At 62.2% G+C, this 57,671-nt stretch carries 50 protein-coding genes (2 of these 50 running past the window's edge); 31 read left to right on the top strand and 19 right to left on the bottom strand.

Features of this window, described 5'->3' with window-relative positions:
- The 3 genes from IFJ82_RS12180 to IFJ82_RS12170 all read left to right on the top strand — a co-directional run.
- Positions 1–749: the 3' portion of a lysine--tRNA ligase gene (locus IFJ82_RS12180; RefSeq protein WP_003618205.1), read on the top strand. The gene continues 868 nt to the left of window position 1, outside the view; the window shows 749 of its 1,617 coding nt (coding positions 869–1,617); its start codon lies off the left edge, out of view; it ends in the stop codon at positions 747–749.
- Between the two features lie 145 nt (positions 750–894).
- On the top strand, positions 895–2,865 hold the full coding sequence (locus tag IFJ82_RS12175; RefSeq protein WP_075624032.1) for a lysylphosphatidylglycerol synthase domain-containing protein: 1,971 nt from the start codon (positions 895–897) through the stop codon (positions 2,863–2,865).
- Between the two features lie 215 nt (positions 2,866–3,080).
- Entirely contained in the window at positions 3,081–3,743 is a 663-nt protein-coding gene (locus IFJ82_RS12170; RefSeq protein WP_225578851.1) for a MarC family protein, read from the top strand.
- A 76-nt stretch (positions 3,744–3,819) separates the two neighbouring features.
- Here IFJ82_RS12170 and IFJ82_RS12165 read toward each other — a convergent pair whose 3' ends face one another.
- The 5 genes from IFJ82_RS12165 to thpR form a co-directional block, all read right to left on the bottom strand.
- A complete protein-coding gene (locus IFJ82_RS12165; RefSeq protein ID WP_075624031.1) occupies positions 3,820–4,410 on the bottom strand; it encodes a uracil-DNA glycosylase family protein in 591 nt (196 codons plus the stop codon).
- 8 nt (positions 4,411–4,418) lie between these two features.
- Positions 4,419–5,123, bottom strand: coding sequence for an NAD-dependent deacylase (locus IFJ82_RS12160; RefSeq protein WP_075595036.1), 705 nt, complete (start codon positions 5,121–5,123; stop codon positions 4,419–4,421).
- A gap of 127 nt (positions 5,124–5,250) precedes the next feature.
- Positions 5,251–6,651, bottom strand: a complete 1,401-nt coding sequence (locus IFJ82_RS12155) for a c-type cytochrome (RefSeq protein ID WP_003618213.1) — start codon at positions 6,649–6,651, stop codon at positions 5,251–5,253.
- 51 nt (positions 6,652–6,702) lie between these two features.
- Positions 6,703–8,925 (bottom strand): PQQ-dependent dehydrogenase, methanol/ethanol family, encoded by a 2,223-nt coding sequence (locus IFJ82_RS12150; protein WP_040510494.1) that lies wholly within the window; start codon positions 8,923–8,925, stop codon positions 6,703–6,705.
- Positions 8,926–9,392: 467 nt separating this feature from the next.
- The gene (gene thpR / locus IFJ82_RS12145; RefSeq protein ID WP_192264765.1) at positions 9,393–9,932 is read right to left on the bottom strand and encodes an RNA 2',3'-cyclic phosphodiesterase; all 540 of its coding nucleotides are present in this window, start codon (positions 9,930–9,932) and stop codon (positions 9,393–9,395) included.
- A 277-nt stretch (positions 9,933–10,209) separates the two neighbouring features.
- Between thpR and IFJ82_RS12140 the strand changes: the two genes are divergently transcribed.
- The 5 genes from IFJ82_RS12140 to cyoD all read left to right on the top strand — a co-directional run bounded on the left by IFJ82_RS12140 (position 10,210) and on the right by cyoD (position 15,578).
- Positions 10,210–10,989, top strand: a complete 780-nt coding sequence (locus IFJ82_RS12140) for a Bax inhibitor-1/YccA family protein (protein ID WP_003618218.1) — start codon at positions 10,210–10,212, stop codon at positions 10,987–10,989.
- Positions 10,990–11,714: 725 nt separating this feature from the next.
- The gene (gene cyoA / locus IFJ82_RS12135; RefSeq protein WP_167613949.1) at positions 11,715–12,641 is read left to right on the top strand and encodes a ubiquinol oxidase subunit II; all 927 of its coding nucleotides are present in this window, start codon (positions 11,715–11,717) and stop codon (positions 12,639–12,641) included.
- Positions 12,642–12,646: 5 nt separating this feature from the next.
- Positions 12,647–14,641: a cytochrome o ubiquinol oxidase subunit I gene (cyoB, locus tag IFJ82_RS12130; protein WP_003618224.1), complete on the top strand. Its 1,995-nt coding sequence runs from the start codon at positions 12,647–12,649 to the stop codon at positions 14,639–14,641.
- The gene (gene cyoC / locus IFJ82_RS12125; protein ID WP_003618226.1) at positions 14,641–15,246 is read left to right on the top strand and encodes a cytochrome o ubiquinol oxidase subunit III; all 606 of its coding nucleotides are present in this window, start codon (positions 14,641–14,643) and stop codon (positions 15,244–15,246) included. The genes cyoB and cyoC overlap by 1 nt, the downstream gene beginning before the upstream one ends.
- On the top strand, positions 15,246–15,578 hold the full coding sequence (gene cyoD / locus IFJ82_RS12120; RefSeq protein ID WP_003618229.1) for a cytochrome o ubiquinol oxidase subunit IV: 333 nt from the start codon (positions 15,246–15,248) through the stop codon (positions 15,576–15,578). Before cyoC ends, cyoD begins: the two co-directional genes overlap by 1 nt.
- A gap of 111 nt (positions 15,579–15,689) precedes the next feature.
- Here the strand turns inward: cyoD and fdxA are convergent, their stop codons facing one another.
- The 3 genes from fdxA to IFJ82_RS12105 all read right to left on the bottom strand — a co-directional run bounded on the left by fdxA (position 15,690) and on the right by IFJ82_RS12105 (position 19,207).
- Positions 15,690–16,022: a ferredoxin FdxA gene (fdxA, locus tag IFJ82_RS12115; RefSeq protein ID WP_003618231.1), complete on the bottom strand. Its 333-nt coding sequence runs from the start codon at positions 16,020–16,022 to the stop codon at positions 15,690–15,692.
- 177 nt (positions 16,023–16,199) lie between these two features.
- Positions 16,200–16,547 (bottom strand): S4 domain-containing protein, encoded by a 348-nt coding sequence (locus IFJ82_RS12110; protein ID WP_075624007.1) that lies wholly within the window; start codon positions 16,545–16,547, stop codon positions 16,200–16,202.
- Positions 16,544–19,207 carry a helicase-related protein gene (locus IFJ82_RS12105; RefSeq protein ID WP_081254506.1) on the bottom strand — a complete coding sequence of 888 codons (2,664 nt, stop codon included), beginning with the start codon at positions 19,205–19,207 and terminating at the stop codon, positions 16,544–16,546. The genes IFJ82_RS12110 and IFJ82_RS12105 overlap by 4 nt, the downstream gene beginning before the upstream one ends.
- A gap of 123 nt (positions 19,208–19,330) precedes the next feature.
- On the opposite strand from IFJ82_RS12105, the gene IFJ82_RS12100 reads away from it, so the two are divergent.
- The 3 genes from IFJ82_RS12100 to IFJ82_RS12090 all read left to right on the top strand — a co-directional run bounded on the left by IFJ82_RS12100 (position 19,331) and on the right by IFJ82_RS12090 (position 21,894).
- The gene (locus IFJ82_RS12100; protein ID WP_192264763.1) at positions 19,331–20,770 is read left to right on the top strand and encodes a leucyl aminopeptidase family protein; all 1,440 of its coding nucleotides are present in this window, start codon (positions 19,331–19,333) and stop codon (positions 20,768–20,770) included.
- A gap of 127 nt (positions 20,771–20,897) precedes the next feature.
- Positions 20,898–21,341: a MarR family winged helix-turn-helix transcriptional regulator gene (locus tag IFJ82_RS12095; RefSeq protein WP_371861420.1), complete on the top strand. Its 444-nt coding sequence runs from the start codon at positions 20,898–20,900 to the stop codon at positions 21,339–21,341.
- 106 nt (positions 21,342–21,447) lie between these two features.
- The gene (locus tag IFJ82_RS12090) at positions 21,448–21,894 is read left to right on the top strand and encodes a hypothetical protein (protein WP_040511652.1); all 447 of its coding nucleotides are present in this window, start codon (positions 21,448–21,450) and stop codon (positions 21,892–21,894) included.
- Positions 21,895–22,283: 389 nt separating this feature from the next.
- Here IFJ82_RS12090 and IFJ82_RS12085 read toward each other — a convergent pair whose 3' ends face one another.
- Positions 22,284–23,273 carry an MraY family glycosyltransferase gene (locus IFJ82_RS12085; protein WP_192264761.1) on the bottom strand — a complete coding sequence of 330 codons (990 nt, stop codon included), beginning with the start codon at positions 23,271–23,273 and terminating at the stop codon, positions 22,284–22,286.
- Positions 23,274–23,347: 74 nt separating this feature from the next.
- Between IFJ82_RS12085 and IFJ82_RS12080 the strand changes: the two genes are divergently transcribed.
- From IFJ82_RS12080 to IFJ82_RS12065, 4 genes are all read left to right on the top strand, one after another.
- Positions 23,348–25,330, top strand: coding sequence for a polysaccharide biosynthesis protein (locus tag IFJ82_RS12080; protein ID WP_062808705.1), 1,983 nt, complete (start codon positions 23,348–23,350; stop codon positions 25,328–25,330).
- Positions 25,327–26,475, top strand: a complete 1,149-nt coding sequence (locus IFJ82_RS12075) for a DegT/DnrJ/EryC1/StrS family aminotransferase (protein ID WP_075594984.1) — start codon at positions 25,327–25,329, stop codon at positions 26,473–26,475. The genes IFJ82_RS12080 and IFJ82_RS12075 overlap by 4 nt, the downstream gene beginning before the upstream one ends.
- Before the next feature lie 177 nt (positions 26,476–26,652).
- A complete protein-coding gene (locus tag IFJ82_RS12070) occupies positions 26,653–27,144 on the top strand; it encodes a hypothetical protein (RefSeq protein ID WP_003618250.1) in 492 nt (163 codons plus the stop codon).
- On the top strand, positions 27,141–27,722 hold the full coding sequence (locus IFJ82_RS12065) for an HAD family hydrolase (RefSeq protein ID WP_192264759.1): 582 nt from the start codon (positions 27,141–27,143) through the stop codon (positions 27,720–27,722). The genes IFJ82_RS12070 and IFJ82_RS12065 overlap by 4 nt, the downstream gene beginning before the upstream one ends.
- Before the next feature lie 123 nt (positions 27,723–27,845).
- On the opposite strand, the gene IFJ82_RS12060 is transcribed toward IFJ82_RS12065, so the two are convergent.
- The 3 genes from IFJ82_RS12060 to IFJ82_RS12055 form a co-directional block, all read right to left on the bottom strand.
- Entirely contained in the window at positions 27,846–29,009 is a 1,164-nt protein-coding gene (locus IFJ82_RS12060; RefSeq protein WP_192264757.1) for an AI-2E family transporter, read from the bottom strand.
- A gap of 316 nt (positions 29,010–29,325) precedes the next feature.
- Positions 29,326–29,448, bottom strand: coding sequence for a hypothetical protein (locus tag IFJ82_RS15910; protein WP_275403442.1), 123 nt, complete (start codon positions 29,446–29,448; stop codon positions 29,326–29,328).
- A gap of 23 nt (positions 29,449–29,471) precedes the next feature.
- Positions 29,472–31,364 (bottom strand): ABC-F family ATP-binding cassette domain-containing protein, encoded by a 1,893-nt coding sequence (locus tag IFJ82_RS12055; protein ID WP_075594982.1) that lies wholly within the window; start codon positions 31,362–31,364, stop codon positions 29,472–29,474.
- A gap of 166 nt (positions 31,365–31,530) precedes the next feature.
- Here IFJ82_RS12055 and ndk point away from each other — a divergent pair, with 166 nt between their 5' ends.
- Positions 31,531–31,953, top strand: a complete 423-nt coding sequence (gene ndk / locus IFJ82_RS12050; protein WP_003618259.1) for a nucleoside-diphosphate kinase — start codon at positions 31,531–31,533, stop codon at positions 31,951–31,953.
- Positions 31,954–32,423: 470 nt separating this feature from the next.
- On the opposite strand, the gene purN is transcribed toward ndk, so the two are convergent.
- Both purN and purM read right to left on the bottom strand, forming a co-directional pair.
- Positions 32,424–33,050 (bottom strand): phosphoribosylglycinamide formyltransferase, encoded by a 627-nt coding sequence (purN, locus tag IFJ82_RS12045; protein WP_062808707.1) that lies wholly within the window; start codon positions 33,048–33,050, stop codon positions 32,424–32,426.
- A gap of 2 nt (positions 33,051–33,052) precedes the next feature.
- Positions 33,053–34,180 (bottom strand): phosphoribosylformylglycinamidine cyclo-ligase, encoded by a 1,128-nt coding sequence (gene purM, locus IFJ82_RS12040; protein WP_192264755.1) that lies wholly within the window; start codon positions 34,178–34,180, stop codon positions 33,053–33,055.
- 173 nt (positions 34,181–34,353) lie between these two features.
- On the opposite strand from purM, the gene IFJ82_RS12035 reads away from it, so the two are divergent.
- The 15 genes from IFJ82_RS12035 (at position 34,354) to uraH (ending at position 51,188) form a co-directional block, all read left to right on the top strand.
- Positions 34,354–35,112 (top strand): P-loop NTPase family protein, encoded by a 759-nt coding sequence (locus IFJ82_RS12035; protein ID WP_192264753.1) that lies wholly within the window; start codon positions 34,354–34,356, stop codon positions 35,110–35,112.
- Between the two features lie 107 nt (positions 35,113–35,219).
- Positions 35,220–37,535: an RNA degradosome polyphosphate kinase gene (locus IFJ82_RS12030; RefSeq protein ID WP_003618266.1), complete on the top strand. Its 2,316-nt coding sequence runs from the start codon at positions 35,220–35,222 to the stop codon at positions 37,533–37,535.
- 74 nt (positions 37,536–37,609) lie between these two features.
- Positions 37,610–39,097: a Ppx/GppA family phosphatase gene (locus tag IFJ82_RS12025; protein WP_003618268.1), complete on the top strand. Its 1,488-nt coding sequence runs from the start codon at positions 37,610–37,612 to the stop codon at positions 39,095–39,097.
- A gap of 245 nt (positions 39,098–39,342) precedes the next feature.
- The gene (locus IFJ82_RS12020) at positions 39,343–40,698 is read left to right on the top strand and encodes an amidohydrolase family protein (protein ID WP_192264751.1); all 1,356 of its coding nucleotides are present in this window, start codon (positions 39,343–39,345) and stop codon (positions 40,696–40,698) included.
- Positions 40,622–40,972, top strand: a complete 351-nt coding sequence (locus IFJ82_RS12015) for a hypothetical protein (protein ID WP_192264743.1) — start codon at positions 40,622–40,624, stop codon at positions 40,970–40,972. Before IFJ82_RS12020 ends, IFJ82_RS12015 begins: the two co-directional genes overlap by 77 nt.
- Positions 40,973–40,985: 13 nt before the next feature.
- Positions 40,986–41,942 carry a LysR family transcriptional regulator gene (locus tag IFJ82_RS12010; protein WP_192264741.1) on the top strand — a complete coding sequence of 319 codons (957 nt, stop codon included), beginning with the start codon at positions 40,986–40,988 and terminating at the stop codon, positions 41,940–41,942.
- A 227-nt stretch (positions 41,943–42,169) separates the two neighbouring features.
- Positions 42,170–43,636 carry an NAD(P)-binding domain-containing protein gene (locus IFJ82_RS12005; protein WP_192264739.1) on the top strand — a complete coding sequence of 489 codons (1,467 nt, stop codon included), beginning with the start codon at positions 42,170–42,172 and terminating at the stop codon, positions 43,634–43,636.
- Between the two features lie 42 nt (positions 43,637–43,678).
- On the top strand, positions 43,679–43,918 hold the full coding sequence (locus IFJ82_RS12000) for a DUF4089 domain-containing protein (protein ID WP_003618277.1): 240 nt from the start codon (positions 43,679–43,681) through the stop codon (positions 43,916–43,918).
- Positions 43,915–45,297 carry an AtzE family amidohydrolase gene (locus IFJ82_RS11995; RefSeq protein ID WP_192264738.1) on the top strand — a complete coding sequence of 461 codons (1,383 nt, stop codon included), beginning with the start codon at positions 43,915–43,917 and terminating at the stop codon, positions 45,295–45,297. The genes IFJ82_RS12000 and IFJ82_RS11995 overlap by 4 nt, the downstream gene beginning before the upstream one ends.
- 5 nt (positions 45,298–45,302) lie before the next feature.
- Positions 45,303–46,898, top strand: coding sequence for a gamma-glutamyltransferase family protein (locus IFJ82_RS11990; protein ID WP_075632105.1), 1,596 nt, complete (start codon positions 45,303–45,305; stop codon positions 46,896–46,898).
- An 8-nt stretch (positions 46,899–46,906) separates the two neighbouring features.
- Positions 46,907–48,166, top strand: a complete 1,260-nt coding sequence (locus tag IFJ82_RS11985) for an allantoate amidohydrolase (RefSeq protein WP_075632104.1) — start codon at positions 46,907–46,909, stop codon at positions 48,164–48,166.
- Entirely contained in the window at positions 48,166–49,395 is a 1,230-nt protein-coding gene (locus IFJ82_RS11980) for a pyridoxal-phosphate-dependent aminotransferase family protein (RefSeq protein ID WP_003618284.1), read from the top strand. The genes IFJ82_RS11985 and IFJ82_RS11980 overlap by 1 nt, the downstream gene beginning before the upstream one ends.
- A 4-nt stretch (positions 49,396–49,399) precedes the next feature.
- Positions 49,400–50,311 carry an allantoinase PuuE gene (gene puuE / locus IFJ82_RS11975; RefSeq protein WP_192264736.1) on the top strand — a complete coding sequence of 304 codons (912 nt, stop codon included), beginning with the start codon at positions 49,400–49,402 and terminating at the stop codon, positions 50,309–50,311.
- The gene (uraD, locus tag IFJ82_RS11970) at positions 50,308–50,835 is read left to right on the top strand and encodes a 2-oxo-4-hydroxy-4-carboxy-5-ureidoimidazoline decarboxylase (RefSeq protein ID WP_003618287.1); all 528 of its coding nucleotides are present in this window, start codon (positions 50,308–50,310) and stop codon (positions 50,833–50,835) included. Before puuE ends, uraD begins: the two co-directional genes overlap by 4 nt.
- On the top strand, positions 50,832–51,188 hold the full coding sequence (uraH, locus tag IFJ82_RS11965) for a hydroxyisourate hydrolase (protein ID WP_192264734.1): 357 nt from the start codon (positions 50,832–50,834) through the stop codon (positions 51,186–51,188). Before uraD ends, uraH begins: the two co-directional genes overlap by 4 nt.
- A gap of 455 nt (positions 51,189–51,643) precedes the next feature.
- On the opposite strand, the gene IFJ82_RS11960 is transcribed toward uraH, so the two are convergent.
- The 5 genes from IFJ82_RS11960 to IFJ82_RS11940 all read right to left on the bottom strand — a co-directional run.
- Entirely contained in the window at positions 51,644–52,672 is a 1,029-nt protein-coding gene (locus IFJ82_RS11960) for an isocitrate/isopropylmalate dehydrogenase family protein (protein ID WP_003618293.1), read from the bottom strand.
- 177 nt (positions 52,673–52,849) lie between these two features.
- Positions 52,850–54,622 (bottom strand): aminopeptidase P family protein, encoded by a 1,773-nt coding sequence (locus IFJ82_RS11955; RefSeq protein ID WP_192264732.1) that lies wholly within the window; start codon positions 54,620–54,622, stop codon positions 52,850–52,852.
- A gap of 79 nt (positions 54,623–54,701) precedes the next feature.
- Positions 54,702–55,223, bottom strand: a complete 522-nt coding sequence (locus IFJ82_RS11950) for a GNAT family N-acetyltransferase (RefSeq protein WP_003618298.1) — start codon at positions 55,221–55,223, stop codon at positions 54,702–54,704.
- Positions 55,216–56,118 (bottom strand): 50S ribosomal protein L11 methyltransferase, encoded by a 903-nt coding sequence (locus IFJ82_RS11945; protein WP_062808716.1) that lies wholly within the window; start codon positions 56,116–56,118, stop codon positions 55,216–55,218. The genes IFJ82_RS11950 and IFJ82_RS11945 overlap by 8 nt, the downstream gene beginning before the upstream one ends.
- On the bottom strand, positions 56,115–57,671 hold the 3' portion of the coding sequence (locus tag IFJ82_RS11940; protein ID WP_075624951.1) for an ATP-dependent helicase. It continues 687 nt past the right edge of the window; 1,557 of the gene's 2,244 nt are visible here — the last part of the coding sequence; its start codon lies beyond the right edge, outside the window; the stop codon is at positions 56,115–56,117. The genes IFJ82_RS11945 and IFJ82_RS11940 overlap by 4 nt, the downstream gene beginning before the upstream one ends.

Here is a 57,671-nt window from a genome sequence, read left to right as displayed (position 1 = left end):
ACGGGCAGAAGATTTCCAAGTCCAAGGGCAATGGCATCTCGGTGGAGGAATGGTTGCGCTATGCCCCGCCCGAAAGCCTGGGGCAGTATATGTTCAACGCCCCGCAGCGTGCGAAGCGGCTGTTTTTTGATGTGATCCCCAAGGCGACGGACGAATACCTCGCCAACGTCACGCGCGCCCGCACGGCGCAGCAGGCGCAGGACCCGGCCCTGTGGACCAACCCGGCCTGGTTCATCCATGCCGGGCATGTCCCCGATGACGCAGGCAGCCCGATCACGTTCGGCATGCTGCTCAACCTCGCCAGCGTGGCCAATGCCGAAACGCCGGATGTGTTGTGGAAGTTCATCCAGCGTTACGATGCCGACGCCACGCCCGCGCGCGATCCCATGCTGGCCCGGCTGGTGGATCACGCCATCGTCTATTACGCGGATTTCGTCCGGCCGACGAAGCAGTACCGCGCGCCCGAAGGCAAGGAACGCGCTGCCCTGTCGGATCTGGCGGAAGCCCTGCGCGGGATGGATGCGGCCACCGCCACGCCCGACGATTACCAGAACCTGGTGTTCGAAATCGGCAAGCGCCATGGGTTCGAGCCGCTGCGGAGCTGGTTCGGCTGCCTTTACGAAGTGCTTCTTGGACAGAAGGAAGGGCCGCGTTTCGGGATTTTCATCGCACTTTACGGTGGCGGCGAAACCGTCGCCCTGATCGAGGCCGCCCTGACCCGCAGCGTGCCGCAGGCCGCCCAATCGTAGGCATGCCGGGGGTATCGCGTCCCATGGGACCATATTTTCCGTGACGCCGGGCTTTCCCCCGTCACATCCGCCCAGGCCATGCCCCTGTGCTGAAGGAAAAGAGGTAACGGGCTGGCGCAAATGGGTGCGGCACCTTCCCCATGCCATGGGGCTGGTGCTGATGGTCGCCGCAATCATCGTGGTGCAGCGTGAAATGCGCCACCTGCACTGGGCTGATATCCGTCACGCGCTGGTGGGGATTCCGGCGGCGACCCTGTGGGCGGGGGCGGGCATGACCGTCCTGTCCTATGTCGTGCTGTCGTTCTACGACTGGCTGGCGGTGCGCCAGATCGGGCGCACGATGCCGTTCCGGCGCACCGCCTTTGCCGCATTCTGTTCGTATGTCCTGTCGCATAACCTTGGCTTTTCAGCCATTTCGGGGGCTGCCGTAAGGTTCCGCCTGTATGGCAACTGGGGCCTGCGCCCGCTGGAGGTCGCGCAGATCATTGCGTTCTGCTCCGCGACTTATTTACTGGGGGCGGCGGTCCTGATCGGTGGTGTCCTGCTGTGGGAACCGGAAATGGTGCCGGTGGTGGGTGCCCACGTGCCCCATCTGCTGCTGGAGGCGGTAGGCCTGCTGCTGTGGGGGGGCGTGGGGGGGTATATCCTGCTGGGCCGATGCCTGAACGAAGTCACGTTGTGGCGGTGGACCATCACGTTTCCATCCTCTGCCATGGCGGTGGCGCAGACGGTGGTTTCCGCGGCCGAGGTGGCGGCGACGGCGGGCATTGCCTACATCTTCCTTCCCGATGCGCCGGGGCTGGGTTATGGCGTTTTCCTTGCGATCTATATCGCGTCCTATACGGCGGGGCTGGTGGCCAGTGTCCCCGGGGGGCTGGGTGTTTTTGACGGGGCAATGATGCTGGCGCTGGGGGGGTATATGCCCGAACCGCGCATCATTACCGCCATCCTGATTTTTCGCCTTTTCTACTATATCATTCCGCTGTTCCTTGCTGGTGTGATGTTTGCGGGGCACGAACTGTTCCTGCGTGGCGATGCGGTGCTGCTGTCGCGCAAGGCCGGTGGCGACGGCCCCGCGCGCGGGCCGCGTACCACACGTCCAAGTGTCGTGATCCGGGAGAGCGAGGCAGATTTTTCCGTCGCCGTGGCTACCGGGGCGGTCTCGCTGTGTGGCGGGGTGCTGATTGCGCTGACGATCCTTGATCCCGAAACATGGGACAATGCCGCCGGGTGGCTGCATACGCTGTTCGGCATGGCGGGGGATTACCTGCTGTCGCTGATTGGCGTTGCGCTGATCGGGCTGGCCATTGGCCTGTCACAGCGCGTGACGTTGGCATGGAAGGTCACGCTGGGCCTGCTGGCGGCGGCGGCGGGGTTGACGCTGTTACGGGGGTCGCCACTGCTGATCCCGGCCCTGATGGCGCTGGTTGCAATCCTGATCGCACCGTTTCGCAATTCCTATTACCGTCATGCCCGCGTGCTGAGTGAGCCTTTGTCCTTTCCCACGGTCATGTCACTGCTGCTGCTGATCGCATGCGTGGTCGTGCTGGCCTGTGCCGGGCCGCATGACGCGCTGGGCGGAAGCTGGTGGGAAATCATGCTGTTCGCGTCTTCGTCCGGGGTTGGGCGCTGGACAATGGGGCTGGCGGTCATGTTGGGATTGTTGATGATCATGCGCCTGATCCGGCCGGGACGTATTGCCATCGTCCCATGGGATGCGCAGGGTCAGGCCCGTTATCACATGCTGGACCATGCGATCGACGCGGTGGGCGCGGCGTGGCGGCCATCGGGCCTGATCGTCGGCGCGCGGGGGCAGGCGTTACTGCCGTTCGTGCGGCGCGGGACATTCCTGATCGGGCTGGGCGATCCCGCAGGTAATGCAGAAGATTGCGTCTCCGCCATATGGTGGTTGCGCGACCTGGCGGTGCAGGAGGGGCGCCAGCCTGCCTTTTGGTGTGTGGGGGCGATGTTCCTGCCGGTTTATAACGATTTGGGACTGACGGCCTGGCCATTGCCGGTTTCGGCGCAGAAGGCCCATTCTCCGGGAATGGAGACTTTCTATCTGTGCGCGCGCCCGAATGATGCGCGTCTGCTGCAATCGCTCATGCATAACTAGGGGTAGATATGGCATGTATCAGCGGATAAGCCCTGTCTGCGCAAAGGAATCCATTTCGTTCCTTCTCCCCCGGGGATAAGTGCAGGCAACGTCTGCCTGGCGTGTTGACAACCAGTGCAAGCCGAAAGAAGGCATGAAGCGTGGCCGTTTCCCATGATGTCCTGAGCCATCTGAGCGTTCCTATCGGCTTGACCAGTGCATCCGGGGCGTTCCTGATGGCGTTCCCGGCGCTGTTTTCCATTGTCAACCCGTTGGGGGCGGCGCTGATTTTCGCGCAGGTCACGGACGGGCGCAGCCGGGCGGAATGTCTGGCGCTGGCGCGGACCGTGGCGTTCTATTCCGCCATGCTGATGATTGCTTCCATCTGGATGGGGGGGACAATCTTGTCCTTCTTCGGCATTACGATCAATGCGTTGCGCATTGCGGGTGGCCTGGTGGTGGCGGTGCGGGCATGGGCGTTGTTACAGGCCCCCGAAACCGAAGAAGCACGCAAGCAGGCGCAGGCCAGTCAGGGCGGGATGAGTGCCGCGCGTTCGAATGGCATGGAACTAGCGTTTTTTCCGCTGACGATGCCCTTTACCGTCGGGCCGGGCACCATTGCTGTGGCCATCGCGCTGAGTTCCGAAGGCTCGGCAGGTGTCAGCACGGTCATGTTCTATGGCATCCTGTCCGCTGCGGCCCTGGCCGTTGCATGCATCATCTGGGTTGCCTACGCCTATGCCGAGCAGTTGATGGGCCTGCTGGGGACAACCGGGACGCGTATTGTCTCGCGCCTTGTGGCATTGATCCTGCTGTCGATCGGGGTACAGATCCTGATTTCAGGCGTGCAGGGCGTGGTCCTCTCAATGGCGCATAACATCGTGCAACTGATGCACTGATCCCCACAGAGGGAAATGGTCGCGTGCAACCATGATATCTGTTGCCAGACCCTTGTTCATTTTCAGATTGTCGCCCTTACAGGAACGCATGCACCTCCCTGCGCAGGGCAGGCAGGACATCCGTGCCAAACCATGGGCTGCGGCGTTCCCACGCGCCTGTCCGCCACGAAGGATGTGGAAGGGGGAAAAAACGGGGCAGGTAATCACGGTAATGGCGCACGCGATCTTCTACCTTGCCCGGCCCCAGAACATGGTTCTGCGCATAGGATCCGACCAGCAGCGTCAGGCGGATATCGGGCATCAGGGCCAGCACCCGCTCACGCCATAAGGGGGCGCATTCGCGACGTGGCGGGCAATCGCCCCCCTTTGGCAGGCGGCCGGGATAGCACATGCCCATGGGCATGATGGCGATGCGTGCTGAGTCGTAAAAGGTCGCCCGATCAATGCCCAGCCATCCCCGCAACCGGTCGCCAGATGCATCGTTAAAGGACTGTCCCGTTTCATGAACACGGGTGCCGGGCGCCTGGCTTGCGATCAGGATGCGCGCGGTTGGGGAGACGTGCAGGATGGGGCGTGGCCCCAATGGCAGGACGTTGGCACAGGCGGTGCAGGCCCGGATTTCCGTTACCAGACGTTCCAGCGCCCCGTCATCCGTGGGGGGTGTCATATGTTCTGTCATGTTCCGGTCACGTCGCGCACCCATCGTGACACCGTTTTTGTGGCGGGGCCAAGCACCGTTTGATCGAACAGGTCCGTCCCCGCAGAAGGCTGAAGATTGAATTCCATGGTGTCGGCATGGGGGCTGGCCTGCTGCACAAATCCTGCGGCAGGATAGACCACGCCCGACGTGCCGATGGCCACGAACAGGTCACATGCCTGCAACGCCGCCGCGATCCGGTCCATGTGATAGGGGATTTCCCCGAACCAGACGATATCGGGACGTAATTGGGGCCGATGGCAGGCCGGGCAGGGCGTCTGTGGCAGGCAGTCGGCATGCCATGATGGGGTGGCCCCGCAGGCGGTGCAGCGCACCCGCATCAGTTCCCCATGCATATGCACGACATCCCGGCTGCCCGCGCGTTCATGCAGGTCGTCGATATTTTGTGTGACGATCAGGATTTCGCCGTCCCACCTGCCGGTGGCGGCGCATTCCTCCATATGGGCAAGTGCCCTGTGGGCCGCATTTGGCTGCACATCAGCCAGCCCGGCCCGCAAACCATTATAGAATCGATCCACCCGCATGGGGTCACGCGCGAACCCTTCGGGTGTGCAGATATCTGCAATCCGTTCATGATTCCACAATCCGTCTTCGCCGCGAAAGGTCTGAAGACCGGACTCCTGGCTGATCCCGGCGCCCGTCAGGACGACAATGCGTTGCATGGGGCCTCCCATCTTCATGGTGATCCGTGTCGGTGCAGTGTGGCCGATCAGCACGCATAAGAAAACCGCCGCAGACATGGTCTGCGGCGGTCCCTGGTAGTCATGATCGGTATGGGGCCGATCAGTTTTACTGTGCGTTGTCCACACCCGTGTGCGTCTGCGGCGCAAACGTCCAGCCATGGCCGTAAGGCTGCGGCTGGAAGACAAGCCATCCGCTGCTGGTGGAGTTCCAGCCTGCGCTGGAGACCGGAGCCCCCGTATCGCGCAGCTTGGTAACGTCGGCGGCAGTGACGGTGCCCTGCGCCTTGTTGCCCCAGCTGGTGCGGATGAAGTTGACGACGTCCGCGATCTGCTGTGCCGACAGCGACTTGCTGTAGCCCGGCATCGCCACGGCGGACGGTGCCCAGTTGCTCGGCGGCAGGACGCCACCATGCGTGATCACGTTCACCAGCGACGTCGGGTCGTCGGTCACGACAACCGGGTTCCCAGCCAGCGGCGGGAACATACGCGGCACGCCACCACCATCGTTACGGTGACAGATGGCGCATTCTTTGACGTAGGTATCTGCGCCCGGGATGCTGGAAATGTTGCCCGAAGCCAGCGTGTTCGCCGTGGTCGCGTCATAGCTGTAGGGGGCCTGTGACGGCGGAACCGGCGGCAGGCTCTTCAGGTATTTGGCGATGGCATGCAGGTCGTCATCGGTGAAGTACTGCGTGCTCCATGCCACGACATCGCCCATTCCGCCAAAGACGGCCGAATGGTCGATACGACCGGACTTCAGGAACAGATAGATGTCATCCTCAGACCAGCGGCCCAGACCCACGTTCGGGTCGTTGCGCAGGCTGGGGGCGACCCAGTTGTCGATCGGTGCGCCACCGGACAGGAAGTCGGGACCACCCGACGCATCCAGCGCCTTTTCCTGCATGGCAAAGCCACGCGGGGTATGACACGCACCGCAATGCCCGGCACCCGTCACAAGATATTCGCCCCGTGCAACCTCGGGATCCGTACCGGGGGCCGGCGTGAAATCCTTGGGCGAGGGGGAGAACATCATACGCCAGATCGACAGCGGCCAGCGCATGGACATCGGCCACGAAATCTCGGGCTGCTTGTCCGGCTGCGCCACCGGCTGCACGCCATGCATGAAATATGCATACAGCGCGCGGGTATCGTCCTTCGTCATGCGGGAGAAGGAAGGATAGGGCATCGCCGGATACAGCGTGGAACCATCCTTGCGGATGCCATGACGAACGGCTTCGTCAAATTCCTCGTAGGTGTAGCGGCCGATACCATATGTGGGATCGGGGGTGATGTTGGTCGAATAAATCGTCCCGATCGGGCTCTTGATTTCAAGCCCGCCGGCATACGCCGTTCCATGCAGGGCCGTGTGACATGCCACGCAGTCACCCAGCCTTGCGACATATGCCCCTTTCTGGACCAGCTCGGCATCGGGCGTCTGCGCCAATGCCGTGCCAGCCAGCAGACTAAGCGCTGCCGCGCCGAAAGTCACCTTAAGCCTGTTGATCATTATGTTCACCATCATGCGTCGCGTTGATGCGAAAAATTAAAAAAAGCGGGTTTACGGCAGCTGCTCGGGGATACCGGCTGCGTTCTTCCGCGCATCAACTTCCCGCTGGTAGGTTTCATTCGCACGCTTGATCAGGAACTGGCGAATATCCTCGATCTCGTTCGGGTTCATGTTGCCGTCAAAGCGATCCATGCCGTATGCGGTCAGCGCACCGCGACCAACAACATTGTAGAACGCATCGGTGTGGCGGATGGAACCGGACCAGCGCAGATCAGGCAGCACACCACCACCTTCGGCGTTATCGCCATGGCAGGCCGCGCAATAGGTCTGGAACTGGAAGTAGCCGTTATCGGTGCGGCTTGCATCGAACTTCTCAGGCGGCTTGACCGGCACGAAGCCCTGGTCGTTCTGCTTCGGCAGCGGACCACCCTTGCCGTCGAGCGAGAATGCAATCACGTGGGAGTGGTTGACCGTCCAGCCGCTGGTGCGCGCAAGGCCACCAAGGAAGAACGGATAGATGCCGCCCCAGCCCACTTCAACCGCAACATACTGCTTGCCCTTGGCAAGGTAGGTCACAGGCGGTGCGATGATGCCGCTATCCGCTGCAAAGTGGAACAGGTCCGTGCCGTTCGTGGCGTCATACGCATGGAATTCACCATTCGCCAGCCCCTGGAACAGCAGATCGCCACCAGTCGCCAGGATACCACCGTTCCACGGGCCCTTGTGGTCAACGCGCCACGCTTCGGCCTGCTTCTGCGGATCCCATGCCAGGATATAGCCCTTCAGATCCTTGACGAAGGCAGCCTTCGCTTCGGGAGAGTCGGGGATACCGACCTTGTTCATGTCAAGGCCAAGGTTCCAACTGTCGGGATGGGCCAGGAAGCCGCCCTTCTGGTTGGTGTACAGGAACGGAACCTGCTGCGCGGGGATATAGACCAAGCCCGTCTTGGGGCTGAAGGCCATCGCTGCGAAGTTATGTCCGCCCAGATCGCCCGGAATGCCGTACCAGTCCTTGCCCGTAAGCGTATACAGCGCGTCGGGGTTATAGATCGGACGACCCGTCTTCGGATCAAGGCCGCTGGCCCAGTTCACATAGACGTAGTTCTTGCCGGAGATGAACTCGCCGGTCTTGGCGTCGATGATGTAGAAGAAGCCATTCTTCGGCGCATGCACGATGACGTGGCGGGTTTCACCATTGATCGGCAGGTCAAGCGTCATGATCTGCTGAACCGAGGTGAAGTCCCACTGGTCCATCGGCGTTTCCTGGAAATGCCAGACATATTCGCCGGTTTCAGGCTTCAGCGCGACGATGCTGCCCAGGAACAGGTTGTCGCCCTTGCCTTCGGAACGGTACTTGTAGTTCCAAGGAGAGCCGTTACCCACGCCAAGGTAGACCAGGTCGGTCACGGGATCATAGACGATGGAATCCCATACGGTGCCGCCGCCGCCCTGACGGGTCCAGGCGCCGGTCGGGCTCCAGGTCTGGTAGGCCTTGTTCATCAGCACGCTGTCGGATGCTGCGTGATCGGGCTCGTTCTTGGGGTTGGGAACCGTAAAGAAGCGCCAGTCAACCTTGCCGGTTTCCGCGTCGAACGCGGTGACAAAGCCACGGGCACCGAATTCGGAACCACCGTTACCGATGATCACGCGGCCCTTGGCGATGCGCGGGGCGCCATCAACCGTATAGGAACGCTGCTTGCCGAGTTCGGCTTCGGGGGGGATGGTGTTCACGCTCCAGACCAGCTTGCCGGTCTTGGCGTCCAGGGCGATCAGGCGACCGTCGAACGTGCCGAAATAGACCTTGCCATTCCAGTACGCCGCACCGCGGTTGACGGTGTCGCAGCAGCCCTTGTCGGCGATGTTGCCTGGCACGCGCGGGTCATACGACCACAGCAGCTTGCCGGTGGCGGCGTCGATCGCCTTCATCATGCTCCAGTTGGTGGTGGCATACATGACGCCATCAACAACCAGGGGCGTGCCTTCCTGGCCACGGTTGGTATCGAGATCCAGATACCAGGCCAGCTTGAGGTTTCCGACATTGGAACGGTTGATCTGATCCAGCGGGCTGTAACGCTGTTCAGAATATGTGCGACCATAGGTCATCCAGTTACCGGGATGATCATCCGCATGGATGATCGCTTCGCCCGTCTGGCCCTGACCCTCATCAGCGGAAAATGCCATGTTGGCGTAGCCGGAGACGAGAGCCGCACATATCGTTCCGGCTGTAAGCGTTCTGCTCAGAGAACGTCTTTTTCCGAAAACGGCAGAAATCATATGTGATGTCCTCAGAAAACTAACGGTTTCGAATTCGGGACGCCGCCGCTGCAACTTTCCGCCGGAGGGCGCTTTTCATATCCAGGGGCAGAAGCGGGGCCATAAATCCGGCCCCAGTCACTACACGTCCCCAAGGGATTGAAAAACCGGCCTTCGACAGGGAGAAAAAGCAGGTAGTCCGTTTCATCCGAACATACCGGCGGGATTACATACGTCTTCTGACATTTTAGTGTTCGAGTTCACTAAGTTGTGAACAAGCTGTCGCATAAGCAATGATTCATATAAGATGAACCGTATGTAATATTTTGACATCTCACTGTTTTAAAAGGATATTTTTGATATTCACCACAGGTGGCATGTCATGTGTCGGCAACTTTATATGCCGATATCGTATTTCATATATTCGTATAAAATGTGACCACGCGGTATCGCGCGGTCATCTGTTTCGAAAGTGATGCAACTTTGCGTCAGGGACTCAGGTCGTAATCCTCAAGCACTTCATAGGCGGGGGATTCCTTTCCCCGCAGTGACCTGTAGAGGGAGAAGGTGCGGATAGCGGTCGCATCGCCCCCAACCATCGCATGACGTCCCAGCCATGTCGCCAGACGGGTCGCATCGGGGTAGGGGATCGACCCCAGGGTAATATGTGGAACGAACCGTCGGTGCCGTTCACCCAACCCGACACGCCGCATCGCGGTATCCACCTTGCGCTGGAGATGGAGGAGGGAGTCGTTGCGTACGATTCCCATCCACAGGGTCGCCGGTGCGCCGGGACGTTCAAACAGGCCGGGCGCACCGGCAAGGAGGTCGAACGCAGGGGCATGGATGGCCGACAATGCATGATGGATGTCCTCCATCATATGGCGGTCCGTAACCTCCCCGATGAAGCGCAGCGTCAGGTGGTAGGTTTCGGGGGGCACCCAGTTCACCTCGGCCAGGCTGCCGCGCAGTGTTGCAAGCCGGGTGGAAAGTGGATGGGGAATCCCCAGGGCAATGAAAAGTCTCATCAGGCAGCCCCATCAGGCAGGTGGAATGGAAATGCCAGCCATATCGGGCCATGGGGGATTATTGTCCCGCATCCCGGGCCAGATGATGCTAGGTTGTACTATATACTACTGTACGTATCTATGGCGCTGTGACCTTTACCGGCTATCATGCCCGGACAAGGGGCATGTGTTGCCATCTTTTAATGTGTTGGCCACGCGAACGTTCTTGAAGCCTCTATAGGATGCCCCAACATTCAGGGATGACACGTTCGCATGACGTGGATGAAGGAAACTTGAAATGGCTTTTGGCCCGGATTCGCGAACTTTTGCCAGACCCACGGCAAATGGTGCTGCCAGTTCCATTGATATGGGACTGCGCGCCTATATGTTGCGCGTTTATAACTGGATGACTTCGGGGCTGGTGCTGACAGGTCTGGTGGCTTACCTGATCGCCCATAATGCCGCGTTGCAGACCCTGTTCTATCAGGTGGTGGAAACGCCGGCGGGCAACGCCGTGCGCCCCACCGGGCTGGGTATGCTGGCGATGATTGCCCCGTTGGGATTCGTGCTGGTGATGTCGTTCGGTGTGAACCGGCTGTCGTTGCAGGCGGTGCAGGGGCTGTTCTGGCTGTTCTGTGGCGTGATGGGGTGCAGTCTGGCCAACATCTTCCTGGTGTTCACCGGGGTTTCGATCACCCGCGTGTTCTTCATCACGGCGGCAACCTTCGCCACGATGTCGATCTGGGGATATACGACACGTTCCGACCTTACCCGTTTCGGGTCGTTCCTGATGATGGGGCTGTTCGGGCTGGTGATCGCCGGACTCGTGAACATGTTCCTGCACAGCCCGGCCGTTTATTTCCTCTACAGCGTTGTTGGTGTCCTGCTGTTTGTCGGGCTGACCATGTTCGATACGCAGCGCATCAAGTTCACCTATCAGCAGTACGCAGCCTATGAGGGGCCGGAGATGGCCGCCCGTCGTTCGGTTTATGATGCGCTGGCGCTGTATCTGAACTTTATCAACCTGTTCCAGTTCATGTTGCAGTTCATGGGTGTGCGTAGCAACAATAACGACTGAGGTTCCTTCGCACGATCATTGTCCGCCCCCTGATTATGTATGCGGGGATGCCGGGCGCGAAAGACTCAGGCATGGGCCCGTCACGAAAGTGGCGGGCTTTTTTCGTGTTATGGCCCCCGATATGGAAGAGTCATGAACGTGACGGGAACATTTCAGGGCATTTCGGAACAAACGATGTTCGAAATAAGACTTATTCATTATAAGAAACAGTTAGTTGACAAGAGTGTGATGGACAAGAAAAACAGTTAATGCGTTGTTTTCAGGCGATAAAAAAATATATCTACCCGACATTGAAATCTATTGAAATATTATGTGAAGGCTTGCTTATGAAGGGGTTCAGGTCGGATAACCCTTGAATAGAGAAAACATGTGAAAGGGAATACGGCACGAAAAAGGTACGCTTCAAGACACAGGACGGCATCGCGATTACCGGTCCGATCTGCCCTGACAGAAAACAGGATTGATATCTGATGGGCTGGATTGATCGAAATCATGGTCAGCCGGTCGGCAACCAACTCATGACAGATGCAAACCGAAAAAAACCATATGTTTGATTTTCGGGAGTTGACGAAGGTGCGATGTCGCTGTTGTGGGACGTTGTTGCCTGCATGAATGCAGATGCAGGGCCCGTGGCGTGCGTATAACGTGACCGTTGTTGTTAGTGCCCGTGGATGAAGCGAGGATGTGAGCGAAATAGGGTGATGTCGAAACCAACGAGGCGTGAGATGAAGAAAAAAATCTTGCCAAGATTATCGAAATTAATGTGCTTGTCCTCCGCAGCCCTCCTGGCAGGATGCGACTGGGATACGCTGAACCCCAAGGGTGTGATCGGGCTTCAGGAAAAGAACCTGATCCTGACGTCCACCATTGCGATGCTGCTGGTTGTCATTCCGGTGTGTATCCTGACCCTGGTGTTTGCCTGGCATTACCGTCAGTCCAATACCTCGGCCGAGTACCTGCCGAAATGGTCGCATTCCAACAAGATCGAAGTGATTATCTGGGCCGTTCCCAGCCTGATCATTCTGTTCCTGGCTGTGCTGACCTACCAGACCTGCCATTCGCTGGACCCGTACAAGCCGCTTGAGGCTGATGCGAACACCAAGCCGATCCATGTCGAAGTGGTGGCTCTGGACTGGAAGTGGCTCTTTATCTATCCGGATGAAGGGATCGCCACGGTCAACCAGATGGCGATGCCGGTAAATACGCCGGTTGATTTCCGGATTACCTCTGATTCCGTGATGAACTCGTTCTTCATCCCGCAGCTTGGCACCATGATCTATGCCATGGCGGGCATGCAGACACAGCTTCACCTGATTGCGAACGAAGCTGGCGATTTCCAGGGGGAATCCTCCAACTTTAGTGGTCGCGGCTTCTCCGACATGCGTTTCCGTGCGCTGGCAATGCCGGCGGACCAGTACAGCGCGTGGGTGGAAAAGGTGAAGGCTTCGTCCGAGCAGCTGGACAGCGCAAGCTATCCCAAGCTGGCCGCCCCGAGCGAGGCGAACCCGGTCGAGTACTTCTCGCATGTCGATGCAACTCTGTTTGACGATATCGTTGCCAAGTACAACAACGGCATGGTCATGGATAAGAGCACCGGCAAGATGCTGCACATGCAGCAGTCCGCAATGTCCGACATGAATATGAAGGAATAGGACAGATGTTAGGAAAATTAACCTGGTCGGCCATTCCTATTGATGTGCCGATCCTTGTAGGGACCTTCATCGGTGCCGCGATTGCGGGACTGGCCGTTCTGGGTCTGATCACCTATTACGGCAAATGGGGCTACCTGTGGCGTGAGTGGCTGACCTCGGTCGATCACAAGCGTATTGGTGTCATGTATATCGTGGTTGCGCTGGTTGCGCTGTTCCGCGGTTTTGCCGACGCCATCATGATGCGTACGCAGCTTGCGCTGGCCTATGCCGGGAATCCCGGTTATCTGCCGCCGCACCATTATGACCAGATCTTCTCCGCCCACGGCACGATCATGATCTTCTTCATGGCCATGGCGTTCATGCAGGGTCTGATGAACATTGTGGTCCCGCTGCAGATCGGTGCGCGCGACGTTGCCTTCCCGTTCGTGAACACACTGAGCTTCTGGATGACGACCATCAGCTTCCTGCTGGTCAACGTCTCGCTGTTCATTGGTGAGTTCTCGCAGTGCGGCTGGCTTGCGTATCCCCCCCTGTCCGAACAGCAGTTCAGCCCCGGCGTCGGTGTTGATTACTATATCTGGGCGGTGCAGCTGTCGGGTGTCGGCACGCTTCTGACGGGTGTGAACTTCTTTGCGACGATCGTGAAGATGCGCGCGCCTGGCATGGATTACATGCGGATGCCGGTGTTCACCTGGACCATCTTCTGCACGACCGTGCTGATCATGGTGGCCTTCCCGATCCTGACCGTTGCGATGGGTCTGCTGGGTCTTGACCGTTACCTGGGCATGCACTTCTTCACCAATGATGGTGGCGGCAACCAGATGCTCTATCTGAGCGTGATCTGGGGCTGGGGCCATCCCGAAGTGTACATTCTGGTGCTGCCTGCTTTTGGCGCCTTCTCTGAAATCACCCAGACCTTCTCCCGCAAGCCGCTGTTCGGCTACAAGACGATGGTGTATGCCACGGCCTCCATCATGGTCCTGTCGCTGGTTGTGTGGGTTCACCACTTCTTCACCATGGGTGCCGGCCCGAACGTCAACGCGTTCTTTGGCATCATGACGATGGTCATCGCGGTCCCGACGGGCGTGAAGATCTTCAACTGGCTGTTCACCATGTATAAGGGCCGCGTCGAATTCCACGCGACCATGTACTGGGTCATCGGCTTCATGATCACCTTCTCCATCGGTGGCATGACCGGCGTTATGCTTGCGATCCCGGCTTCGGACTTCGTGCTGCATAACAGTCTGTTCGTTATCGCCCACTTCCATAACGTGATTATCGGTGGTGTGTATTTCGGCTACGTCGCGGCGATGAACTTCTGGTTCCCCAAGGCTTTCGGCTTCAAGCTGAATGAAGCATGGGGCAAGCGGGCGTTCTGGTTCTGGTTCGTTGGCTTCTACTTTGCGTTCATGCCGCTGTATGTGCTGGGCTTCGACGGCATGACCCGTCGTATGAACCACTACGACAACCCCGCATGGCATCCGTGGCTGCTGATCGCGGAATTCGGTGCGGTCCTGATCGCCCTGGGTATCGTGTGCCAGCTGACGCAGCTGTATGTTTCGATCCGTGATCGTAACCTGGCTGAAAACCGTGACATGACGGGCGATCCCTGGAACGCTCGTACCCTGGAATGGTCCACGTCTTCGCCGCCGCCGTTCTACAACTTCGCGGTTCTGCCGGTTGTTCATGAACTCGATGCGTTTGCCCATGATAAGGAAGCCGGTATCGACACGCGCTCTGCGGGTGCTGATTACCAGCCCATCCATATGCCGAAGAACACGGCCTGTGGTTTCCTGATCGGTGCGTTCAGCTTCATCCTTGGCTTTGCAGCTATCTGGTGGATCTGGTGGCTGGCTGCTGTTGGTCTGATTGGTGTCATCGCTACGGTGATCGCCCGTTCGTCCGACAACGATGTCGACTACTATGTGCCGGTTTCCGAGGTTGCCCGCATTGAAAACGAGCATACCCACAACCTTATGGCAGCACAGGCAGCAGAATAATGGCGCATAATATTACTGCTGATGCGGCCCACGCCCACGAAGAACACCACGAATCTCCCGTGGTGTTTGGGTTCTGGCTGTATCTGATGACGGACTGCATCATCTTCGGCACGCTGTTTGCTGTGTTCGCGGTGCTGCGGACCCAGTTTAATGGCGGACCGAACGGTCATGAGGTCTTTGAACTGTCTGGTGTCGGAATTGAAACGGCGATCCTGCTGTTCAGCTCCATCACCTACGGTTTCGGCATGATCGCCGCACACGCGAACAAGATCAGCACGATGCGGGTCTGGCTGGGGGTTACCTTCCTGCTGGGCCTGGGCTTCCTGTTCATGGAAATCCGTGAGTTCTCTCACATGATTGCCGAAGGCAACGGCCCGGATCGCAGTGCGTTCCTGTCGTCGTTCTTCACGCTGGTTGGCACGCATGGTCTGCATGTCACCTGCGGCCTGCTGTGGATGGCGGTCCTGCTGTTCCAGACGGCTGGCAAGACCGAGCTGAACGAGCGCATGATCGGCAAGCTTACCTGCCTCAGCCTGTTCTGGCACTTTCTGGACATTGTCTGGATCTGTGTTTTCACCTTTGTCTATCTGATGAGTGTGGTCTGATGGCTGATGCACATACATCCTCTGCGGGTGAGAGCCACGGGAGTGTAGGGTCTTACCTCACCGGGTTCGTAATTTCTGTTCTGCTGACGGCTGCGGCCTTCGGTCTGGTGATGGCGCATACGTTCTCACCGTCCGGGACCATGGGGGCGATCACGCTCCTTGCCGTGGTGCAGATCGTTGTTCACCTGATTTTCTTCCTGCATATGAACGGTTCTTCCGAACAGCGCTGGAACATCATGGCCTTTGCTTTTACGGTCGTGACGGTTCTGATCCTGGTTGGCGGCACGATCTTCATCATGCATGACACCTCGATCAACATGATGTCGCGCTAAGCGATATCAGCCTGGTCCGGATATCCCCTGGGGTATCCGGGCAATGGTCAAAAAAAGGGCCGGCGAGGATTTTCCTCGCCGGCCCTTTTTGATGGGACGATGTTGCCGGGATCAGTTTTTGTGCGGTTCGGGCGACAGCAGTTCGGCCTTGTTGGGCTTGTCCTTCCATTCTTCCGCATCGGCGGGGGCATCGCCCTTGCGGGTAATGTTGGGCCATACACCTGCGTATTTGGCGTTGATTTCCGCCCATGCGGTGGCACGATCATCACTGTCGGGAAAGATTGCCTCGGCCGGGCATTCCGGTTCGCACACGCCGCAGTCGATGCATTCGTCCGGGCTGATCACCAGGAAGTTCTCACCTGCATAGAAGCAGTCGACGGGGCAAACCTCGACGCAATCCATGAATTTGCAGCGAATGCAGTTTTCGGTGACCACATAGGTCATCGCCTATCTCCGATCATTATTTACAGGCCAAAGCAGTATATCTTCAGCCAGGGACATGAGATGAGGGCGCCAGCAATGGGCAGAAAACCTCATCCGGAATGGGCGAAGATATGAGAGGGTTTTGCCATTGTGGCAAGTCAAAGACGCCCACAAATGAATAATCCCTGATCGCGTGGGTTACTTGCGCTGCATTTCGTCAATTTCTGGAATAACGTCATATAGCATCCGTGCAGCCGATGCGCCTTCGCGGCGGCGGGCAAAGCCTGCCACCCGGATGACCATGACGCTGCGTCGATCCGGGGCTGGCAATGTCAGGATATCGCCGGGATGCACCTGTGCATGGGCCTTTACGGTGCGTTGGCGGTTGATGCGCACCTGTCCCGCCGCGATGAATTCCGCGCAATCATTACGACTCCGCGCAAAACGGGCATGAAACAGCCACAGGTCAAGGCGCTGGGCCTGTGGGGCCGTCGTTTGCGTCGTTTCCTCCCGCCCACCATTGTCCCGTGTGGCCTTGCGGCTCATGACCGTCGTTCCCTTAGTACCGCCAGCACGGCAAAGGGATGGTCCGCCTGATCCTGCCTGTGCTGCGTGGCGGCCATGGGCGCATGTTTGCGTGCGCCTGTGGCCGTGCGGCCCCGTGTGGGGCGGCGGGACTGACCCGGGATGTCGGTGGCCGCCGCCGCATGGGCCGGGCTATGGGCCGGGGCACGGCGCAGGCGTCCCACCAGCATGGCGGGGGCTGGGGGGCCGAATTGCGCCGGGTGCAATGGGCGTGTGGGCCGGACATGGATTTCCAGTCCCTTGAGCACGGCCTGTATGGCGTCGCGCCGGATGCTCAGGCGGGATGCAAGGGCATTCGACAGTGGCACCGGATGATGTCGCGTCTGGCGTGTCAGTTCCGTCACCAGCCTGTCGGCGATATCGGCGCGGATACGCACCGGCCCGGCCCGCATCCAGCCCATGCGGTCCATGAATGTCGCAGGCAGCATGTCGTGAGGGACGGACACGACACTGGCGGCAGGCAGTTCGGGGATATCCGTCTCCATATGCGCGCAGGTCAGGATCGCACGCAGCCGCATGCAGCGTGGCTTCATCAGGGCGGGCATGAACAGGGCGAGATGCCCCATACGGATGCCCAGACGCCCCAGATGCCCATGCAGGACACGTGAACGCGCCTCGTCGCGTGCCAGCATGGTGACGCCGCCATCTTCCATCAGGCGATGGAGGATGCCACGCAGCATCGGGTCGTCAGGCACTGCCGCCTGTGCCGCGAACAGGGGGGCCAGCACCTCGCGCACGTGGCGGTCGAGCCATTCATGCAGGCGTTCGCGGATGCGTTCACGCTGCACATTGTCCAGCAGCGGGTTGTCCAGCACCTCGATACGTGGGTGCAGCAGGTCATGGCCATGGCGCAGGCGGGCAACATTCTCGCCTTCCCACATCAGGTGCCGCCCATCCTGCGCAAAGCCGAAGCAGGAGTCGGGCGCATGGGCCAGCACATGCACGCGCCGCGGGATTTCGGTGCGCACCGCCCGTCGCGCCGCGCGCATCAGCAACCGTCGATCCGGCTCGTCAAAGCCTTCGGCCTTCAGCTCCAGGCCGGCGATACGTCCGACGGGATGTCCCTCCACCAGCACGTCGCCCTGTGCGGTGACGGCGGAAAGCAGGTCCTCTGCACTGCCCTCGTCCAATCGCCGGATCAGGGTGGCGGCCCGGCGGTCCACGAAGCGGGCGGTTAGTTGCGCATGCAGCGCGTCGGAGAGCTGGTTTTCCGCATCGCGCGTGCGCTCCTGCCAATATTCGGCATTGCGCAGCCAGTCGGGGCGTGCGGCGATATAGGCGCACACGCGAATGCCCGACAGGCGATGCATCAGCGAATCGATCGTGCCCTCCGGCCGCAGGAAGGCGGCAATCTGCCCGTCCATCCATGCGGGGGGGACGCGGCCGTCACGTATGACGTGGGAAAAGATGCGCGCGCATAAACGGATATGGCTGTCATCGCCAAGCTTGCGGAAATCCGGGATCTGGCAGCTTTCCCACAGCAGGCGCGTTGCCGCGCGCGACCGCGCCATGGTGCGGATTTCGGGGCTTGCGGCAAGGCTGGCGAGTGCCAGCACATCCGACGCCTCATGCCCTGCCGTCAGTTCGGGGCGCGGCGGCGAGCGCCCCAGACTTGAGAGCAGGGCGTCGGGTGAGGAAAAATCAAGGTCGCTGTTACGCCATGACAGGCGCGCCAGCGGGTCAAAGCGATGCTCTTCCACGGCTTCGGCGACGTCTTCCGACAGGGGGCGGCACATTGCGGTGGTGCCGAATGTGCCATCGCGCAGGCCCCGCCCGGCGCGTCCCGCCACCTGTGCGATTTCCGCGGGTGTCAGCGGGCGCATGCGCGTGCCGTCGAATTTGGACAGGCTGGCGAAGGCGACATGGTTGACATCCATGTTCAGCCCCATCCCGATCGCGTCTGTCGCGACAAGGTAATCCACCTCCTTATTCTGGTACAGCGCGACCTGCGCATTGCGCGTGCGCGGCGAGAGCTGGCCCATCACGATCGCGCACCCGCCACGACGGCGGCGTATCAGTTCGGCAATGGCGTAGACCTCGGCTGCGGAAAACGCGACGATGGCCGAACGTGGCGGCAGGCGTGTCAGCTTGCTTGCCCCTGTATAGGCCAGGTGTGACAGGCGGGGACGGTGTTCGATCTCGATCCCCGGCACCAACCGCCGCAACAGGGGGCGGATGGTGTCGGCGCCCAGGAACATCGTCTCCACCTGTCCGCGCGCATGCAGCAGCCTGTCGGTGAAGATGTGTCCACGATCTGGATCCGCGCAGAGCTGGATTTCATCGACCGCGACGAACGCCACCCGCCGGTCGAGGGGCATGGCCTCCACCGTGCAGGAAAACCAGCGTGCGTTGGGGGGGACGATTTTTTCTTCGCCCGTGATGAGGGCCACGGCCCCCACGCCCTTGCGTGCGACCATGCGGTCATAATTTTCGCGTGCGAGCAGACGCAGCGGAAAGCCGATGATGCCACTGGCATGCGCCAGCATCCGTTCGATGGCCAGATGCGTCTTTCCGGTGTTGGTGGGGCCGAGTACGGCGCGCACCTGCGCGGAGGACGAAATGCCGGTCGCGCGTCCGGCGGCGGAATGAAGGGGGCCAGCCCCCGTGGGTACACCCGTCATACCCGTATGCTCTGGCGAGTGGCGGGTAAATGCAAGCAAAACCAGCATATCGCGTGCGACAGGTTGCATGGCGTGCGTGGCGGACGCACGCTGGGGTGGCAAACGACCTGAAAGGGTAACGCCATGACACTTGATGATTTTCCCTGCCTGTTGCGCCAATCCGCGGCAGATGACCTGCCGGTGCGCGTGGTCCATGCGGTGCGCCCCGCGCAGGTGCCGCACCTTGCCGCACTGATCGGTGCGCCGGCGGCGGCCTTTGCGCATGATGCCGGTTTCGGTGCGACCCATGGCCAGGTGCTGCTGCTGCCGGGGGAAAAGGGCGTGGATTCGGCGCTGCTGGGATTGGGCGACGGGCAGGAAGGGGGGGCGTGCGATCCCTTCGTATCCGGTGTGCTGCCCGCGCGCCTGCCGGCCGGGGCGTGGCGTGTGCTGGCGCCGGCGGACGTGGCGGCGGATGATATTGTCCTTGGGTTCTGCCTTGGGGCCTATCGCATGCCTGCCTTCGGGCGCGCACGCTCCGAAGGTACGGCGGCGGCGCGTCTGGTCGTGACGGAACAGGCGATCGGCGCGGCACAGGTGGCGGCCTGCATGTGTCAGGCGCGTGACCTGATCAACACGCCACCCAACCTGATGGGGCCTGCCGACCTTGCGCACGTGGCGCAGGACACCCTGCTTCCGCTTGGCGCGCAGGTGCGCGTCATCACCGGGGATGCGTTGCAGGCCGCGTATCCGACCGTGGCGCATGTCGGGATGGGATCGGATCGCCCCGCCTGCGTTGTCGTGGCCGAATGGCGTGGCAGCACGGCGGACGCGAATGCGCCGTTGCTGTCGCTGGCGGGAAAGGGGGTGTGTTTTGATACCGGCGGGTATGACATCAAGCCCGCCTCCTCCATGTTGCGGATGAAGAAGGATATGGGCGGTGCGGCGCTGATGCTGGCCCTGGCGCGTCTGGTCATGCTGCGTGATCTGCCGCTGCGGCTGGAACTGCGGCTGGGCTGTGTTGAAAACAGCGTGTCGGGCCATGCCATGCGGCCGTCCGACGTGATTGTCACGCGGTCGGGTCAGACGGTGGAGGTCGGAAATACCGACGCCGAAGGGCGGCTGGTGCTGTGCGATCTGCTGAGTGAGGCCTGCGACTCCGCCCCCGACCTGCTGCTGGATGCCGCGACCCTGACGGGGGCGGCACGGGTTGCGCTGGGGCCGGACCTGCCCGCGCTGTTCAGCAATGATGATGCCGTGGCGGCGCACCTGCTGGCGGCGGGGGATATGTGCGCCGACCCGATGTGGCGCCTGCCCCTGTGGGATGGGTATCGCGAATGGCTGCGCAGTTCGGTGGCGGATATGAACAATATTTCATCCCGACCCATGGCGGGGGCGGTCACAGCCGCCCTGTTTTTGCGGAATTTTGTCAAAACTGATGTGCGCTGGGCTCATATCGATACGTATGGGTGGAATGATTCTGCACGGCCCGGTCGACCGGAGGGTGGAGAAAGTCTTTGTTTAAGAGCGGCTTACGGAGGAATATTAAAAATATTTAATTTCGAGGACAGAATAGGACACTGATGTAACGATCCGATCCGGAAACTAATTTGCATTATGCGACTTATATATGCCGTAATTGCCAATTATATGTGCAACACCATCTTATCCCATGTCGGCGGGGCGCAGAGTCTTCGTGCCAGGGTCGGTCATGGATAGCAAAACAAGGATTGAAATGATGGCACAGTCATCAGGTTCGGATTCGATGATTAACACCCTGCGCGATACCATTGTCTCCATGGTGCGCCGCGATGGCCCGGACCTGTCCGCGCGCCAGCTTGGGGTCTATCTCACCTGCTATCTGCAGGACGGGCCGCATACGGTGCGTGGCCTTGCGGCGGACCTCAACGTCTCCAAGCCCGCGATTACCCGTGCGCTCGACCGGCTTGAGGACCTGCGTCTGGTCAAGCGTGTGCGTGACCCGATGGATGGCCGTTCGGTCCTGATCTGCCGCACCCCCGATGGCAAGACCTCGCTGCGTGAACTGGCCGCCATCGTGAACGAGGTCGGCGCCCCGCAGGACCGCGAGGCCGAAGCCCCCGTGCGCAAGGCACGCGTGCGCCGCATGGACGAACGCCTGCGTCGCGCGGGCTGATAGCGGGTCGTGTCATGGCCGTGGGGGTGTGGAACCTGAACCCCCGTGGCGCATTATGTCATGGCTATGGTCCTTATGACGGCAACGGAAGCAGGAGAATTCAATGATTCGTATGGTAACCCGCGCGGCGGCTGTCGCCCTGATGTCGATGCCCCTTCTTGGTGCCGCCGCGTATGCTGACGATGCACTCGGGACGCCTGCGGGACGTGTCACGATCAAGGTCCAGTCCGCCGATATCGGGATTGGCCGGACATGGGGGTCGGGGCGCCTGACGTTCCAGCACCATACCTATCGCTTCCGTATTGATGGGGGGTCCATCGCGGCTGTCGGATATTCCAAGGTCACTGGCAGTGGCGAGGTCTATAACCTTCATGAGGTGAAGGATTTTGAAGGCAGTTATGCCGCAGTCAATGGTGAGGCGACGGCCGGCACGGGTGTTGGTGGCATCGTGTTAAGCAACCCCAACGGCGTGAAGATCAAGCTGGTGACGCAGAGCAAGGGCGGACGCCTTGCCGCGGCGGCACAGGGCATGAAGATCACGCTTGTCAAATAACCTTAAGGCCACCAAGGGCAGGATGCGTCCATAACCTGCTGGAACAATGATGTTCCGGGGGGGGCGTCGTTGAAACAGGCGGTGGCTTAAAGACGCCGTCTGGATCTGAAAAAGCGGCGTGTGGCAACCGTATCACGATGCATGTAACAGGGACCAGCCATCCGGGCCGGTCCCTGTTTTTGTATCGGGCCTGTATGTCGGTGCAGGTTGTCTTAGAGACTGTTTGAAAAGTCATACTCGATAACATACTGAAATTATAAAGGTTTTTGGTGAAGTTTTTTCCAAAAAGCTTCGAAAGACGCCGCCTTTCTGAAAAAAGGCAGCACCCAGAAACTTTTCTTGTTTTTTATCAACGGCGTGTTTTCAAATGGTCTCCTGCCAAGGTTGCCTTACCACCGGCCCACATGATGGGTGCGGGCACGGTGCCGGACATATCCCATCCAGACGACCTGCCCCGTCCCGGCAAGGGTGAAGGCAGCCCAGAGGGGGAGGGTCCCCTGCCGCAGCAGCCATGCCAGCAGTCCCCCCCACAGGCACATTGCCCATGCCAGCGGCGCCAGCACTGTGCAGGGCAGGCCGCTGCGATGGGCCACCTGATACAGGTGGCCCCGGTGGGCCGTAACAATCGACTCGCCCGCGCGCCAGCGCCGCACAAGCGTGAAGATCACATCACATAACAGCCCGGACATCAGCAGTGGCACGATCGCCCATGCCGTGCCGCCATCGTGCGCCAGCATAAGCCCCAGCGTCCCCAGCACCATTCCGCATCCCTGGCTGCCGACATCACCCATGAAAATCCGGGCATTGGGAAAATTGAACGGGATGAATCCGGCGGTTGCGGCGGCCATGCTCCCGGTGATCGGCGTCATGGCGGTGGCCATCGCGGCGGGTGCCAGCCATGGCAGCATCAGGCACGCGCACAGCGACGTGCCGGAAACAAGGCCATTGAGGCCATCCATGAAATTCACGCAATTCGCCATGAAAACCAGCCATGCGACACCGCCGAGGGTTGTCAGTGGGGATGTGTAGGCAGGCAGGCAGGCGACGATCATCATGGCGGCGGCGAACTGTGCGACAAGTTTCAGCGCAATGGGGCGCGTGTGCAGGTCATCATACCACGACACAAGGCAGAGCAGCGCCAGCGCGCCAATAAAACCCCCCGTGGCGGGACGCGCTGATGCCGGTCCCCATATCGTGCAGGCAGGGGCGAACCCGGCCATGAATGCGGTCATGATGCCGATACCGCCGCCGGTCGGGATGGGGGTGTCATGGGCGCTGCGCGCGACGGGATGATCAAGTACCCGCACATGGATCATCATGCGTACCAGCAGCACGGAAAATGCCCAGACCACCACGAACAGGAATGATTTCTGCATCATGGGGCCGACTTTACGCTTTGGGACATGATCTTTCCTTTGGGCGCTTTCGTTGCTGGGCTATAGGGGGAGGGGCAATGGTTGTGCAATCCCTCAGGCCTGACGCGTTGGTCCATCGGCTTCTTACGGTCCGGGCGATCGTGGTGAACGTTGTGCTTGATTTCTGTATCGGGGCCTGCGCCGTGCCGTGCGCACAATGGCTGGACCGTCCAGGTGTCGGCATGGCTTCGTGGGGGTGGCATACGATGCTTTCCGGTGGCATCGCGCTGCTGGCGGCGGGCCTGCCCTTTCGCATTGCGCAGCAGCACTGGCGGTTTTCCGGGGCCGCGGATTTCTGGCGGCTGGCGTGGGCTGCTGCACTTGCCGCCCTTTTTCATGCAACGGCAATGGCGCTTGTCGGGCACGGGACGGGGGCGCCGGCCTTTCCCGTCATCCATGCGCTTGTGCTGCTGGTCATGTTGGTGGGCAGCCGCCTGACATACCAACGCTGGCGGCTGTGGCGGCAGCAACGCCGCGCGCGCGCGGGACAGGTCGGGCAATGCCGGGTCGTGCTGGTGGCTGACGGCCGCAGTGCAGACCTGTTCATGCATGCGGCATCGTCAGCCATGGCCGTGGCGGGCATGGTGGTCAATGGCGCGCACCGCCGGGGGCGGCGTATCCACGGTGTGCCCGTGCTGGGCACCGTGGATGAACTTGATGCGGTGCTGGCGCGGTTGTGCCAGGGCGGGCATGTGCCGTCACCGATGTTGATCGTGGACCCGCGTTGCACGGGCGCGGCACTGGCCGCCGTGTTGCGCACCGCGCAGGCGCATGGCGTGCAGGTCCGTCGCATGCCCGATATCGCCGCGATCACCGCCCCGGAATGGAGCGAGCTTTATCCGGTCGAAATTGAGGAACTGCTTAACCGTCCCCCCGTCACCCCCGATTTCGGGCGGCTGGCGGGGATGTTGCGGGGGCGGCGTGTGCTGGTGACAGGGGCCGGGGGGTCCATCGGCACGGAACTCGTGCGGCAGATCGCCCGCTATGCGCCCTCCAGCCTGATCCTGCTTGATAACGGGGAATATGCGTTATGGCGCATTGATGTGGACCTGTCCGAACAGGCCCCCCGGGTGGAGCGCCATATCGTGATCGCCGATGTGCGTGACCCACGGCGGATCGAACAGGTATTTGCGCAGTACCGGCCCGAACTGGTCTTTCACGCCGCCGCCCTGAAACATGTCCCGATGGTGGAGGACAACCCGTGCGAGGGGTTGCTGACCAATATAGAGGGCAGCCGTGTGGTGGCGGATGCGGCACGGCGGCACGGCGCGCGTGCGATGGTGCAGATTTCAACCGACAAGGCGGTCAATCCCTCCAGCATCATGGGCGCGTCCAAGCGTGTGGCGGAAATGTACTGTCAGGCACTCGACATCATGGCGCGTCGTGATGCGACGGACATGCGCTGCATCACGGTGCGTTTTGGCAACGTACTGGGGTCGGCGGGTTCGGTCGTTTCCCTGTTCCGCCACCAGATCGAACGTGGCGGACCGCTGACAATTACCGACCCGGACATGGAACGTTATTTCATGACCGTGGCCGAGGCCGTGGCCCTTGTGCTGCAGGCCAGCGCCTGCGGGCTGGACTCTCGGCCCGGCGAAGGGGAGATCGACGACATGTTGCGCATGGGGGGGATATTCGTCCTCGACATGGGACAGCCGGTGCGCATTGTCGATCTTGCGCATCAGATGATCGTGCTGGCGGGCCTGCGCCCGGGACAGGATATCGACATCCGCTTTACGGGTGCGCGACGGGGGGAAAAACTGTCGGAAGACCTGTTTCACCAACGCGAGGTGCCGCGTCCCACCGGCTATCGCGGATTGCGCATGGCAACGCCGCGCACGGTGGACCTTGCGCTGGCGACCTCTATCATGGATGCGATTGTAAGGGCGTGCAGGGCAGGTGATGATTGCACCGCGCTTGCGCTGCTCAAGGAGCTTGTGCCTGAATTCGTCCATATGGGACATCATGGCGCCCCCATGGCGTCAGCCCGACAGACCGACTGTGAAAGGAATGCGTCATGACCTCCCCGGCTGAAAAACCGATTGGTTTTCTGGACCTGGCCCGACAGCAGGACGAAATCGGCCCCAACCTGCGCGCCCGTATTGATGCGGTGATGACGCATTGCCGTTTTGTCATGGGGCCGGAGGTGTCCGAGCTGGAGGAACGGCTGGCCGCCTATGCCGGGGCCGCCGCGTGCGTGGGCGTGTCGTCGGGCACGGATGCGATCCAGATCGTCCTGATGGCCGAAGGTGTCGGTGCGGGTGACGCCGTGTTCCTGCCTGCCTTTACCTATACCGCCACGGCGGAGGTGCCGCTTGTGCTGGGGGCGACGCCGGTTTTTGTCGATGTGGACCCCCACACGTTCCAGATCGACCCCGCCAGCCTGCGTGCGCGCATTGCCGATGTCCGCGCGCAGGGCAGGTTGCGCCCACGTGCGATCATCGGCGTGGACCTGTTCGGGCAGCCCGCGCCATGGCCGGAACTGCGTGCCATCGCGGCGGAACAGGATATGTATCTGATGGCCGACTGTGCGCAGTCCTTTGGCGCCAGCCTGTCAGGCCGCAAGCTGGGACGGGAGGCCGCGGCGACAACATTGTCCTTTTTCCCGTCAAAGCCGCTGGGTGCGTATGGCGACGCGGGTGCGATCCTGACCGATGACCCCGAGCGCGCAGAACTCTACCGCTCCCTGCGCAGTCATGGGGAAGGCAAGACCCGTTATGAGGTCCTGCGCACGGGCATGAACGCGCGCCTTGATACCTTGCAGGCAGCGGTGCTGCTGGCAAAGATGGAGTGTTTCGACGCGGACCTGCGCCGCCGTCGCGAAATTGCCAGTGCCTATGACGCCGGCATTGCGCAACGGGTCGTGCCGCCCGCGCGCGTGCCCGACAGCGAATCGGCATGGGCGATCTATTCCGTGCTGACGCGCGATGCGCAGGACCGCGCGGCCCTGCAGGAACAGATGAAGGCGCGCAATGTGGCGTCCGCCGTCTATTACCCCCTGCCGTTGCATCTGCAGCCTGCATACCAGCCGCACCATGATGGCGTGTCCCTGCCTGTGGCGGAGGATCTGTCACGCCGTATCCTCGCCCTGCCATTGCATCCGCAGTTGACGGATCATGATGTGGGCCGGGTTGTGGCCGCCATATGCGGGGCTGCGGGCGGCTGATGCGGGCATTGTCGCGTGTCTGTCCTGACATCGGCAGGCTGGTCGCGGGCGGGGCATTTGCGGTATTGGATCACGGTATCGCGGAATACCGCGTGATCCGGCAGTGATGATGGGGCGTGCGTCCGCGCGTCCCGTGGCACACGGCGCATACCCACGCGCCAGGGAGAACAGACACATATGAGACGCGAGACAGCCCTGCTGATCGGGTTCCTGGTCATCACGATTGGTACGGCCGCGGGGCTGTGGTCGTTGGCCATGCCCAATTTCCATCCGCTGACATTCCCGCAGTTACAGTCAGGGACCATGTCGGTCGGCCCGATGCGCAAGGACCGTGTGCTGACCACGGCGCAGGTCAAGATGCTCAATGACTGGCTGGCGGGACACAGGGCCGGCTGGGGTCCGCTGGGTCAGACCCCGCCGTCGAGTGGGGATGCCGTCATGGAAATGCAGGTGGCGCATGTTGACAATGCGTCGGGCGCACCTGCGGATTCCGGGCCGTTCCGCATCACCCTGTGGACAGGGATCAGCGCGGCGGACTGGAACAACACCGTCTTCATCGAGGAAAAGCCCGGCGCGGTCATCCGTATCCATCATTTCAATGACAAGGATTTTGGCCCGCTGCGTGAACTGGCGAACCAGTTCGACTATCCCCGGTCCGCATTTCCATGAGTGTCGTGCCGCCGGGAACCCGGGCACTGATCTTCGATTGTGACGGCACGCTGGTTGATACGCTGCCGCTTTACCTGCGGGCATGGATGACAACGCTGGAGCAGGTGACGCGGCGGCCCATTTCGCGTGAATGGTTCCGTGGGCAGGGCGGCATGTCCGAACACATGGTGCTTGATATCGTCGAAGACAGGCTTGGCGGTGCGGTGGACCGGGAGCTTATTATCGCGACCGCCCGGCGCAGCCTGCATGAGATGCTGGTGGACCTTGAGGAAATCTCCGCCGTGGCGGCCATTGCGCGGGAATATCATCGCCGCCTGCCGATGGCTGTGGCTTCCAACGGGTCACGCCAGATCGTGCAGGCGTCTTTGGTGCGGGTGGGGCTGGATCACCTGTTTGATGCCATGCTGACCATTGATGACGTGGATAAGGGCAAGCCCGCGCCCGACCTGTTTCTGGCCGCGGCGAGCAGACTTGGTGTCGCGCCAGCGCATTGTTTCGTATTCGAGGACAGCCGTGAAGGCATGACCGCCGCACGCAATGCGGGCATGGCCTTCGTCGATGTTGCGACACTGGCCTAAGGTGCTGATAAAATTAGCTTTATGAAGCTACCTGATAAGCTGACCCGATAAAAACGGACCTTATTGGGCGTCGCCTCCTTGTCCGTGAAGGCGACGCCCCTGTCTTCGTGTATCCCTGTATCCTCAGACCCGTTCATCATCCGACAGTTGCGGCGTGGCCCGGTCCATCATCGCCAACAGCGCCGCCGTCAGCGGGGAGGCAAGGATAAGCCCCGGAATGCCAAGGATCGTGCCGAAGATCGTCTGGGACAGGATGGTCAGGCCCGGCGGCATCTTTACCGCGTGACGCTGGATCAGGGGGGCCATGACATTTCCTTCGAAAAACTGGATGGCCGCATACAGGCCCAGCACGGTCAGCCCTTCGCGCGTGCCCTGTGATAGTCCGATCAGCACGGCGGGCACCGCCCCGACAAAGGCCCCGATATAGGGGATGAAGTTCGCCAGTCCCGCCACGACGCCCAGCGCCAGAGCAAGCGGGACGCCAATGATCCACAGCCCGATGAATGACAGCAGCCCCACGACCGTCATGTCCAGCGCCTGTCCCGCCGTCCATGCCCACAATGTCTGTCCGGCCGTCAGCAGCAGGTCGCGCGTGCGCATGCGGTATTCACGTGGCACCAGACGCAGCATGCCATTGACATAGATTTCGGGCGAGATCGCGAAATAAAGTCCGGCAATCAGGATGACCGCCAGAGTGCCGGCCGCGCCAAAGGCGGAGGTTACGAACCCCGTCATGGACCCTGCGATGGACCCGAACCCGCTGCCGCCGGAGGAATGTTCGTTACCGCCAAATGAAGAGGGCAGGTTGTCGAGGATCATGCGTCCGGGTGTGCTGTCGTCCATGCGATCGCGCAATGTACGGGCCTGTTCGCTCAATGCGGCGCGCAGGCGCAGCGCCTGTTCCGAAATTTCCGGTCCACTGCTCCAGATCAGGGCCGTCAGGGCGGATATGATGATCAGCACGACGATACTCAGTGCGACCCAGTAAGGCAGGCGCGTGCGTCGTTCCAGATGCCCGGCAAGGTTGTGCAGGATGACAGCCACCAGCGTCGCGGCGAACAGTACCATCAACACATCGCCCACCAGCCAGATCGACACCACCAGCACCGTGACCGTCAGTGCAAGGCGCAGGAGGTGGTGTATGCGGGCAAGCTGTTCCGCCTGCGGGTCGGCAGGGGGGGCATTGTCCGTCACGTCAGCGGGGGCCTGCTGCTCCGACCCGGTATCATGATCGGCGTCCTGATCGGTATCAGGGCAGGCGGCGTGCTCTGTCGTGGAAGGGACCATAAGATATCCATGGGTTGGTGAATGAAAGGATGGGGGATCGGAACCTGATTGCCCCGTGATGCGCAAGGGGCTTCAGGTCAAACGCACAAGCCTGCCGGATGCCGTAAGGGGCCATGATTTTTTTTGCATGGTGTTGAAGATCACAAAAAGAGCATGGCGTGCATATGTCGTCGGGACACACATGCAGCCCTGGAATGAAGGAAGCGTATAGGAAACCGCCGGAAAAGCCCGCACATGGGAAAAATCATGAAAAGGTTTTCCGCTTTCGTCTTGTGTGCGGCGGCAATCTGCCCCGGCGCGTTAAAAAAAAGCGCCATCAGACAGTTGTGTGGTTTGGGGCATGGTCCAGTGCCAGTGCCAGTGCCAGTGCCAGTGCCAGTGCCAGTGCCGGGGCCAGTGCCGGGGCCAGTGCCGGGGCCATGGTGTTTCGGTGTCGCATGGTCCCTGCATGTTGCGGTGCGGTTATTCCGTCCCGGCTTCCTCCAGTTCCGTTTCCGCCGCCAGCCAGTCTTCCTCCGCCGCTTCATGGTCACGGCGCAGGGCGGCAAGGCGGGTATTGAGCTTTGTCACCTCATCCGCGCTGTTCGCGGCTTCGTACAGGGTGGGATCGGCAAGGCGCGCCTCGACCTTTGCCTGCTCGGCCGCTAGTTTCGTCATGCGGGCTTCCGCATCGCGGATGCGGCGGCGCAGCGGGGCCAGCGCCTTGCGTGCCTCGGCACGTTCGCGTCGGTCCTCGCGCCGGGGGGCCGCGGCGGGACGCGCACTTTCCCCACCAGAGGTCACGGCGCGGGCGCGTTCGATCAGCCATGTGCGATATTCCGTCATATCGCCCTCGAACGTGCGCACCGCGCCATCGCCCACTAGCCACAGCCGGTCGGCCACCAGTTCGACAAGATGGGGATCATGGCTGATCAGCAGCACCGCGCCCTCGAATTCCGCAAGCGCGCGGATCAGCGCATCGCGTGCATCAAGGTCGAGATGGTTTGTCGGTTCGTCAAGGATCAGCAGATGCGGCGCATCGCGCGTGGCCAGCGCCAGCAGAAGGCGCGCCTTCTCCCCCCCCGACAGGTCGCGCGTCACCGTTTCGGCGCGCGCGGCATCCAGCCCGAAACGTGCCAGTTGCGACCGCACCGCCACCGGGGTCGCATCGGGCAGGGCGCGGGCCATGTGATCGACCGGGGTTTCGTCGGGGCGCAGCTCTTCTGCCTGGTGCTGCGCGAAATAGCCAACGCGCAGGCGCGGGCTGTGTGACATCGTGCCCGATTGTGGCGCCAGCCGCCCGGCCACCAGCTTGGCAAAGGTGGATTTGCCATTGCCGTTCGCGCCAAGCAGCGCGATGCGGTCTTCCATGTCGATGCGCAATGTCAGGTGCGACAGGATGGTGGTGTCGCCATACCCCACCGATACCCGGTCCATCGTCAGCATCGGCGGCGGCAGGGGGGAGGGTTCGGGAAAGGAGAACTGACTGGGCGCATCCTCCACCACCGACTCGATAACCGGCAGCTTTTCCAGCGCCTTCAGCCGTGCCTGCGCCTGTTTTGCCTTGGTCGCCTTGGCGCGGAACCGGTCCACAAAGGATTGCATGTGCGCACGGCGCGCATTGATGCGTTCGGCCATGCGGGCCTGTTGCAGGGCCTGTTCGGTGCGGATGCGCACAAACTCCTCATACCCCCCGGGGGTCAGCGTCAGCTTGCCGCGGTCAAGGTGGGCGATGGCGTCCACCGCCCGGTCCAGCAACCCGCGATCATGGCTGACGATCAGGGCCGCACCGCCGAACCGCGCCAGCCACCCCTCCAGCCACAATGTCGCTTCGAGGTCGAGATGGTTGGTCGGTTCATCCAGCAGGAGCAGGTCGGGGTTGAGGAACAGCGCCGTCGCCAGCGCCACGCGCATGCGCCACCCGCCCGAAAAGTCAGACACCGGCCGTGCCTGTGCCGCCATGTCGAATCCCAGCCCGGACAGGATACCCGCCGCGCGTGCAGGTGCGCTGTGGGCGTCAATGGCGCGCAGGCGTTCATGGATGTCGGCAATGCGCATCGGGTCGGTCGCGCTGTCGGCCTCTGCCAGCAGGGATGTGCGTTCTGTATCCCCCGCCAGCACCGTGTCGAGCAGTGATCCATGCCCGGTGGGCGCTTCCTGCCGGATGCGCGCCATGCGCGCGCGCGAGGACAGGCGTATGTCCCCGCCATCGGGTGCGATATCCCCCGCAATCGCCGCCAGCAGCGTCGATTTTCCCGCCCCGTTATGCCCGACCAGCCCCACCTTGCGGCCAGGATCAATGGTCAGGCTGGCCCCGTTCAGAAGGGTGCGTCCAGCAATACGCAGGGTCAGGTCGGTTATGACAAGCAGGCTCACGAAACGCGGTACTCCGGGAATATGTGGCGCGGATGGCAGGATTCGTCACGGTAGTACCTACCAGTCCTGACCGATATGCTCTAGATGGCGTGAGGCAGGGACACTTGCCCTTCGACGGGCATCCTGTCCTGTCGAACCAACGTATTTGAGTTAAGGAGCCAGTTCCATGGCCGTCGAACGTACCCTTTCGATCATCAAGCCCGACGCGACCCGCCGCAACCTGACCGGCAAGATCAACGCCGTGTTCGAGGACGCGGGCCTGCGCATCGTGGCGCAGAAGCGCATCCAGTTGACGCCCGCCACCGCTGGCGCGTTTTACGAAGTCCACAAGGAACGCCCGTTCTATAACGATCTGGTGTCCTTCATGGTCTCCGGCCCGGTTGTCGTGCAGGTGCTGCAGGGCGAAAATGCGGTGGCCAAGAACCGCGAAGTGATGGGTGCCACTGACCCGAAGAAGGCCGAAGCCCACACCATCCGCGCGCAGTTCGCCGAAAGCATCGAAGCAAACTCCGTCCATGGTTCCGACAGCCTGGAAAACGCGAAGAACGAAATCTCGTTCTTCTTTGCAGGCACCGAAATCCTGGCCTGATTGTCCATTCGGACATCAGTGGGAAAAGCCGGCAGGAATGCCGGCTTTTTTTATGCCTGCGGGGATCGGGACACCATTTTGAAAGCAACCCATTGATAAGGAACGGGATAAATTCAGGCGTGCCCTTGCCCTTGCCCTTGCCCTTGCCCTTGCCCTTGCCCTTGCCCTGCCGGAAAGGTGATATCTCTCAAAGCTCTTTGAAAAAAGCTTCACCAAGAGCGTGTTTGAAAACAAGTCATTGATAAAAAAGAAAAGTTTTTGGGTGCCGCCTTTTGATCGAAAAAGGCGGCGTCTTCTGAAGCTTTTTGGAAACAGCCTCACCAAAAAACATTTGTAATTTCAGGATGTTATTAAGCCTGACGTTTCAAACATCTTCTGAAAACTTTATACCCATTCCAGCAGGTTGCAGGCCCTTACGCTTCAAACCGTCTCTTGGGCCATATTTTCCATGGCCTCCTGGAGGTGGTTTTTCACACGCACAGCAGCGCATCGGCCGTCGCTTCGGGGTGGGTGTCAGGCCTCAGCACACGACGCAGTGCCGCCGGATACAGCAGGTGTTCCTGTGTCAGGATGCGTGCGGCCAGGCTGTCTGGCGTATCGCCGGACAGGACCGGTACCGCCGCCTGGCCTATGATCGGGCCTTCATCCATCACTTCCGTAACCAGATGCACGGTGCAGCCATGCAGCCGCACCCCCGCCTGCAGGGCGCGTTCATGCGTGTGCAGCCCCGGGAACGATGGCAGCAGGCTGGGATGGATGTTGAGCATCCGCCCCGCCCATGCCTGTGTCAGGAACGGCGTCAGCAGGCGCATGTATCCGGCAAGGCATACGACCTCCACCCCCGCATCGCGCAGGGCGGCGTCGATTACACGTTCGTGCGCCGCGCGTTCACGGCCAAAGGTGCGGTGGTCGATCGCCTTGGTCGCAAGCCCTGCGGCCCGCGCGGTCTCCAGCCCTGGCGCATCGGGGTTGTTGCTGATGACGATGGCGATGCGTGCGGGATAATCCGGTGCCGCACACGCCGCGATCAATGCACCCATGTTGCTGCCACGCCCGCTGATCAGGATACCGATCGGGCGTTTCGTCATGGCCGTCATCCTCAGGCGCCCGCGCCTGCCGTGCCGAAAGCAGGGTCTACCTTCATTTCCAGCGATGCCGCGGCTTCCGCGTCCTCGGCGGCATCGATCCGGCCGATGATATGGGCGCTCTCCCCGGCATCAAGCAGATGCTTCATCACCGCTTTGGGCTCGCGTGTCACCAGTATCATGCCAAGGCCACAGTTGAAGACACGCAGCATCTCTTGCGTTGAGACCTGTCCCACCTGCGCCAGCCAGTCGAACACGGGCGGCACAGGCCATGTGGCGTCGATCACGGCGCGCAGGCCATGGGGCAGGACGCGCGGCAGGTTGCCGGGCAGGCCGCCGCCGGTAATGTGCGCCGCCGCCTGCAACAGGCCCGCACGGTGCAGGTTCAGGACCTGATGGACATACAGCTTCGTCGGCGTCATCAGTGCCTGCGCCAGCGTCTGCCCGTCCGCGAAGGGACATGGCGCGTCCCAGGCCAGGCCAGAACGTTTCACGATGGCGCGCACCAGCGAAAACCCATTGGAATGCACCCCCGCCGATGGCAGGCCGATCAATGTATCCCCCGCGCGGATATCGCGCGGCAGCAGGGCGTCGCGCTCGGCCGCCCCGACCGAGAACCCGGCAAGGTCATAATGCCCGGCGGCGTACATGCCCGGCATTTCCGCCGTCTCCCCCCCCACGAGGGCACAGCCGGAGCCGGAGCAGCCAGCGGCGATCCCGCGCACCACCTTGGCCGCATCCTCCACCGACAGGTGCCCCGTTGCGAAGTAGTCGAGGAAGAAAAGTGGTGTCGCCCCCTGTACCACCAGGTCGTTCACGCACATCGCCACCAGGTCGATGCCCACGGTTTCATGCAGTCCGCTTTCAATCGCGATCATCAGCTTCGTGCCGACGCCATCGGTGCATGACACCAGCACCGGGTCGGTAAAGCCCGCCGCCTTCAGATCGAACAGGGCGCCGAATCCACCCAACCCGCCCATCGTGCCGGGGCGGTCGGTCGCGCGGGCCGCGGGCTTGATCACCTCCACCAGTGCGTCGCCTGCGGCGATGTCCACGCCCGCATCGCGATAGGTCGCGCCCGCGGCTGCATCCGCGGTGCCGGTGGACGGAGGGGTGGGGGAGGAAGAAGCAGCGGAGGTCATGCGCAAGGGCCTTCATCGTCAAACTATCGCTTCCCCGGACTCCCGCACGCAGGCTATGGAGGACGCAATGGATGCGACAGCATTGGGGTCAATACGGTCTTTGCGCTTCTTTACGTCAAGCCGGGGCCGGGCTCCAAGCGGTGGTTGGGCGCACGGGCCTGAAAACGGAGAAAATGCCGATCCGCGACACGATCGGGCAGCTTGTGTTGCCCTTTGCGCACATGCAGCACTTCACGCGCGCGGATTTCGTGGCCGCGCCGTCCAATGCGGTTGCGCGCGCATGGCTGCTTGGCCGCACGGCATGGCCGGACCGGCGGCTGGCGCTGTGGGGCGCACGGGGATGTGGCAAGACACACCTGCTTGAAATCTGGGCGGCGGAACATGATGCCGTGCTGCTGTCGGGGGCGGATCTGACGTGCGGGGATGTCGCGCGCCTGTTCGGTGCGGGGCGCGGGTCCGGGGTGGTGGCGATTGCGGTGGATGATGCCGAATGCTGCGCGGATGAACGTGCCGTTCTGCATCTGCTTAACGGTGCGCGCGAACATGGCATGGCCCTTGCCCTGAGTGGCCGCCGCCCGCCCGCGCGCTGGCCCGTGACGTTGCCTGACCTTGCCAGCAGGTTGCGTGCGACCATGGCGGTGGAGGTGCGCCAGCCAGAGGATATGTTGCTGCGTGTCGTGTTGCTGCGCCTTCTGGCGGAACGCCAGATCGTCGTCGCCCCCGCCATCGTGGACTGGCTGCTGCCCCGCCTGCCACGCACCGCCGCGACCATGCTGGAGGTTGCGCGGCGGCTTGACCATGCCACCCTTGCCACGGGACGGGCGGTGACACGTGCGATGGCGGTCGGGGAACTGCATGACCTGCTGACGCACGATCCACTGGCGCACGATCCGGTCATTACGGACCCGGCTGTAACGGGCGGCGTGGAATAGCCCGTCCCCTCTGGTCAAGGTTCGAAGTGCTGTCCTAGTGTGGGCGGACCTGTTTTCCGGCCATGCCTGTCCCCCTGCGGTGGCCCCCAATCGGGAGATCGAGTTCCTTGTCCAGACCTCCGCGTAAGTCAGCCACCACCACCCCGGCGGCAAAGGACGCCAAGGCCGCGCCGCGTCGTCCCGCCACGCGCCGCACGCCGCGCGCCCGGACGACGCGCAAGGAGCCCCCGGCCGCACAGGCGCTTGTGGTGCATGACGCCGTGCCGGAACCGCCATGCCCGGACCTGAACTCCCCCGAACGTTTCATCAATCGTGAACTGTCATGGCTCGACTTCAACCAGCGCGTGGTGGACGAGGCGGATAACCCGCGCAATCCCCTGCTGGAGCGGGTGCGATTCCTGTCCATCAGCGCCAGCAACCTTGACGAATTCTATTCCGTGCGCGTCGCGGGCCTCGTGGGGCAGGTGCGCGAGGGGCTGATTACGCCTTCGCCCGACGGGATGACCCCCGCGCAGCAATTGCTGGCGGTGCGTGACCGTACCGCCCGCCTGCTGCATGAACAGCAGCGGATCTGGCGCGACCTGCTGCATGAACTCTCTGGCGCGGGCATCGTCTTGTGTGACGAGGACCAGCTTGATACGGCGGAGCGTGAGTGGCTGGACACATGTTTCATGGAACGTGTGTTCCCGGTGCTGACGCCGCTTGCGATCGACCCGGCCCATCCGCTGCCGTTCATTCCCAACATGGGGATCGCGCAGGCCCTGCGCCTGATGAATGCCCGCACCGGGCAGTTCGTGATGGAGGCATTGATCCTCCTGCCCGCGCGTATCGAACGTTTCATCCGCATGCCCGATTCCCTGTCGCCACCGGGACAGACGCGCTTCATCCTGCTTGAACGTCTGATCGTGATGTGCATCGGCCGCCTGTTCCCCGGTCTTATCGCCGGGGAATGGGGCGTGATGCGTGTCGTGCGTGACACGGACGTGGAGTTCGAGGACGAGGCGGAGGATCTGGTCCGTTCGTATGAAAGCGCGCTCAAGCGCCGTCGTCGCGGGGTGGTCATCCACCTTGATATCGAGGCGCGCATGCCCGAGGATCTTGCCCGTTCGATGGCGGCATCACTCGACGCCCCCCCTGATGAGGTGCTGGTGCAATCCGGGCTGATCGGGGTGGTCGATCTGAAGCAGATGATCGTCGATGACCGGCCCGACCTTCTGTTCCCGCCCTATACGCCGCGTTTCCCTGAACGGATCATTGATTGCGGGGGCGACTGCTTTGCCGCCATCCGTGCGCGCGACATGATCGTGCATCACCCGTTCGAAAGTTTCGATGTGGTGGTGCAGTTCCTGCGCCAGGCGGCGCTGGACCCGGCGGTGGTGGCGATCAAGCAGACGCTGTACCGCACGTCGCGCGACAGCCCGATCGTCAAGGCCCTGATCGAGGCGGCGGAGGCAGGCAAGTCCGTTACGGCAATGGTCGAACTGCGCGCGCGTTTTGACGAGGAGGCGAACATCCGCCTTGCCCGCGCGCTGGAGGCGGCGGGCGTGCAGGTGGTCTTTGGCTTCTCCGACCTCAAGACCCACGCCAAGCTCAGCCTCGTCGTCCGGCGCGAGGGCGGCACGTTGCGGTCTTATGCGCATTTCGGCACCGGCAATTACCATCCGATTACCGCGCGTATCTATACCGACCTGTCGTTCTTTACCTGTGATCCCGAACTGGTGCGCGATTCGGCGCGGCTGTTCAATTACATGACCGGCTATGCCATGCCCGCGCGGATGGAGGCGATCGCGTTTTCGCCTGTCACCATCCGCTCCACCCTCAATGACCTGATCGAGGCGGAAATCGCGCATGTGAAGGCCGGGCGGCCGGGGCGCATCTGGCTCAAGATGAACTCCCTTGTCGATCCGGGACTGATCGACAGGCTGTATGCGGCGTCATGCGCGGGGGTGCATGTCATGGCGGTGGTGCGCGGCATCTGCTGCCTGCGTCCCGGGGTGCCGGGGCTTTCGGAAAATATCCGGGTGAAGTCGATCGTGGGGCGTTTTCTTGAACATGCGCGCATCTATGCCTTTGGCAACGGGCATCGCCTGCCGTCGCGCAATGCGAAACTTTACATCTCATCGGCGGACTGGATGGTGCGCAACATGGACTGGCGTGTCGAAAGCATGGTGCCCATGCGCGACCCGGCGGTGCATGCGCGCGTGCTGAACCAGATCATGATGGCGGACCTGAAGGACAACCTGCAGTCATGGATATTGCAGCGCAATGGGGTATGGAGACGGCTGGAGCCGGGACGCACGCCGTTTTCGGCGCACGAATATTTCATGGAACATCCCTCTGGCGGTGGACGTGCCCCCGGTGATGGCGGTATCCGCGTCAGCGCATCCCAGCCGTGGCATACGGAGCAGAGTATTGAGGATTGAGGACACAGCGTCATGGTCGGCATGAACATCATCCCTGACGTTCCCACCCCCGCCACCATGGCCGGGGGCCCGGCGTGAGCGGCGCATCGGGGCAGGACCGTTCCGCCGTCATCGACCTGGGTTCGAATTCCGTGCGCCTGGTGGTGTTTGACGGGATTTCGCGTAACCCCATCCCGATCTTCAATGAAAAGGTGGTCCTGCGCCTTGGCCGTGGGCTGAACGCGACGGGCCTGCTGAATGAGGAGGCGGTGCCCATGGCGATGGAGGTTATGGCCCGTTTCAACGCCATTGCGCGCGGCATGGATGCCAGCCCGTTTGAGGTGCTGGCCACCGCGGCGGTGCGTGACGCCACCAACGGGCCGGAATTCGTCGCGGGCCTGCGGTCGCGCCTGCCGGGTGTGCCCATCCATATCCTGTCGGGGGAGGAAGAGGCCGATTATTCCGCGACAGGTGTTTTGTGCGGGATTCCTGATGCTGACGGACTGGTGGCTGATATTGGTGGGGGGTCGCTTGAGCTGATCCGCCTGGTGGCGGGGCAGAAGCTGAATGCCTGCACGCTGCCGCTTGGGGTTATCCGGCTTAATGACCGGGCGCAGGGCGACCTTGCACAGGCACGGCAGGTTGTGGACACCGACCTGTCACAGATCGGCTGGCTTGATGATGTGCGCGGGCGTTCGCTGTATCTTGTGGGGGGCGGGTTCCGTGCGCTTGCGCGGTTGCAGATCGCGCGTACGTCCTATCCGCTTAATATCGTGCATCTGTATGAACTGGGTTCGGATCCAGCGCGGGAGATGGCGGACTGGATCATCGGGTCATCGCGCCGGACGCTGGAACGCCTGCCCGGTGTCCCGCGCAAACGGCTGGAGGATGCACCGTTCGCGGCGACGGTGCTGCGTCGGCTGATCCGCCGGTTACAGCCCACGCGCCTCGTCTTTTGCGTCGATGGCCTGCGAGAGGGGTGGTACATGCGCAAGGTCGCAGCCGCCGTGGCGGATATGGACCCGCAGGAAGCCGTCGCGCGTGAAATGTGCGCAAGGTTGGGCCGCAGCATGACGCTGCCGATGCGTCTTGCGACATGGACGGCCCCACTTTTCCCAGGGGAGGGGGATGTGGCGCGCCGCCTGCGCCATGCCGCGTGCTGGATGTCGGATGTCGGTTCGTATGACCATCCCGAATACCGGGCGGAGCAGACATATCTGCGGATACTGCGCATGCAGGGGGTGGGCTTCACGCATGAGGCCCGCGCCTTCCTCGCCCTGACGCTGGCGATCCGGTACGGTGTTGACATGACGACCCCCTGCCTCGAACCGTCGCGCCTTTTGCTTGATGAAACGCAGTTCGCGCGGGCGCAGGTGCTGGGTCAGGCGCTGCGTCTGGCCTACAGCGTCAGTGGCGGGACGGATGCGTTGCTGCGCGGGACGGAACTTGTGCTGGATGATGGTGGCCTTGTCCTGCGCTTTGCATCGGGGCGGGCCGTGGTGCAGGGGGAAAGCGTGCGGCGCCGCCTTGAACGGCTGGGCGCCAGCCTGTCCATTGCCACACGGATCGAGGAAAGCGCCTGATTACGGCGGCCTTGCAGGCGTAAGGGATTGTTTGAAAACAGATCATTGATAAAAACAAGCAAAGTTTCTGGGGGCCGCCTTTTTTCAGAAATGCGGCGTCTTCTGAAGCTTTTTGGAAACAGATTCTCCAAAAAACTTTATAATTTCAGTATGTTATCGAGACTTACTTTTCAAGAAGTCTCTAAGTAAATGGCAAAGGTTCGTGGGACTCCTGCTGAAACCTGTGCCATTGCGATCAATCAGTCATGCATGGCGGAGGGATGATGCTGCTGGTGCGCGGTGGAACGGTGGTCACGGCCGAGGCGTCATTCAGGATCGACATCCTGTGTGGCGATGATGGGGAGATCGCCGCGATTGGTCCCGCGCTTGACATCCCCACCGGATGCGATGTGCTGGATGCGGGTGGTCTGCTGGTGATGCCCGGCGGCGTGGATCCGCACACCCGCATCGGGCCGGATGAGCAACGTATCGCGGCATTGGCGCCTGTCCTGCTGGCGGCGGGGACGACCACGGTGATCGAATGTGTCGGCGGGCCGCGTGGACGTGGCATGCGTGCGGCATGGCAGGACTGGCGGCGTGGCTGGCGGCATGCGGTGCGCGGTGGTGGCGTCGATTTTTCGGCGCATATGGTGATCGGACAGTATGACGGTGATGTCGCACGCGGCATGGCGGAGGTGACGCAGGCATGTGGCGTGAACTCCTTTCGCCTGTCCTGTGGCGGGGAAATGGATGACACGCAGGTCATGGGCGTGATCGACCATGCCATGGAACTTGGCGCGTTATGTGCGCTCGACGCGCATGGGGGGCTGGTTGCGGCCTACCTGCGCGCGGGTCTGGACCGGGCCGGAATCGACAGTGCGGAGGCACAGGCCCTGTCCTGCGCCGCACCGGTCGAGGGCAGCGGTATCGCCCGTGCCATCATGATGGCAGGCATGCTGGGCGCGCCGGTCCATGTCGGGCCGGTTTCCACGCGCGACGCGGTTGACGCCATTACGGCTGCCCGCCTGCGCGGGCAGCGTGTCAGTGCGGAGGTGCTGCCCCGGCATCTTGTGCTGGATGGGGAGGGGGATGAGGTCTTCCCCGGCTGTGACGCACTGCCACCCCTGCGTGACGGCGCGCAGCATGCCGCATTATGGGGTGGGCTGGCGTCGGGTATGCTGGGCATGAGTGCGAGTGGCGCCGGGGCTGACGGGGGCCTGGCGGGGGAGGCATGCATGCCCGACCTTGTGGGACGCATGGGGCTGCTGTGGCATCATGGTGTTCGTGCCGGTCGCCTGTCAGCGGAGGATTTTGTCGCCATGACCTCCGCCAATGCGGCGCGTGCATTTAACATCTATCCCCGCAAGGGGGCGATCATGGTGGGGGCGGATGCTGACCTGCTGCTGTGGGATGCGCACGGTGCTGCGCATGTGCTGTCGTCATGTTACGGCGCGCCGGTTGTCTCTGGCGCGGTCGTGCATGTGGTGCGCGGTGGCGTTGTGGCGTACTCGGCAACGCAGGCGTGCGTTGCGGGTGGGGGACGGCATGTCGATCGCCCCTGTTTCGGGCGTGACCTTGCGCCGCGCGTCCGGCGCAGGGCGCATCTGGCGGCGCAGGGATGATGGTGCGCCTCATCTTTCGCGTATCATACTTCCGCTCGCGGTCCCTTTGGTCGTGGTGGGGAATGCGGTCATCATTCGCAGGGTCCGTGTCATGTCGTGGGGCCGGGGGCGCGCCACATGCGGCGCTGTCCGATGGGGGGATGCGCGTGATGGTGGTGCGGCCTTCGGGATGGTGGGATGGCGTGTGATGCGTGATGGTGGAACGATAAGGCCATGTCGTCATGCGTCATGGGTGGTTTCGGATATGGTCGTACCGTCTGTCGTGGTCGGGTGAAGGAAATGCCGTCATGAATGAACCCGTACTGCGCACCCCGCGCATGATGCGCCTGCACGCCCGGGGAATTTCCTATTTCAACGCCGTGCGCGAATGCCGCTCCATCCGCGAGGCGGCGCGCCGGCTGAACGTTACCCCGTCCGCCCTGACCCGGCAGCTTGCGCAGATGGAGGCGGAAGTCGGCGCGCCGCTGTTCGATCGCCTGCCCGAAGGCATGGTCCTGACGGAGGTGGGGCGCATCATGGCGCGGCACATCGTCACCGTCATGCAGGATGCCGCCCGGACGGAGGAACAGATCAACGCCCTGTCAGGTCGGCAGGACGGGCGGCTGCGCATCATGGCGGTGGAGGGGGTGACGGGGCAGCTTCTGCCGCCGCTGCTGGAACGGATCACGCGGATGTATCCGGCGGTGGACCTGAATGTGGAAATCGGATCACCAAAAAACATCGTCTCCGCCCTGCAGGATGGCAGCGTGGATCTGGGCATTGCGTTTTCACTGGCCCTGTATCCCGACCTGCGGCGTGTCGCGGTGGCGCATTTCCCGGTGGGTGCGGTGGTGCGCCCCGACCATCCCGTTGCCCACCTGCGTACTGTCACGATCGAGGAATGTGTCCGCCATCGCCTGATCCTGCCAACGCGCACCCTGTCGCTGTACCGTGTCATGGAACCGATGCTGCGCCCATGGCATGAACATCTGCATGTCGTGCTGCATACCGGGTCGATCGAACTGACCAACCGCATGGTTGCCGCGGGCAGCGGACTTGCGTTCCAGTCGCCGCTTGCGGTGGAGATGCAGGCCGGGCACGAAAGCCTGTGCCATGTGCCGTTGCGGGATACACGCGCGGTGACGGACCTTGGGGTTTATGGGCGTGAATCACGCTGGCTGCCGCCATTGCTGGAAACGGTGATCGAGGAATTGCGTCAGGAACTGCGCCGTATCCAGGGCGTGGGCGATGAGAAGGTCCTCTAGCCCGGGGCCTGCGTTCCCGGCCTGCTGTTCTGTTTTTGGAAACAGAATGGTCAGATCATTCTACTGGACGAAACACCTGCCCCCCTGATTACACTGTCCCATCAACGGTGCGGTTGGGGGGACAGCCTATCATGGCGTCGGGGGACGCCATGTCCGCTGCATCGGTAACGACGCGAATGCCAATGGACGCGAATACCAGTGGGCGCGAATGACAGTGGGACAGGCAGATGACGATGCACGGACATGACGGCGCGGATGCACGCGATGGGCTTGATGCGCTGCGCAGGGCCGTGCGGCGTGACCTTGGGGTTATTGGCTATCCACGGCGCGAATGGGTGCCGCCGCGCCATCATGACGGGCGACGCGTGCTGGATGTCGCGATCATTGGCGCGGGACAGGGCGGCCTGGCCACGGCTTTCGCCCTGAAACGTGGCAGCATCGACAATGTGCAGGTATTTGATCGCGCCCCACGCGGGGGCGAAGGGCCGTGGGTCACGTTCGCCCGCATGATTACCCTGCGCACGCCCAAATATGTCACCGGCCCCGACCTTGGCGTGCCCAGCCTGACGCCGCGTGCGTGGTTCGAGGCACGTTATGGGGCGCAGGCGTGGGAAAAGCTCGATAAGATCCCGCGTCAGGACTGGCAGGCCTATCTGGACTGGTATCGCGATGTCCTCGACCTGCCGGTGGCCAATGACCACATGTTCGAAGGGGTGACGTGGGAAGACGGCTTGCTGCGCCTGTCATTTTGCACCTCAGCGGGCGAGAGGCGGGTCCATTACGCGCGCAAGCTGGTGCTTGCGACCGGGATCGAGGGGGGCGGCGAATGGCATGTTCCTGCCTTCATCCGTGAAAACCTGCCGCGCGCGCGTTTCGCCCACACATCGGAAACGATTGATTTCACGGCCCTGAAGGGCAAGCGCGTGGGCGTGCTGGGGGCGGGGGCTTCGGCATTCGACAACGCGGCCACCGCGCTGGAGGCGGGGGCCGGGTCGGTCACGCTGTGCCTGCGCCGTCGCGCCATCCCCTCGGTCAACCCGTATCGCTGGATGGAAAATACCGGTTTCCTCGCCTATTTCTACGCGCTGGAGGATCGGCTGCGCTGGGGCTTCATGCAGCGCATCTTTGAACTGAACCAGCCCCCGCCGCAGGACACGTTCTGGCGGTGCCGCCGGCATGCGAATTTCGCCTATCATACCGGCTGTCCATGGGATGACGTGCGGATGCGCGGGGATGAGGTTGTCGTGCAGACCCCCCAGGGCGAGATGACGTTTGATTTCGTGATTATCGGCACCGGTTTCACGGTGGACCTGTCACGCCGTCCCGAAACCCGTTCGTTCGCGCATGCAGTGGCCCTGTGGGGGGAGCGTTATACCCCACCCGAGGACGAGGGAAGTGCCGTATTGGGCAGCTATCCCTATCTGGGGGAGCGGTACCAGTTCATCGCCCGCGATCCTGCCGACCCGCTGGCGCCGATGCTGGCGAACATCCATAATTTCACGTTTTCCGCCACGCCGAGCATGGGGCTTTCGGGCGCCTCCATCAGTGGCATGCGCTTTGGTGTCGAACGTCTGGCGCAGGGGCTTGGGCGGGATCTGTATGTCGCGGACGGGCAGGCCCATCTCGACAGCCTGCTGGCGTATGACACCCCCGAACTGATCAGCCTTGACCCTCCGGCCTGTGATCCCGTCTAAAAGAAGGCGCTAACTGACACACAGATCCCGGAGATGACGTGCATGAGCAGCCCCTTGAATGACGATGCGGTACCTCCCCCCAAACCCGCCGCAATGCTGGCGCAGGGCGGCGATGACATCTTTCCCGTGGTTCAGGCGGCGCGCTGTATCGGGTTGACCGTGCCGCCCGCCTGCATGAACGACGTGACCGCGAATGCCGCGCTGTTGCAGGGATATGCCGATCTGCTCAATGGCCTTGTCCTGCCTGATACGTGCGAACCGGCGGGGGAGTATATCCCATGACGCAGGCATCGAACGACGTGCGCCCGAACGACACGTGCCCGAACTCGGCGTTGCAGATCGCGCAGGACGTGCGCGCCGGGCGGCGCAGCGCCGTTTCCGTCATCACCGGTGTCATTGCGGATATCGAGGCACGCGACACCCGTTTCAACAGCGTGACGCGCATCTTTGGCCCCGCCGCCGTGGCGCGCGCAGAACATATCGACCAGCGCATCGCCCGGGGCGAGGATCCCGGCATGCTTGCGGGGGTGCCGTTCGGCGTCAAGGACCTGTTCGATATCGCGGGGGAGGTGACGACGGCGGGTTCCCTCGTCCTGCGTGGCAACCCGCCGGCGCAGGAGGACGCAACGGTCGTCGCCCGACTTCAGGCACAGGGCGCGGTCGCGGTCGCCAGCCTGAACATGGACGAATTCGCCTATGGCTTCTCCACTGAAAACGCGCATACCGGCACCACGCGCAATCCGCATGACACGGCCTGTCTTGCCGGTGGGTCGTCGGGTGGTTCGGCGGCGGCCGTGGCGGCGGGTATCATGCCGTTTGCGCTGGGATCTGACACCAACGGCTCCATCCGTCTGCCTGCCGCGTTGTGTGGCGTATGGGGCCTGAAGCCGACATTCGGCCGCATTCCGCGCAAAGGCGCCTATCCCTTCGCCGCCAGCCTTGATGTCGTGGGGCCGATGGCGGATACGTTGGAGGATCTGCATGCCGTGTTCGGCATCATGGATGGCCGTAAGCCCGAGGCACTGCCCGATGTCGCGTCGTTGCGGATCGCGCGGCTGGGTGGATGGTTTGCGCGCAACATTGATGCCGGGTTCGTCGCCGCGATTGATGATGTGATGCGTCACCTCAACAGCACAACGGTTGTCGAACTGCCGGAGGTCGCACGCGCACGTGCCGCATCGTTCCTGATTACGGCAGCCGAAGGCGGCAGCCTGCACCTTGGCCGCCTGCGCCAGCGCGCGATGCAGTATGACCCCGCGACGCGTGGCCGCCTGATGGCGGGGGCGATGCTGCCATCTGCGACGCTGGTGCAGGCGCAGCGTTTCCGTAGCTGGTTTCGCGCGCGCATCCACGAACTGTTCAGCCATCATGACGTTGTTGTCGCACCCGCGACCGTCGGTCCCGCACCGCGCATCGATCAGCCCACCATCATGGTGGAAGGGCGCGTGGTTTCGGCGCGTGCGAACCTGGGCCTGTTTACGCAGCCCATCAGCCTTGCGGGTGTGCCGGTGCTGTCCGCGCCGCTGGCGTGTCCGTCGGGCCTGCCGCTGGGGCTGCAACTGATCGGTGCGCCGGGGGCGGAAGCCGCGCTGTTTGCCGTGGCGGGGGAATTGCAACGTGCGGGACTTGCGCGCTGTGTGCCGCTGACTACGGGGAACTGACGACCATGCTCAATACGCCGCGTTCGTGCCGGGGGATGGTGACATCGCCCCATCACCTTGCCAGTCAGGCGGGCCTTGATATCCTCAAGGCCGGGGGCACGGCAATCGAGGCCGCGGTGGCCACGGCGGCGGCACTGGCGGTTGTCTATCCACATATGACCGGCATTGGTGGCGATGCGTTCTGGCTGACGCTGTGGCCGGACGGGCGTGCGCAAAGCATTGACGCCAGCGGGGCTGCGGCCATGAAGGCCGATGTCGCGTTTTACCGCAATGCCGGGCAGGCGCGTATCCCATGGCGTGGGCCACTGGCGGCGAATACGGTTGCGGGCACCGTTTCGGGTTGGGACATGGCCCTGGGATGGAGCCATGCGGTACAGCCCGGCCTGCCGCTTGGCCGGATATTGCGCGATGCGATCCATTACGCCGAACAGGGCGTGCCGGTCACGGCCGGGGCGGCCGACATTACGCGCGCCAAGGTCGATGAACTGCGTGCCGTTCCCGGCTTCGCCGATCAGTTCATGCCTGCGGGTCGCCTGCCGCAGGCGGGTGATATCCTGCATAATCCCCGCCTTGCCCGCACGTTGCGCATGCTGGTGGATGATGGGCTGGACAGTTTCTATCGTGGGCGTATCGCATCGGACCTTGCCGCCGACCTTGCCTCGCTTGGCAGCCCGCTTGCCCTGTCGGACCTGCAGGCCCACCGTGCTGTACACCAGCCCGCATTGCATGCGCGGGTGCGCGGGGCGGACCTCTATAACGTCGCGCCCCCCACGCAGGGTGTGGCATCGCTGCTGATCTTGGCAGTGTTCGACCGGCTGCGCGCTGCGAAGGCCGACAGTTATGAGTACATGCACACGCTGGTGGAGGCGACGAAGCTTGCCTTTCGTTATCGTGACACGCATGTGGGCGACCCGGCGCTGATGACGGTGCAGGCGCAGGATATCCTTGATGACGCAGGTGCGCTGGACCGTATGGCGGCTGTCATCGACCCACAGCGTGCGGCCCCATGGCCCCACCCGTCACAGGCGGGCGATACGGTGTGGCTGGGCGTGGTCGATTCCGACGGGCTGGCCGTCAGCATGATCCAGAGCCTGTATTTCGAATATGGATCGGGTGTCGTCCTGCCCCGCACCGGCGTGGTGTGGCAGAACCGGGGCACCAGCTTTGGCATGGACCCCGACGGGTGGAACGGCCTGCGTCCTGGGCGCAAGCCCTTTCACACGCTCAATCCCGCTGGTGCGCGTTTCGATGACGGGCGCACCATGGTCTATGGCACCATGGGCGGCGAGGGACAGCCACAGACACAGGCGGCTGTCTTTACCCGCTATGCCTATTATGGCGTGCCGTTGCAGCGCGCGGTGACCGCCCCGCGCTGGCTGCTGGGCCGGACATGGGGGGAGGACAGCGTCAGCCTGAAATACGAAGACCGCTTTGACCCTGAACTGATCGCGCGCATGCAGGCGGCAGGCCACCAGATGGAGCGGATGGAACCGTTTACCTCCACCATGGGACATGCGGGCGCGCTGGTGCGGCATGAAAAAACCGGACTGATCGAAGGGGCGACCGACCCGCGCAGCGATGGGGCCGTGGCGGCATGGTAGGTCTGGACATGCAGCCGATTACCGTCCCGCCGCCATCGGGGCAGCGCGTGCATGCGCGGTGTGACCTGCTGGGGCATGCGCCCTATTCCGATGATGCGCAGGGGCTGTTTCGTCCCTATCTTGGCGCAGGATACCGCGCGACGCTGGACCGGATCGCGGCATGGATGAGTGACGCGGGCATGTCCGTGCGCGTGGATGCGATCGGGAATGTGGTGGGGCGTTACGAAGGCATCGCGCCAGATGCGCCATCGCTGCTGATCGGGTCGCATGTGGACAGCGTGCGCCATGGCGGACGGTATGACGGGATGCTTGGCGTCATACTCGGGATCGAGGTGGTGGCAGCCTTTGCGCGGGTGGGGCGGCGCTTTCCCTTCGCGCTCGAAGTGATCGGTTTCGGGGATGAAGAAGGATCGCGCTTTCCTGCCGCGATGCTGACCTCACGCACGGTGGCGGGGGTGCGTGACGGGTTCGACCTGTCGATGGTCGATGGCGACGGGATATCGCTGGCCGCGGCGCTTGCGGAATTCGGGCTTGACCTTGCGGCCATTGACGACGCCCGGATCGCGCCCGGTCGTGTCCTGGCCTATGTCGAGGCACATATCGAACAAGGCCCCGTGCTGGAGGCCGAAGGCCGCGCGGTGGGGGTGGTCAGCGCGATCGCGGCACAGCATCGTTATCGCGTGACGATGCAGGGCATGGCGGGGCATGCCGGCACCATGGCCATGCATCTGCGCCGCGATGCGCTGGCGGCGGCGGCAGAGGCGATTGGCACGGTGGAGCGTATCGGGCGTGCCGGCCCCGCTGACCTTGTCGCGACGGTTGGACGGCTGGAGGTTCTGCCGGGGGCGGCCAATGTCGTGCCTGGTGACGTGATGTTCACCATCGACGTGCGTGCGGGCACCAATGCGGTGCGTGATGCGGCGGCGGTGGAAATCCTGTCCGAAATCCGTGACATTGCCGCCCGCCGTGACATCGTCCTTGGCGTTGCGCTGCAACACGATCTCGATGCGACGCCATGTGATGCGCACCTGACGGAACTGATGGAACAGGCGGTGGTGGACGTGACCGGCGCACCGGCGCGCGTACTGGTCAGTGGCGCAGGCCATGATGCGATGGTCATGGCGCATCTTGTCCCTGTTTCCATGCTGTTTATCCGTTGTGAAAAGGGCATCAGCCACAATCCCGCCGAAGCCGTAAGCACGGCGGATGTGGAGGTTGCCTTGCGCACATTGACGGATTTCGTATGCCTTTTTGAAAGACGTTGCTGATGACACAGAACATTTTTGGTCAGATCGACCCCCCGTCACGCATGTTGATGGGGCCGGGGCCGGTCAATGTGCATCCGCGTGTGCTGCGGGCCATGGCGGCCGACATGCTGGGGCAGTTCGACCCGGAAATGACCACCTATATGAACCAGACCATGGCATTGTACCGTACGGTCTTCATGACGGAAAACCGCTGGACACTGCTGGTGGACGGCACGGCCCGCGCGGGGATCGAGGCGGCATTGGTGTCGTTGCTGGAACCGGGGGCGCGACTGCTGATCGTGCGGGCAGGGCGTTTCGGGCTGTTGCTGTCGGAAATTGCACAGCGGATCGGCGCGGAAATCTTTACCATCGACATTCCGTGGGGCGAGGTTGCGACCCTGAAGCAGATCGAGGATGGCATTATTGCCCATCGGCCGCATGTCCTGGCCTGTATCCATGGCGATACGTCCACCACCATGGCGCAGCCGCTCGATGGGGTGGGGGAACTGTGCCGCAGGTATGATGTCCTGTCCTATGTCGATGCAACGGCGACGCTGGGCGGGATGCCCGTCGCGACCGACCGGTGGGGCGTGGATATCGTGACGGGGGGCCTGCAGAAATGCATGGGGGGGCCGCCCGGTTCCTCGCCCATCACGATTTCGGACCGCGCCGCTGACTACATCATGTCACGTCGGCATGTGGAGGCCGGGATACGTGGGGCGAATACCACGGACGGGATGCGTCCGCGCATTGCCTCGAACTATTTTGATCTGGCGATGATCATGGAATACTGGTCCGAACAGCGCCTGAATCACCATACAGAGGCGACGAGCATGCTGTACGCCGCGCGCGAGGCCGCGCGCATCATGGTGGAAGAAGGGGTGGAGGCACGTTTTGCCCGTCATGCCGCAGCCAGCCGCGCGATGGGCGCGGGCCTGCGGGCAATGGGCCTGACATTGTTCGGCAGTGACGAACACCGCATGACCAATGTAACGGGTGTGTATATTCCCGACGGCATTGATGGCGAACGGGTGCGCACGCGCATGCGCGATGATTTCGAGATCGAGATCGGTTCCGCCTTTGGCCCGTTGCAGGGGCGCATCTGGCGGATCGGGGCAATGGGATACAATGCGGCAAAGAACAGGGTGCTGCTGACGCTCGGCGCGCTGGAGGCGGTGTTGCGGCACGAAGGGCATAACCTCGTCTCCGGCCGTGCGGTGGATGCGGCATTGGCGGCGTATGGGGCGTGATGTGATGGCACAGCCCAATGAATATCCCCGTGACCTTGTCGGTTATGCCGCATCCCCGCCCGATCCGAAATGGCCCGGTGGTGCGCGCATCGCGGTACAGTTCGTCATTAATTATGAGGAGGGGGCTGAAAATTCCATCCTGCATGGTGATCGCGGGTCCGAAGCATTCCTGTCCGAAATGATCGGTGCGCCCTCCATCCCCGGTGCGCGCGCGATCGCGATGGAAAGTCTGTATGAATATGGGGCGCGGGCCGGGTTCTGGCGCCTGTACCGGATTTTCACGCAACGGCGGCAGCCGGTGACGGTCTTCGGTGTGGCCATGGCCATGGCCCGTAATCCCGACGCCGTGCGTGCGATGAAGGATGCAGGGTGGGAAATCGCCTCCCACGGGTTGCGCTGGATTGATTACCAGCACATCCCCGAAGCGGTGGAACGTGCCCATATCGCCGAATGTATCGCGCTGCATACGCAGGTGACGGGATCGCGCCCCCTGGGCTGGTATCAGGGGCGTACCAGCCCCAATACCGCGCGACTGGTCGCGCAGGAAGGCGGCTTTGTCTATGATGCGGATTCCTATGCCGATGACCTGCCCTATTACGACCGTGGCAATGGGCGTGCGCAGTTGATCGTGCCCTATACGCTCGATGTGAACGATATGCGTTTCGTGGCCCTGAACGGCTTTACCGAAGGGGAGCAGTTCTTCAATTACCTGCGTGACACGTTCGATGAACTGTATGAAGAAGGGGCAAGCACGCCAAAGATGATGTCGGTGGGGCTGCATTGCCGTGTGGCCGGCCGACCGGGCCGTGCGCGGGCCGTGGCGCGCTTTCTTGATTACATCGCCGCAAAGGAACGGGTCTGGGTCGCGACACGACTGGATATTGCACATCACTGGCTGTCGGTGCATCCGGCATGACATCGGCCATCGCACGCGCAAATGCGCTGGACGAAGCAGGTTTCATTGAACTGTTCGGTCCCATGTTCGAACATTCCCCATGGGTGGCCGAACGCGCGCTGGATCATCGTCCGTTCGCCGATGCCGCGCATATGCTGCGTGTCATGGATCATGAAATGCGCCGCGCCACGGATATGGAGCAGATGTCCCTGATCCGTGCGCATCCCGAACTTGCGCGGCGGGCCGGGATGGACCCGACGCTGACGGATGCATCAGCGGCCGAACAGGCATCGGCGGGGCTGGATCGCCTGACGCCGGAGGAATTCGCGCGGTTCAGGACGCTCAATGAGGATTATGCGGCAAAATTCGCCATTCCGTTCATCATCTGTGTGCGCCTGTCGGACAAGGCGCGGATACTTGAAGAAATGGCGCGGCGGCTGGCGCATGACCCGGATACGGAAATCGGCGCGGCCCTTGATGAAATCGCGAAGATTGCCGCCTTGCGACAGGCCGATATCCTGGGACGGCTGGAGGAAACATCATGAGCACCCTTTCGACCCATGTCCTTGACCTTGTCTCGGGACAGCCTGCGGCGGGTATGGAAATCACCTTGTGGTCGGGGGGGGAGCGCCTATTCGTGGGCATGACCAATATCGACGGGCGCTGCCCTGACCTGTCGGTTGCGGTGGGGGATATGCCCGGTGGCAGCTATCGGCTGGAATTCGCGGTTGCGGCCTATTTCCGGGGGCGGGGGATGGCGCTGTCGGACCCGCCGTTCCTTGATATCGTGCCGATCGCATTCGGCATGGCGCAACGCGCTCCGGGGGAAAAGGGGGGGCATTATCATGTACCGCTCCTGGTCTCGCCTTATGGGTTTTCAACCTATCGCGGAAGTTGAAAATCCGAAAAAACCAGAGGGTCACAGTGTTTTTGAAAAAACTTGGATGCCGCTATCTTGTGAGGGAATGAACGGTCCTGAGGAACGATTTCGAAAAAAAGTCCTGAAAATCGTTGTGTTTATCCAAAACAAGGAACTGTTTAAAAATAGACCATTGATAACATCCTGTAATTATAAAGGTTTTTGGTGAAGCTTTTTCTAAAAAGCTTCAGAAGACGCCGCCTTTTTTCAAAAAGGCGGCACCCAAAAACTTTTCTTATTTTTTATCAATGACTTGTTTTCAAACAACCTGCTGGCGTCATACAAGAAAATCATCATTTCTGATCGGCGGGTTATTCAGGCCGTTTCTTATTGCCGTTCCTGCCAGAAATGAAAAAAGGGCCGTGGCGGATGACGCCACGGCCCTTCTTTCATACCCTGCAACGGCATGAACCGTTGCAGGGATGGTCGATGGATCAGACCAGAGCCTGCTTCAGGGCGGCCGTCAGGTCGGTCGTGCTCGCCTTGCCGCCCAGGTCGCCCGTGCGCACCGCACCGGATGTGATGACCTTTGCGATGGCGCTGTCGATGCGGTCGGCAAGGTCCTTGCGGCCGACATGCTGCAGCATCATGTTCGCCGCCAGCAGCAGTGCGGTCGGGTTGGCCTTGTTCTGGCCCGCGATGTCGGGGGCGGAACCATGGACCGCTTCGAACACGGCAGCCTTTTCGCCGATGTTCGCACCGGGGGCGAGGCCAAGGCCACCGACAAGACCCGCCGTCAGGTCGGACAGGATGTCCCCGAACAGGTTGGTGGTGACAATGCAGTCGAACTGCCACGGGTCCGTCACCAACTGCATGGCGCAGGCATCGACAATCCGTTCGTTCACTTCGACGCGGCCTTCATATTCCTTTGCGACCTTGCGGCCTTCTTCCAGGAACAGGCCGGTCAGCAGCTTCAGGATGTTGGCCTTGTGCACCAGCGTCACGCGCTTGCGGTTGTTCTTGACCGCATATTCAAAAGCATAGCGGACAATGCGATTGCATTCCGCGCGTGAGGTGTAGCCGGCGCTTGTCGCGATGGCGTGCGGGTCATCACCGACCGGGATGTAGTTTTCCAGCGCGGCGTAATAGCCTTCGAGGTTCTCGCGGAAGATCACGAGGTCGATCTTGTCAAAGCGGCCACCCGGCACGATCGTCTTTGTGGGACGAACATTCGCGAACAGACCGAACTCCTGACGCAGTGTCACGTTGATGGACTTGAAGCCACCACCGACGGGGGTGGTCAGAGGACCCTTCAGCGCGAGGCCGGTGCGACGGATGCTTTCGATTGTTTCCTTGGGAAGCGGGCTGCCGGTGGCGTCAAGGGCGGACACCCCGCCCAGCGCCTTCTCCCACTTGAACGGTGCGCCGACGGCGTCAAGGATTTCGATGACGGAGTCAACAATTTCGGGGCCGATCCCATCGCCGGGGATCAGGGTGGCGGGAATTGTTTTTTCTGCGGACATTTTGAACGTCTCCCTATCGTGCTTGCACCTGACTGCGGGTCAGGTTGCGCACCGGCCTGGCTGTTTCCGCGTATCGTTACCGGATCCAGTTGCGTCGGAACTGGTAAAAAGTCCTAGGCCCCAGACCGGCATGTGACAATTCCATCACCGCCTTCCGGGGCCATATTCATAGTCACATTATCTGGCGCGCAGCGGTGCGCATGCCGCCTCCAGCCATGTCTGGCCGACTTTGTCCAGATGTGGGGCCACCTGTTCAAAAACCCGTGCATGATAGGCGTCGAGCCATGCGATTTCGGTGCTGTTGAGCATGTCCACCGCAATCAGGCGACGATCGAACGGCGCAAGGGTCAGTACCTCGAACGCCAGAAAGCGGCGGCTTTCCCCATTCGTGACCGCAGGCTGCACCAGCAGCAGGTTTTCAAGGCGGATGCCAAACGCGCCGGGACGGTAATATCCCGGTTCGTCAGAGACGATCATCCCCGCCTCCAGCGCGACGGGCCGGTAATGGGTGGAGATATTGCAGGGCCCTTCATGCACCGACAGGTAGCTGCCGATTCCATGGCCGGTGCCGTGGTCGTAATCCAGACCGCCTTCCCACAATGCCTGGCGCGCCAGAGCGTCAAGCGCATGCCCCGTGGTGCCGTGCGGGAAATGTGCCCGCGCCAGCGCGATATGACCGCGCAGGACACGGGTAAATGCGTCGCAGACATCGTCGTCGGGCTGTTCCGGGCCGGTCCATATCGTGCGCGTGATGTCCGTCGTGCCATAGGGGTACTGCGCCCCGCTGTCGATCAGGTACACCTCGTTATGGCGCAGGATGCGGTCGGTTTCGGGGGTGACGCGGTAATGGATGATCGCGCCATTGGGGCCAGACCCGGAAATGGCGGGAAAGCTTTCCTCGCGGTAATCCATGCAGCGTTTGCGAAACGCATCAAGGCGCTGTGTCGCCTCCAGTTCCCCGGTGCCGACACCTTCGGTATCAAGCCAGTGCAGGAAGCGGCAGACAGCCACCGCGTCGCGTTCATGGGCACGGCGCGCGCCCTCCTGCTCCACGGGGTTCTTGATCGCCTTGGGCAATGTGCATGGGTCGGTGGCGCGGATGATGGTCGCCCCTGCCTGTTCCAGCGTCTGGATGAACCACACGGAATTGGCTGCCGGGTCCACCTGCACCCGGCGACCGGCAAGTGCTGCAAGCTGTGCAGGCAGGGCGTCGGGGGTGAAGGTGCGCACATCCTCACCCATCCATTCGCGCGTGCGCGTCGTCAGCTTGACCGGGTCGATGAACAGGGAAACGGTGGCGTCGGCATGGACAATGGCGAAACACAGGCTGAGCGGCGTATAGGGGACATCGTTGCCACGGATGTTGAGCAGCCACGCGATGGAGGCCGGATCGCTGAGCACGACGCAGTCCTCGCCCGAGTCGCGCAACTGCGCCGCGAGTGTCGTGCGCTTTGTCGCGCTGTCGGTGCCGCTATGTTCAAGGGGCTGTTCCAGACACGGCGTGCAGGGCGGCAGGGGACGGTCGGTCCAGATGGCGTCCACCGGATTATGCGCCAGCGGCACCAGCGTCAGGCCCGCCTGCACGAATGGCAGCAACGCATTTTCGCTCAGCAGGCGCGGGTCGTATCCGATGCGTGCATTCGCCCCGTGCTGCGCCAGCCATTGCGCGGGCGGTGTTTCACGCAGGTGCAGCCGTTCCCAGCACAGGCCATTGACCTGATGTTCCATCTGCGTGGTGTAACGGCCATCGGAAAAGACCGCCGCGCGTTCCATCAGCACCGTCGCCATGCCCGCACTGCCGGTAAAGTCCGTCAGCCATGCCAGGCGTTCGGCGCAGGGGGCGACATATTCACCAAGATGTTCATCCCCGCGTGGCAGGATGAAGCCATCGACGCTGGCCTGTCGCAGGGTTTCGCGTAACGCGTGAAGGCGGGTGGGGGCATCCGTCATGGAACGTGGCTCCGTTTATCAAAAGAAGGAAATACAGGGGCGCAGAGGGGCCGTAGGCGCGTCGTGGCCATGATGGCAGTCAGTCGTTGGGGACAAGCTTGTAAAGGAACATCAGGTCCATCCACCTGCCGAATTTTGTCCCGCATTGCGGGATCATGCCGCCGGGCTGGAAATCAAAACGTTCATGCAGCAGGCGTGAGGCCGTGTTCGATGCGGTGATGGCCGCGACCATCACATGCACATCCGAATTGCGCGCAAGCGTGCACAGATGGCCCAGCAGCAGGCTGCCGATGCCACGTCGCTTGAACGCCGGTGCGATATAGATCGAGTGTTCAACCGTATGGGCATAGCCGGAAAACGGGCGGAACGTCTTCCAGCTGCAATATCCCGCCACGGTCCCTTCGGGCGTGACCGCGACCAGAATGGGAAACCCCTGCGCATTGCTGTCGCGCAGCCAGTCGAGGCGCACCGGCACCGTGGTTTCGCGTGTTTCCCATAATGTCGTGCTGTTGCGGATGGCATCGTTGATGATGTCCACGATCGCGGGGATGTCGTCTGGGGTCGCGGGCCGGATATGGATGGCGGGATCGGGGTCAGACATCTGGCTTCCTCAGGATCAGCGTGGCCCAGTCCCCTTCGCGCAGGCGATGTTCAAGCACCAGCCCCTGCCTGCGATGCGCGGACAGCACCATGCGCACCTGTGTATCGAGCAGCCCGGCCAGGATGGCCGTGCCACCGGGAAGCAGGTTGTGCGCAAGCTCGGCCGCCATTGAACAGAGCGGCCGGGCAAGGATGTTGGCGAATACCAGGTCATAGGGGGCGTTCTGCCGGATGGCGGGCGTACGCCACCCGTTGCCAAGATGGCACGATACGAGGTTCGACAGGCCGTTCATCCGCGCATTGCGCCGTGTGACGCGCACCGACCATGGGTCGATATCGGTCGCGAGTACCGGGCGTTTGAGCAGCGCCGCCGCCGCCATGGCAAGGATGCCCGACCCGCAGCCTAGGTCGAGGATGCGGCGTGGCCGCCGGTGGGCGATCATTTCCAGCGCGCGCAGGCATCCGCGTGTGGAGCCATGTTCCCCCGACCCGAACGCAACGCCCGCGTCAAGCACAAGGGTGATGCGTTGCGGGTTCGCGTCGGGTTCAAGGTGGGTGCCACGAATGGCGAAACGGCGGCCTGCCGTCTGTTCGGGAAATGCCTCGTACGTGCGGGCAAGCCACCCTTCGGATTCGGTGGGGGTGCGTTCAAGCGGGACATCCACCCCCGTCAGCGCCGCCGCCAGCACAAGGGCGGTGCGCAATTCGTCCTCCCCCGAACCTATATCGCGCACGCCTTCGACCCGCCATGCGGTCTGGGCGTCGTCCACTTCGAAAATGCCGATGGTCGCGCAGACGATGGAAAGCGCATTTTCATAGGCTTCCACGGCCTCTGGTGGGACAGTGACCGCAATGGTCTCCAGTTCGGTGGCGTGGCGGCGGGGGGGAATGGTCATGATACCTGCTCAACAAAAGTGTCGATCACCCGCTTGGTGCCCGCTTTTTCAAACGCGACCTCCAGACGGGTGCCTTCTACGGACGCGATGGTGCCGTATCCGAATTTCTGATGGAAAACGCGGGCGCCAACGCGAAAGGCCGACTTGCGCGATGGCGTATCACCGGACGACGTTGCGTCTGTGACGGCGCGGCGGCGCGCCACGACCGGGAATGGTGTGGCCCCGAATACCGGGCTGCGCATCGCGCCATTATGGCGGGCACGGGTCGCATCCCCGATGGTGTCCACATGTTCGGGGGGAAGTTCCTCCACAAAGCGGCTGGGAATCGCGGACTGCCAGTTGCCATAGATACGCCGGTTGGCCGCATGGCTGATGATCGCGCGCAGGCGTGCGCGCGTGATCCCGACATAGGCAAGGCGGCGTTCTTCCTCCAGCCCCTTGGCGCCCCCTTCGTCCATTGTGCGTTGCGAGGGGAAGACCCCTTCCTCCCATCCCGGCAGGAACACGGTATCGAACTCCAGCCCCTTGGCCCCATGCAGGGTCATGATGCTCAGCCGTTCGTTGCCTGCGTTTTCCTCCGTCTCCATCACCAGCGCCACATGTTCGAGGAATCCGCCCAGCGTTTCAAAATCCGCCAGCGCGCGCACCAGTTCCTTGAGGTTGTCCAGACGTCCCGGCGCCTCGGGTGACTTGTCCGCCTTCCACATGTCGAGATAGCCGCTCTCCTCAAGCAGGCGTTCGACCACGACCACGTGCCCTTCGCGTGCCAGATCCTCGCGGCATTGCCCGAAACATTTCATCAGGGCGGCCAGATGTTCGCGTGCGCGTCCCTTGATCCCGCCCGTCGCCAGCATTTCCAGCACGGCGGCGGTCAGGGGAATGTCGCGCGCGCGGGCATGCAGGTGCAGTTTCTGCACGCCGGTATTGCCGATGCCCCGGCGCGGGACGTTGATGATGCGTTCAAACGCAAGGTCGTCCGATGGCTGTGACAGCACACGCATATAGGCCAGCGCATCGCGGATTTCGGCACGTTCGTAAAAGCGCAGCCCCCCAACCACGCGATAGGGCAGGCCGATGGTGATCAGCCGTTCCTCGAACGCGCGGGTCTGGAACCCCGCACGGACCAGAATCGCGCATTCCGACAGGGGATGCCCGTCATTGTGCAGGCGCTCCAGCTCCTCGCCCACCATGCGGGCCTCGTCATCGGAATCCCATACGGAGATGACGCGCACCTTCTCGCCCTCCGCATCCTCGCGCCCGGGGTGCAGCGTCTTGCCCAACCGTTCCTCGTTATGGGCGATCAGGCCCGACGCCGCGCCAAGGATCTGCCGGGTGGAGCGGTAGTTGCGCTCCAGGCGGACGACGTGGGCGCCGGGGAAATCATGTTCGAAGCGCAGGATGTTTTCCACTTCTGCCCCGCGCCAGGAATAGATCGACTGGTCATCATCCCCCACGCAGCAGATGTTGGCCTGTCCCTCCCCCCGCTGTGCCAGCAGGCGCAGCCACAGATACTGGATCGTGTTGGTGTCTTGATATTCATCAACCAGGATATA

The sequence above is a fragment of the Novacetimonas hansenii genome (assembly GCF_014843995.1).
GTDB lineage: Bacteria > Pseudomonadota > Alphaproteobacteria > Acetobacterales > Acetobacteraceae > Novacetimonas > Novacetimonas hansenii.
Note: the sequence above shows the minus strand (reverse complement) of the source record. Positions and strands in the feature narration are given on the sequence as shown.

Coding starts and splice junctions, on each gene's coding strand:
- IFJ82_RS12175 (WP_075624032.1), top strand. CDS start 895: ATGGGGCTGGTGCTGATGGTCGCCGCAATCATCGTGGTGCAGCGTGAA.
- IFJ82_RS12170 (WP_225578851.1), top strand. CDS start 3,081: ATGGCGTTCCCGGCGCTGTTTTCCATTGTCAACCCGTTGGGGGCGGCG.
- IFJ82_RS12165 (WP_075624031.1), bottom strand. CDS start 4,410: ATGACACCCCCCACGGATGACGGGGCGCTGGAACGTCTGGTAACGGAA.
- IFJ82_RS12160 (WP_075595036.1), bottom strand. CDS start 5,123: ATGCAACGCATTGTCGTCCTGACGGGCGCCGGGATCAGCCAGGAGTCC.
- IFJ82_RS12155 (WP_003618213.1), bottom strand. CDS start 6,651: ATGATCAACAGGCTTAAGGTGACTTTCGGCGCGGCAGCGCTTAGTCTG.
- IFJ82_RS12150 (WP_040510494.1), bottom strand. CDS start 8,925: ATGATTTCTGCCGTTTTCGGAAAAAGACGTTCTCTGAGCAGAACGCTT.
- thpR (WP_192264765.1), bottom strand. CDS start 9,932: ATGAGACTTTTCATTGCCCTGGGGATTCCCCATCCACTTTCCACCCGG.
- IFJ82_RS12140 (WP_003618218.1), top strand. CDS start 10,210: ATGGCTTTTGGCCCGGATTCGCGAACTTTTGCCAGACCCACGGCAAAT.
- cyoA (WP_167613949.1), top strand. CDS start 11,715: ATGAAGAAAAAAATCTTGCCAAGATTATCGAAATTAATGTGCTTGTCC.
- cyoB (WP_003618224.1), top strand. CDS start 12,647: ATGTTAGGAAAATTAACCTGGTCGGCCATTCCTATTGATGTGCCGATC.
- cyoC (WP_003618226.1), top strand. CDS start 14,641: ATGGCGCATAATATTACTGCTGATGCGGCCCACGCCCACGAAGAACAC.
- cyoD (WP_003618229.1), top strand. CDS start 15,246: ATGGCTGATGCACATACATCCTCTGCGGGTGAGAGCCACGGGAGTGTA.
- fdxA (WP_003618231.1), bottom strand. CDS start 16,022: ATGACCTATGTGGTCACCGAAAACTGCATTCGCTGCAAATTCATGGAT.
- IFJ82_RS12110 (WP_075624007.1), bottom strand. CDS start 16,547: ATGAGCCGCAAGGCCACACGGGACAATGGTGGGCGGGAGGAAACGACG.
- IFJ82_RS12105 (WP_081254506.1), bottom strand. CDS start 19,207: ATGACGGGTGTACCCACGGGGGCTGGCCCCCTTCATTCCGCCGCCGGA.
- IFJ82_RS12100 (WP_192264763.1), top strand. CDS start 19,331: ATGACACTTGATGATTTTCCCTGCCTGTTGCGCCAATCCGCGGCAGAT.
- IFJ82_RS12095 (WP_371861420.1), top strand. CDS start 20,898: ATGGATAGCAAAACAAGGATTGAAATGATGGCACAGTCATCAGGTTCG.
- IFJ82_RS12085 (WP_192264761.1), bottom strand. CDS start 23,273: ATGATGCAGAAATCATTCCTGTTCGTGGTGGTCTGGGCATTTTCCGTG.
- IFJ82_RS12080 (WP_062808705.1), top strand. CDS start 23,348: ATGGTTGTGCAATCCCTCAGGCCTGACGCGTTGGTCCATCGGCTTCTT.
- IFJ82_RS12075 (WP_075594984.1), top strand. CDS start 25,327: ATGACCTCCCCGGCTGAAAAACCGATTGGTTTTCTGGACCTGGCCCGA.
- IFJ82_RS12070 (WP_003618250.1), top strand. CDS start 26,653: ATGAGACGCGAGACAGCCCTGCTGATCGGGTTCCTGGTCATCACGATT.
- IFJ82_RS12065 (WP_192264759.1), top strand. CDS start 27,141: ATGAGTGTCGTGCCGCCGGGAACCCGGGCACTGATCTTCGATTGTGAC.
- IFJ82_RS12060 (WP_192264757.1), bottom strand. CDS start 29,009: ATGGTCCCTTCCACGACAGAGCACGCCGCCTGCCCTGATACCGATCAG.
- IFJ82_RS15910 (WP_275403442.1), bottom strand. CDS start 29,448: ATGCGACACCGAAACACCATGGCCCCGGCACTGGCCCCGGCACTGGCC.
- ndk (WP_003618259.1), top strand. CDS start 31,531: ATGGCCGTCGAACGTACCCTTTCGATCATCAAGCCCGACGCGACCCGC.
- purN (WP_062808707.1), bottom strand. CDS start 33,050: ATGACGGCCATGACGAAACGCCCGATCGGTATCCTGATCAGCGGGCGT.
- purM (WP_192264755.1), bottom strand. CDS start 34,180: ATGACCTCCGCTGCTTCTTCCTCCCCCACCCCTCCGTCCACCGGCACC.
- IFJ82_RS12035 (WP_192264753.1), top strand. CDS start 34,354: ATGCCGATCCGCGACACGATCGGGCAGCTTGTGTTGCCCTTTGCGCAC.
- IFJ82_RS12020 (WP_192264751.1), top strand. CDS start 39,343: ATGCATGGCGGAGGGATGATGCTGCTGGTGCGCGGTGGAACGGTGGTC.
- IFJ82_RS12015 (WP_192264743.1), top strand. CDS start 40,622: ATGTCGATCGCCCCTGTTTCGGGCGTGACCTTGCGCCGCGCGTCCGGC.
- IFJ82_RS12010 (WP_192264741.1), top strand. CDS start 40,986: ATGAATGAACCCGTACTGCGCACCCCGCGCATGATGCGCCTGCACGCC.
- IFJ82_RS12005 (WP_192264739.1), top strand. CDS start 42,170: ATGACGATGCACGGACATGACGGCGCGGATGCACGCGATGGGCTTGAT.
- IFJ82_RS12000 (WP_003618277.1), top strand. CDS start 43,679: ATGAGCAGCCCCTTGAATGACGATGCGGTACCTCCCCCCAAACCCGCC.
- IFJ82_RS11995 (WP_192264738.1), top strand. CDS start 43,915: ATGACGCAGGCATCGAACGACGTGCGCCCGAACGACACGTGCCCGAAC.
- IFJ82_RS11990 (WP_075632105.1), top strand. CDS start 45,303: ATGCTCAATACGCCGCGTTCGTGCCGGGGGATGGTGACATCGCCCCAT.
- IFJ82_RS11985 (WP_075632104.1), top strand. CDS start 46,907: ATGCAGCCGATTACCGTCCCGCCGCCATCGGGGCAGCGCGTGCATGCG.
- IFJ82_RS11980 (WP_003618284.1), top strand. CDS start 48,166: ATGACACAGAACATTTTTGGTCAGATCGACCCCCCGTCACGCATGTTG.
- puuE (WP_192264736.1), top strand. CDS start 49,400: ATGGCACAGCCCAATGAATATCCCCGTGACCTTGTCGGTTATGCCGCA.
- uraD (WP_003618287.1), top strand. CDS start 50,308: ATGACATCGGCCATCGCACGCGCAAATGCGCTGGACGAAGCAGGTTTC.
- uraH (WP_192264734.1), top strand. CDS start 50,832: ATGAGCACCCTTTCGACCCATGTCCTTGACCTTGTCTCGGGACAGCCT.
- IFJ82_RS11960 (WP_003618293.1), bottom strand. CDS start 52,672: ATGTCCGCAGAAAAAACAATTCCCGCCACCCTGATCCCCGGCGATGGG.
- IFJ82_RS11955 (WP_192264732.1), bottom strand. CDS start 54,622: ATGACGGATGCCCCCACCCGCCTTCACGCGTTACGCGAAACCCTGCGA.
- IFJ82_RS11950 (WP_003618298.1), bottom strand. CDS start 55,223: ATGTCTGACCCCGATCCCGCCATCCATATCCGGCCCGCGACCCCAGAC.
- IFJ82_RS11945 (WP_062808716.1), bottom strand. CDS start 56,118: ATGACCATTCCCCCCCGCCGCCACGCCACCGAACTGGAGACCATTGCG.